Below are 55,703 nucleotides of genomic sequence, written 5' to 3' on the forward strand. Positions count from 1 at the left end.
GAGGTGCTCGCCGCGCTGGAGCAGGAAATCCTCGCCTTTACGCAGCAGGATCGCTGGTTGAAACGCAGTGAGCTGAGCGCGGTGAAAGAGAGCATTACGCGCCAGTTTTCTGCCTTGCCGTTGCCCCTCGCGCGTATTGCCGAGTTTGACAACTGTCGTGAACGCTGGGAATTCTGCCAGCAATGGCTGGAGCAGGGTGAAACGGCCATTCGCCAACGCAATCGTGAATGGACCAGCAAGATCCTCAGCGATTATCACGAATTCTTCTCCACGGTTGAAACCACGCCGCTCAATCCATCGCAATGTGAAGCTGTAGTGAATGGCGAAGATGCGCTGCTGGTGCTGGCGGGTGCTGGCAGCGGCAAAACCTCGGTGCTGGTGGCGCGCGCGGGTTGGCTGCTGAAACGCAAACTGGCGCAACCGGATCAAATTCTGCTGCTGGCGTTTGGTCGTCAGGCGGCAGAAGAGATGAATGACCGCATTCAAACGCGTCTTGGCGAGAGCGCGATTCAGGCGCGTACCTTCCATGCGCTGGCGCTGCATATCATCCGCGAAGGCAGTAACAAACAACCGGTAATTAGCAAACTGGAGAGCGACAGCAAGGCGCGGCGACAGCTGCTAATTGAGACGTGGCGCGAGCAGTGCAACAGCAAAAAAGCGCAGGCCAGCGGCTGGCGTCAGTGGTTGCAGGATGAGCTGGAGTGGGAAATTCCCGAAGGCCCGTTTTGGCAGGATGACAAACTGGCGCAGCGTATCGCATCGCGCATGGAGCGCTGGCTGGGTTTGATGCGCATGCACGGCGGCGCGCAGGCGGCAATGATCGCGGATGTGGCAGAAGCGCAGCGCGATAACTTCAGCAAACGCGTCAAACTGATGGCGCCGCTGCTTAAAGCGTGGAAAAGCGCGCTGAAAGAGGAAGGCGCGGTCGATTTCTCCGGGCTGATTCATCAGGCGATTGCCATTCTGGAGAAAGGGCGCTTTATCAGTCCGTGGAAGCATATTCTGGTCGATGAATTCCAGGATATCTCACCGCAGCGAGCCGCACTGCTGACGGCGCTGCGTCAGCAAAACAAGCGAACCAGCCTTTACGCGGTGGGCGATGACTGGCAGGCAATCTATCGCTTCAGCGGTGCCGAAATGAGTCTGACCACTGCGTTCCATCACTATTTCGGTGATGGCGATCGCTGCGTGCTGGATACCACCTATCGCTTTAACGATCGCATTGGTGAGATTGCCAATCGCTTCGTGCAGCAAAACCCGCATCAGCTGCGCAAGCCGCTAAATAGCTTGAGCAAGGGCAATAAAAAATCGGTGACTTTGCTGCCGCAGGAGCAACTGGAAGCGCTGTTCGATAAACTGAGCGGCTATGCCAAACCCGATGAGCGCGTGCTGCTGCTGGCGCGTTACCACCATTTGCGCCCCGCAATCCTCGATAAAGCCAAAACGCGCTGGCCAAAGTTAAAGCTGGATTTTATGACCATTCATGCCAGCAAAGGCCAACAGGCGGATTTCGTCATTGTGTTGGGGCTGCATCAGGGACGCGACGGTTTTCCGGCACAAGCGCGTGAATCCATCATGGAAGAGGGTTTGCTGCCGCAGCCGGAAGAATTCCCGGATGCGGAGGAGCGGCGGCTGGCGTATGTGGCGATGACGCGCGCGCGCCAGCAGGTATGGCTAATGTTCGATAAAGATCGGCCTTCGGTATTTGTCGAACACCTGCGCGAGTTAGGTGTGCCGCAAAGCCGTAAGGCCTGATGATTAGGGTTTCAGACGTTCGGCGAGATAACGCTGATAGTCTGGAATCTGAATCTCAATCTGCTGGGCAAATTTCGGTGACTGAATAATAAAGTCTGCGGTGGTGCGGTTATTGGCCACCGGGATATTCCATACTGTGGCGAGGCGCAGCAGCGCTTTGACATCCGGATCGTGCGGCACCGCATTCAGCGGGTCCCAGAAGAAAATCAGCACATCAATTTTGCCTTCCGAAATCAACGCGCCCACTTGCTGATCGCCGCCCATCGGGCCGCTCAGCATGGCGTTAACGTCTAATCCAGTATGACGATTAATCAGATTGCCGGTGGTGCCGGTAGCGTAAAGCACATGCTTTTGCAGCGTGCTTTGGTTGATTTGCACCCATTCAAGCAGCGAGGCTTTGCAGTGATCGTGTGCAACGAGGGCGATATGTTTCTGAACCTGAAGGGTACGAACGGTCTGCTCCATAGGGCTTCCTGTTTCTTCTCATGCATTATGTGTTAATGCAGGAGTTTACCCTTGGCGTTTCATCACTATCAACTTGTGCGTAAGGTTTTCATCCAGCTAATAAAACGCAGACGTGTGGCGGCATCAAAACGCTTGAACCAGCCTTGCAAAGAGGGGAGATCGCTGACGTCCTGCCACGCGTAATCCATATTCAGCTGTGCCTCGCTGGCACTCAGCGAATGTAAGGCAAAACGCGGAACCGAAGCGGCGTGGGCATCACGATTATAATTCACCATCGCCTTTTCGAAATCGTTATCACTTTCCTTCGGCAAATGGTCGCGCAGGCTGGTGATCTCCATGCCGCGTTCATCAATCAGCTGGAAGTTGAGCGTTTTGTCGAAGGTAGTGCGTTCGCGACGATTATTGAGCGCGGGCAAGCGAATCGCCACCGAATGGGCGTTGGCGTTAAAAGTGACAATCATCGGCACGGATTGAAAGTGCGCGGCGTCAGCGCCCGGTTTTTCCACACGAAACAGAAACTGATGCTGCCCACGCTCCAGCTCAAGGCTGCCAGCACCTTTCAGCAGCGAGCCAGAGATTTTACGCCCGTCCAGCACCAGCAGTTCGATCTCGGGATCGAGCTTGAGAGTGATGGCCTGGCATGAGGCTGATACGAGCAACAGCAGTAAACCCGTAGCAGTTAAAGACAGCTTCATTTCAACTCCCGGCAGAAGGGGATAAATCGATTATGTGTAGCAAAGTATTACATTATGGCAGTAAATTTACATTTTTACATATTTATTCGTGCTGCTGCGCAAAGTTCTCGTGCCCGGCAGTTGCAGCCTAATGCGCAATGCCATCTACACTTAAGCGAATGAACCAGGAGAAAAAAGATGAATGATCAAACGATTCGCGATGTGCTGACTAAAACCAAACGTATCGCGTTAGTGGGCGCCAGCGATCGTCCCGATCGCCCAAGCTATGGCGTGATGAAATACTTGCTCGATCAGGGATACGACGTGATTCCAGTGAGCCCTAAACTGGCGGGCCAAGAACTTCTTGGCCAAACCGCCTATGCCACGCTGGAGGATGTACCTGGAAAAGTGGATATGGTGGATGTGTTTCGCAATGCCGAAGCGGCGTGGGGCGTAGCGCAGGAAGCGATTGCCATTGGGGCGGATACATTGTGGTTACAGTTGGGCGTGATTAATGAGCAGGCGGCGGTGCTGGCGCAGGACGCAGGTATGACCGTAGTGATGGATCGCTGTCCGAAGATTGAAATTCCGCGTTTAGGTATCACGCGTTAAACAAAAACGGCGACTTAGTCGCCGTTGTTATTAATGTCGCAGGCTGGGTGCCTGCAGCTGTTGCCGAATTGATGCGGCCAGCTCATCCATTGAAGGTTGTTCGGGATGTTCGAAGGAGGTTTCTCCCGCCAGCTGAACTTCCGCCACGTAGGTATGCACCTGATCGCCTTCTTCATCTTCCATCACTACATGATACCAGGGCGCAGCGCGCAGAGTTTCGCTGGCAGCGACATCATCAACTTCTGGCTCATCAAGCGAAAACTCCGGATCGACATCCACGATAACACCGAGCACCCCGGAGAGACGATGTCGGACCTGCTGTCCAATTCCAAATTTAGTCGTAATCATTGTGACCTCCCAAAAGACTGCCCTGTAACCAATATGGAGGCAGGGACAGCGTTTTCAAGTCACAGCACGCGGCAGGCAAAACCTTTCAGATAAAGCCCTTCAGGATAGCTGGCGATCACTGGATGGTCGGCTGCCTGACGGAACTGCTCTATAAATTGTACATCACGACCGGCATCAACGGCGGCATCCGCGATGATTTTCTGGAACAAATCGGTCGGCATCAGGCCAGAACAGGAGAAGGTCAGTAACACGCCGCCGGGATTCAACAGCTGAATGGCCAGCATGTTGATGTCTTTATAGCCGCGACACGCGCCCATCAACTGGTTCTTGTTCTCAACGAATTTCGGCGGATCCATCACGATCAGGTCGAACTTCTCGCCGCTGTCGCGATAACGACGCAGCAGTTTGAACACATCGTCACGCACGAACTGGGCGCGCGACACATCCAGACTATTGAGCTCAACGTTCTGTTTCGCCACGTCGAGTGCGTCCTGCGAAGTATCAACGCTGATCACTTCACGGCAGCCGCCCATCAAGGCCGAAACCGCAAATCCACCGGTGTAAGAGAAGCAGTTCAGCACGCGTGCATTCTCTGAGTAGCCACGCGTGGCAAAACGGCTGTCACGCTGATCAAGGTAATAACCGGTTTTATGGCCGCCCTGAATATCCACCAACAGCTTCATGCCGTGTTCAGTAATCGGCAGCAGCGGTGGCGGCAGTTCACCCGAAACCGGGCCTTGTGCCAGCTCCAGTCCCTCTTTTTTACGCACCGCGACGTCTGAGCGATCGTAAATAGCGCATTCCGGGAAGCACTGCTGCAAAGCTGAAACGATGGCTGGACGTTGATACTCGGCACCCGCAGATAACAGCTGCAGCACCAGGAAGTTGCCGAAGCGATCGATGGTGACGCCCGGCATGCCATCGGACTCACCGGCAATTAGACGATAGCTGTCCAGCCCGTCACGTTTTGCCAGCCAGTCACGCCACAGCTGCGCTTGCTCAAAGCGGCGCACGAAGAAGGTGATGTCGATTGACTCATCCTGTTGCCAGCTCCAGACGCGTGCGCGAATTTGTGATTGCGGAGAATACGCGGCGCGAGCCAGCCATTTGCCATTGCTGTCACAGACATCAATGGTTTCACCAGACTGGGCTTTACCTTCCATACGTGCAACGGCACCAGAGAACACCCACGGATGGCGGCGGAGCAGGGATTTTTCACGTCCCTTTGCGAGAATCAATCGAACGGTCATAGTTTGCTATGCTTACCTGAAAAAATGAGGCGCCATTTTCCGGCGGATGGCGGCAAATTGCAACGCAAGGTGATGGGAGAACGTAATGGCAACCACATGCTGCAAAATTTGGGTGCATGGCATCGTGCAGGGCGTGGGATTTCGCTACCACACGCAAGCGCAGGCCAGAGAGTTGAATCTAAACGGTTATGCGCACAATCTGGCGGACGGCAGCGTTGAAGTGCTGGCGTCCGGTGAAGCGCAGCAGGTCGATGCATTGATCAGTTGGCTAAAAGCGGGCGGGCCGCGTAGCGCGCGGGTGGACAAAGTGCTGGTGGAGCCGCATCAGCCTAGGGAAGTGCCTACGCGATTCACCACCGGCTGATTACAGGCACTTGGCTGGTTTTGGCAATCCGGCAATTTTGGTCGCTTGCTTCGCCGGGCCCTCCGGAAACAGGCGGAACAGATAGCGGCTGTTGCCTTTCTCCTCGCCATACTTCTGCGCCATGGCTTTCACCAGCATGCGCACCGCCGGCGAAGTATTAAATTCCTGATAAAACGCGCGCACAAAGTGCACCACTTCCCAGTGCGCTTCACTCATCACGATCGCCTCTTGCTCCGCAATGGCGGCGGCCAGCGGTTCGCTCCAGTCCGCGCTATTTTTCAAATAGCCTTCCGCATCGGTGGCAATCTCTTTACCGGCAAAATTCACAGTCATTCCTCATTGCGTTAATCGACACATTGTAAATTCGCCCGGCCATAAAAAGCAAAAACCCCGCCGAAGCGGGGTTTAATAACGGTTACGGCATCTTAATCGCGGTTAGCGAAGCCCAGCAGGCTCAACAGGCTAACAAAGATGTTATACAGCGAGACATACAGACTCACGGTGGCGCGAATGTAGTTAGTTTCGCCGCCATGAATGATGTTGCTGGTTTCCCACAGAATGGCACCGGCAGAGAACAGAATGAACAGGGCGCTAATCGCCAGATGCAGCGCAGGCAGTTGCAGGAAGATGTTAGCAACCACCGCCACCAGCAGCACCACAAAGCCGGCCATCATCATGCCGCTCAGGAATGACATATCGCGGCGCGTGGTCAGCACATAGGCCGAGCAACCGAAGAACACCAGCGCCGTGCCGCCCAAGGCCATAGCGATCACATCACCCATGCCCGCAGTCAGGAACGAACTCAGGATTGGGCCAAGGCAGTAACCGAGGAAACCGGTAAAGGCGAAGGCGGCCAGAATACCTGCCGGGCTGTTAGCCAGTTTATGCGTCAGGAACATCAAACCATAAAAGCCCACCAGCATCAGAATCAGACCCGGTGAAGGCAACGCAAACACGGTGCTCAGTGTTGCGGTAACCGCCGAGAAGGCCAGCGTAAAGCCAAGTAACAGATAAGTATTGCGCAGCACCTTGTGGGTGCTGACTAACGATTGCTGCGACGAGCTAAAAACTCTTTCCATCACGCGCTCCTTAAAGAGAGAAACACCAAATATGGCACGAGGATACGCAGCGCCTGAAAGACATAAAAGGCGTTTTACCCATCTTTACGCGATAAATTGCTGTTTCGCTGAGCAGAATGGCGAAATTGACGCCGAAAAAATAGAATTTGGCTGTTTTTCAGCCGAACGATTCATTGCAGGCTTTACATCGTTATGGGGGATGTTTATAGTGCGCCTCATTGCGGAGGGGTGGCCGAGTGGCTTAAGGCAACGGTCTTGAAAACCGTCGATGGGAAACCATCCGAGAGTTCGAATCTCTCCTCCTCCGCCATTCACTCTCGCTGAGTGACGCAACAAAAAAATCCCCGGAGGGATGGCCGAGTGGCTTAAGGCAACGGTCTTGAAAACCGTCGATGGGAAACCATCCCAGAGTTCGAATCTCTGTTCCTCCGCCATATTAAAGAAGCCCGCAGAAATGCGGGCTTTTTGCTTTTCTGCGTTCACAGATTCCGAAAAACATCGCGTTGCTTTTCAATCTGCTGCCATTGCCTAACGCCACGCGCGTTTACTGCTATATTCCATGCACGGTTTTTTGCAAACATCTGGCGATTTTCCGATGCAAGCTGAGTTACACTGTGCGGTAATTCGCTCTTTGGCGGGCTAATCGTTTGAAAGCCAGAGTGTTTCACTGATGAATTATGGAATAGGCACAATGATCAAGAAACTGAGTCTTTGCGCGTTGTCAGTCATCGCTGCGCTCCCGATGGGCATGTCCGCATATGCTGCGGATGGAGATATGCAACTCCAGCAGGTGCTGATGTTAAGCCGTCATAATCTGCGTGCGCCGCTCGCCAATAACGGCAGCGTACTGGAACAATCCACCAAAAAGAGCTGGCCGCAGTGGGATGTCGCGGGCGGTGAGCTCACCACCAAAGGTGGCGTGCTGGAAGTCTACATGGGTAATTACACCCGTCAGTGGCTGGCACAGCAGGGCTTAGTCCAGAATGGTACTTGCCCGGATAGCAGCAACATCTTTGTCTACGCCAACAGCCTGCAGCGCACCGTGGCGACCGCGCAGTACTTTATCACTGGCGCCTTCCCTGGCTGTGATATTGCGGTAACGCATCAGGATGCGATGGGCACCATGGATCCTATCTTCAATCCGGTCGTCACCGACGGCAGCGATGAATTCAACAAGAAAGCGTTGGCTGCCATGACCGCCGCCAATGAAAAGCTGGCACTGAAACCTGCCTTCCAGCATCTGGAAAAAATTGTTGATTACAAATCTGCCCCGGCCTGTAACGGCAAAAAGCAGTGTGATTTGAGCAGCGGCGATAACACCTTCAGCGCGGATAACGGTAAAGAGCCAAACGTAAGCGGCCCGCTGAAAATCGGCAACTCGCTGGTGGACGCGTTCACGCTGCAATATTACGAAGGTTTCCCGGCCGATCAGGTTGCCTGGGGCCAGATCAAAACGCCTGAGCAGTGGAAAGAGCTGGCGTCGATCAAAAACGGTTATCAGGATGCGCTGTTCGCCTCTCCTGAAGTGGCGCGCGAAGTGGCCGCACCGCTGGTGGATTACATCCGCAGCCAGTTAGTCGATCAGGACAAAGCCAACGCGCCAAAAGTGACGTTGATGGTCGGTCATGATTCCAACATCGCATCGTTACTCAGCGCACTGCAGGTTAAGCCTTATGAACTGCCGGGCAACGATGAGAAAACGCCAATTGGCGGTCAGGTGGTATTCGAACGCTGGCACGATGTGAAGAACAACAAAGATCTGCTGAAAATTGAGTATGTCTATCAAACGGCCGATCAGCTGCGCGATGCCGATGTGCTGAGCCTGAAAAACCCACCGAAGCGCGTCACGCTGCAACTGGCAGGCTGTGAAACGGATGCCAACGGCTACTGCAGCTGGGATCAATTCACCGGCGCACTGAATGGCGCTCTGCAAGGTACGCCACTGCAGCCTGCTGTTGCACCTGCTCCGGCAGAACAGCCAGCACCAGCGGCGGCCGCACCAGCCGCAGATGATGCCAAGCAGAAAGCCGATCAGGCCGCTGCCGATAAAGCGGCTGAAGACAAAGCAGCAGCAGATAAAGCCGCAGCAGATAAAGCCGCAGCACAGAAGGCTGCAGACGCGAAAGCGGCTGAAGAGAAAGTGAAGGCGGATAAAGCTGCAGCGCAGAAAGCCGCTGACGAGAAAGCCAAAGCCGAGAAATCCACCGCCCAAAAAGCAGCGGATGACAAAGCTAAGGCCGATGCGGCAGCTGCACAGAAAGCACAAGCCGATGCCACGGCAGCCAAGCCAGAAGAGCCGGCAAAAGCGGCGACCAGCAACTGAGTTTGCTACCAATAAAAAACCCCGCCGAAGCGGGGTTTTTTTATGCCTTTGAACTTAACCGGCAACCACAACCAATTTTTGGTTAGCGAACTCTTTAATACCCAAATCCGACAGCTCACGTCCGTAACCGGAACGTTTCACGCCACCAAACGGCAGCTCTGCTGAGGTATCGCTCTGCGAATTGATGAACACCATGCCGGTTTCAATCTGCGACGCCATCTTACGGCCGCGCGCAATGTCTTTGGTCCAGACCGAACCGCCCAAGCCGTAATTTGAATCATTCGCCAGCGCCACAGCGGCACGATCGTCCGCCACCACATACACCTGCGCCACCGGGCCGAAGAACTCCTGATAGTAAGCTGGATTATCTGGCGTTAGACCGGTAAGCACCGTTGGCTGGTAATAGCAGCCGACGCCATCAATGGCACGTCCACCAAATTCCACGCGCGCGCCATTTTTTACCGCTTCATCAACCTGCTTCACTAAACGATCGCGCGCATCTTTCGAAGAGAGCGGACCGAGCGTGGTTTTCTCGTCGAGCGGATCGCCCGGCGTGGCAGATTGCAGAGCCGCGCTGAATTTGGCCATAAACGTATCGGCAATTTTCTCGTGCAGAATAAAGCGCTTGGCAGCGGTACACACTTGGCCGCAGTTGCTGAGGCGAGCTTGCGCGCCCTGACGTACCGCTTCATCGATATCGGCATCGTCCAGCACCACAAACACATCGTTACCGCCCAATTCCAGCGTCGATTTCTTCAGATGTTTACCGGCCTGTTCCGCCACGGCGCTACCGGCGCGTTCGGAACCGGTCAGCGCCACACCTTGCACACGTGGATCGGCGATCAGATCCGCAACCTGATCGGTAGAGATAAACAAATTGGTCCACGCGCCTTTTGGCGCACCGGCTTCTTCCACCAGCTTTTCAAATACATCGGCGCAGTGCGGCACGATATTGGCGTGTTTAGCCAGTACCGGATTGCCCAGCGCCAGGTTTGGTGCCAGCACGCGCATGAGCTGATAGTAAGGGAAGTTCCACGGTTCAACCGCGACAATCACGCCAATCGGATGGTACTCAAGCCAGGCATCGCCCACATCGCTGGCGTAGGGCTGCGGCTGTAAAAATGTTGCGGCATGTTCAGCGTAGTAGCGGGCGATCTGCGAACAGATTTTCACTTCACCACGGCTTTGCCCAATTAGCTTGCCCATCTCTTTACTGGCGATGGTCGCCAGCTCTTCGACGCGTTGGTCGATCAGGTCGGCTAAACGATGCAGCACCTGCAAACGCGGCTGAATATCGCCTTTACTCCACGCGGAATGATAAAGCGCATCTGCGGTTTTAAGCGCCTGTTGTGCATAGGCATCATCGTGCTCGTTCCACGCTTTTAGCAGTTGGTTATTGGCTGGATTGATACTTTGATAGGCTGACATACAAGGCTCCTTGGTGATGTAAAGGTAACAAAGGCGGGACAATGCCCGCCTGTCACTCAAACGTTTTTGCGTTCGACCGTTTTGTCGTCCCAGGTCAGAACATCCTGGTCGGTCTTTTTGAAGGCGCGAATCAGCACTTCATCGCTGCCTTGCTGGCTCCAGATCTGCTCGGCTAAACGTTCGTCGTAGTTGGCTACCTCAAAAATGGCTTCCGCGATTTCGCGTGAAGTGTGGCGCAGTGATGCCCATTCGCCCACGTGATGCTCTTTTGACTGTTCTGTTGTCATGAAGATCTCCTGTTGTGGATTTTATCCCTGCAGCTTAACCGCCAGTCCGGCGACGTGTTGACCCTGATAACGGGCAATATCCAGTTCTTCCGCCGAAGGTTGACGCGATCCATCTCCGCCCGCCAGCGTAGTCGCGCCGTAAGGCGTTCCGCCGCGTACGTGAGAAATGTCAAAAAGTTGTTTCGTGCCATAACCGATAGGAACGATCACCATGCCGTGGTGGGCGAGGGTGGTCCAGACGGAAGTGATGGTTTGCTCCTGGCCGCCGCCGGTGCCGGTGGAGGCAAAGACGCTGGCGATTTTGCCGTACAGTGCGCCCGAAGCCCACAGACCGCCGGTGCGATCCCAGAAGTTACGCATCTGTCCCGCCATGTTGCCGAAGCGCGTGGGTGTGCCAACGATGATGGCATCGTACTGCGGCAAATCTTCCGGTTTCGCTTCAGGCGCGGCCTGATTCACTTTGCCGCCAACCTGGGCGAAACGCTCGGCATCCATGCTTTCCGGCACGCGTAATATCGTGACTTCCGCGCCACTTACGCTCTTTGCACCGTCGGCCACGGCTTGCGCCATGGTTTCAATATGTCCGTACATCGAATAATAGAGCACCAAAATCTTTGCCATAGTTTTCATCCTGCTGGGGTGATGAGTAATCAGAAGTATAGAAGAGCCTGCGCAGGCTGCTGTACAGAGGTTAAGCAGGTTCCAATAAGTGTCGGCTAACTGCTTGTAACGCGGCGGTAAATTTGGTTTTTCGCAGATAAATTAGTGAATTATCTGTTTCAAATTATGAATATCAGGCCGATCTCACCGTTGTGTTGTCTATTATTTAATCAGGCGAGCGGAATGTCCGCCGCCGTGCTTTTCACGGCAGCATCGTGATCAGCCCCTAATCTGAACGCTCAATCCCTGGAGGAAATGATGGCCGAACATCGTGGAGGATCAGGCAATTTCGCAGAGGACCGTGAAAGGGCCGCAGAAGCGGGTCGCAAAGGCGGCAAAAACAGCGGGGGTAATTTCAGAAACGACCCACAGCGCGCTTCTGTAGCCGGTGAAAAAGGGGGACGCAGCCGCGGCAAGAAATAGCGCGACTGCCCGTTAATCCCCGGCCGCCGGGTTCGCCCGGCGGTAACAAGCATTGCAATTTCCCCGCTCTCTGAGCAAACTGACCACCAACTGATTATTCTGGTGCGTTATGTCCGCTTCCTCTTCTCGTCTCAGCCTGCGTATTTCGCGTCAGGAGCTGGTGCTCATTTTTATTACCATGGTTTGGGGCGGCACCTTTTTGGTGGTACACCGGGCGATGGCGCATTCTGGTCCATTCTTCTTTGTCGGATTACGTTTTGCCACCGCATCGCTGCTGCTGGCCTTTTTCTTCCGTCGTTATCTTAAGCAGGTGACCTGGCTGGAAATTAAAGCCGGCGCATTGATCGGGTTGTCGATTGCCGGCGGCTACGGTCTGCAAACCTGGGGTATGCAAACCATTTCCAGCAGCCAGTCGGCATTTATTACCGCGCTGTATGTGCCGGTGGTGCCGCTGCTGCAGTGGTTATTTCTGCGCCGTCCGCCGGGACTGATGGCGTGGCTGGGCATTCTGCTGGCGTTTACCGGTTTAGTGCTGGTGGCCGGTCCGCAGGATGGCAGTTTGACGCTGAACGCCGGTGAAATCGCCACCTTGTTGAGTACGCTAGCGATTGCGGCAGAGATTATCCTGATTAGCCGCTATGCCGGACAAGTTGATGTGCGGCGCGTAACGCTGATTCAGCTGATGGTGGCATCGGCCTGCGCTTTTGTTCTGATGATCCCGAATGGCGAATCGGTTCCCGCTATGTCAACGCCGCTGCTGTTGAGCGCGTTGGGTTTGGGCGCAGCCAGTGCCTTAATTCAGGTGACGATGAACTGGGCGCAACGCAGTGTTTCACCGACTCGCGCCACGGTGATTTACGCCGGTGAACCGGTATGGGCGGGCGTGGTGGGACGTTTGGCGGGCGAGCGTCTACCTGCTGCTGCGCTGCTGGGCGCGGCATTGATTGTTTGTGGGGTGATCGTCAGCGAGCTGCGTATTCGTCGTAAGAAAGCGGTGCCCGATCAGGCACCGCTCGAACCTTAAGGATGTTGCCGTGCCGCCTGGTTCGCCAGTGCGGCGCCGCGACGTTGTAAAATGGCGTTCAGGATGATGGCACCAAAGGTCGCGGTGCCAATGCCGCCAATGGTGAAGCTGCCAATCTTCAGAGCAAAATCACCCGCGCCCAGCACCAGCGTGGTCGCTACCATGATCAAATTGCCATTCTGATTGAAATCCACGTGGTTTTGCACCCAAATGCGTGCGCCTGCCACCGCAATCAACCCAAACACCACAATTGATGCGCCGCCAATCACCGGACCGGGAATGGTGTGAATCAGTGCGCCAAATTTCGGTGAGAAGCCAAGCACCAAAGCGATCACTGCAGCGGCCACGAAGGCCAGCGTGGAATAGACTTTGGTTACCGCCATCACGCCGATATTTTCCGCGTAGGTGGTGACGCCGCTGCCGCCGATAGATCCCGACAGCATGGTTGCCAAACCATCGCCAACAAAGGCACGCCCCATCCAGGGATCGAGGTTGCGCCCGGTCATACCTGCTACGGCTTTAATGTGCCCGAGGTTTTCCGCCACCAGAATGATCGCCACAGGCGCGATCATCGCGATGGCCTGCATATCAAAGATCGGAGCGGTGGTGTGCGGCAGGCCAAACCACGGCGCGCTGGCAAGGCCGCTGAAATCCACCGGTTTGCCAAAGCCCATCACGTTGGTCAGCAGCGCGTAGATCGCCCATGCGACAATCAGACCGACCAGAATCAGCAGGCGCTGGATCATACCGCGCGTGAAAACCGCGACCAGACCAATGCACAATACCGTCATTACCGCCATCCAGCTGTCGAACATCGAGCCGGAAACGCCGTGCACCGCAATCGGTGCCAGGTTCAGACCAATTGCCATCACCACCGCGCCCGTGACCACCGGCGGCATCAGGCGCTCAATCCAACCGGTGCCGACTTTCATCACGATCAGGCCAATCAAGGTATAGAGCGCGCCGCAGGCGATAACGCCGCCCAAAGCCAGCGCCAGATTAGGGTTGAGTCCCTGGCCGTTAAAGCCGGTTACCGCGATGATCACGCCGACAAACGCCGCGCTGGATCCGAGATAGCTGGGTACGCGCCCGCCAGTGATCAGGAAGAACAGCAGCGTACCGATGCCCGAAACCAGAATCGCCAGATTGGGATCCAGTCCCATCAGCAACGGCATCAGCACCGTTGCGCCAAACATTGCCACAGCATGCTGCAGTCCAAGGACGACCGTCTGCGCAAACGGCAGCGTTTCGTCCGGCGCAATCAGCCCATCATCGGTCAAGGCTGACTTTTTCTGCCAGCGGGGGAACCAGGAACTCGCCATCGTCATCTCCAGGGTGTCAGTGAAAGCGGGCCGCACAAGGCGGCGTTAGCGGGCGTCCTGCCGTAAAAGGTGATGATAGCCACGGTCAAACCATGCCAGACCGTGGGTTTCATCATTGCGTACCAGCGCCTGCACTTCACAAAACAGAATGTCGTGCGTGCCCACGCTGACCACTTGCGCCACTTTGCAATCAAACGACACCAGTGCGCCGTCTAATAGCGGTGAACCGCTGGCCAGCGTGTGCCAGTCAGCGGCGGCAAAGCGTTCTACCATTGGCGTTTTGCCGCCAAACAGCGTCGAGAGTTCTTCATGCCCAGCGGCAAGTGTGTTGACGCACAGATAACCGTTGTCGCGGAAAATCGGCCACACCGACGCTGAGCGATTAAGACAAACCAACAGCGTCGGCGGCGAATCGGTGACGCTGCACACCGCCGAGGCGGTAAAACCGGCACGTCCGGCGGGGCCGTCGGTGGTGATGATATTTACCGCTGCGCCTAAGCACGCCATCGCGTTGCGAAACGCATCGCGTTCTACAGCGGGTAAAACCGGCAGTTCATGCACGCTCATTGGCTGCTCCTGTGATTAGCTGGCCGCACGCTGAGCAGGCGCAGCCGTGTCGGCCAGCCAGCGCAGCAGCAGCGCATTAAAGTTGTCGGCATCGGTAACGCTCATCGCGTGTCCGCCCCAGGCCATCTCAATCAGGCTGCCGTTGGGCAGCGCCTGCGCCAGCTGCGGTGAGCAGCTCCACGGCACCAGCAGATCGTCCTGGCTGCAAATCGCTAATACCGGCTGGATAATGCGCGCCACATGTGGACGGAAATCCGCGCTTTTCAGCGCATGCAAGCGGCGCAGCAGATTTTCCATGCCCTGGAAATGGGCGACATGGTGGGCATCTTCCGCGTTAATGCGCTCCTGATTGCGCGCCAGCCATTCGGCGGGATAGAGGAACAGCGGCTGCGCACGCACAAAGGCTTCGACGCCGACGTTCATCAGCAGATCCTGACGCACCTGGAAGCAGCGCTGCGTGTGTGCATCCAGCGAAAGCCAGCCGTTGATCACCACCACGCGGCCCACGCGCTGCGGGAAGTCCAGCGCCAGCTGCAGGCCGATTAAGCCGCCCAGCGCATGGCCGATAATGTCGTAATGCTCAATGCCGTGCTGTTCCAGCACCTCCGCCAGTTCCGCCGCCATCATCGTCATGCTGTAGCCGTCCGGCAGCGTATCTGCGCTGCGGCCGGTGCCGCGCTGATCGTAGGTCACCACGCGATAATGCGGCGTCAGCGCCGCCAGCTGCGGCTGCCAGAAACCGGCGACGCCGCCTAAACCAGAGGCGAGCACCAGCGTCGGCGCATCTTCAGCGGTTAAACCCTGAATCTCCAGATGCATCACGCCTCCTGTTTGCCGATATGCGCAACGGTAGCAATTTCAATCAGCGCATCCGGTTTCACTAAGCCGCACTGAATGCAGAAGCGTGCCGGTTTATCGCCGGGGAAGTACTCGGCATAGATCTGGTTAATCGCCGTGTAGTTGCTCCAGTCGGTGAGAAAAATCGAGTTGAAGGTCACGTCGTCCATGGTGCCGCCAGCGGTTTCGATCACCTTTTTGATGGTCTCCAGCACGTGACGCGTTTGCGCGGCGGCATCACCGACGTGCACCACGTTGTTGTTGGCATCGAACGGCAAGGTGCCGGAGACATACACAATGCCGTCAGCTAAGGTGCCGGGCACGAATGGTGCGATTGGCGTACCACTGCCGGGCGGAATAATCACACTTTTAGGCATGGTGAAATCCTCTTGTTATTGATGTGCAGGTGAATCGAGGCGTTAGCTTTTCAGCGTTTCGCAGAAAGTGTCGGTATCGCTGACCCAGCCAAAAAACGTTTCAATGTTGAAAATGGCCGCCTGCTGCGCAAACGCCGGACCTGCCTGATAGGTCGCGTCCTCCAGCACCACGCCGAAATACTCCAGGAAGAAGCCGTCTCGCAGCGTCGATTCCACGCAGACGTTGGTGGCGATGCCGGTAAACACCAGATGGCGAATGCCACGGCTGCGCAGCATGCTGTCGAGCGAGGTGTTGAAGAAGCCGCTGTAGCGTGGTTTCGGCAGCACGATATCACCTTCCTGCGGCACCAGTTCATCGACCAGCGCATAATCCCAGCCGCCTTTCGACAGCAGCGTGCCCTGTAATTCCGGGCGCTTGCGCATGGTTTTCAGCGCGTTGGATTTATGGAAGTTGGGGGATCCGGCATCACCGGCTTCCACGTATTGGTCGTCCCAACCGTTCTGGAACCAGATGATCTGCATCCCGGCGGCACGCGCTGCGGTGACCGCCTGATGGATTTTGGCAATCACCGGTTTGGTGGCGGAGACATCAAAGCCCGCCAGATCGAGGTAGCCGCCTTGCGTGGCATAAGCGTTCTGCATATCCACCACAATCAGCGCACTTTGCGCGGGCGGCAGCGCGATGGCTTCCGGGCGCGCCGGTAAGGTGACATTGGGTAAAGTTGAGGTGTGGGCGCAAACAACGGTACTCATCAGGCAACCTCCTGCTGGGATGCGATTAAATCGTGGCGACACTGCATTAATGGCTGAATACGTTCACCGAAATCTTCGATGCCTTGCAGGAAGTCGTCGAAGGTGAGCAACACGCCTTGCGTGCCATCTACTAAAGCAACCTCATCCAACATTCGTGCCACATTGGCGTAAGAACCCACCAGCGTGCCCATGTTGATGTTGACGGCGGAGGTTGGATCGGCCATCTGGCGCACGTTGGTGTCGCTGCCGGATTTGGTATCCTGCTGACTTTGCGTGGTGAGCCATGCGAGCGCCTCTTCATCGGCACCCGCTTTGTAGTGCTCCCATTTGGCGCGAGCGGCTTCGTCGCTCTCGGCGGCAATGATCATAAACAGCACATAAGAACCGACGTCGCGGCCCGCTTTATCGGCAGCTTGTTTCATACGCGCGGCGGTTGGCGCGAAGGCGGTTGGCGTGTTGACGCCTTTGCCAAAGCAGAAGTTGTAATCGGCATGCTGCGCCGAGAACGCCATGCCCGCATCGCTCTGGCCGGCGCAGATCACTTTCATCGGTTTCTGCGGCTGCGGGCTGACGCGGCAATCGTTCATGGTAAAGAACTCGCCTTTGAAGTCGCTCTGGCCGGTGCCCCACAGATCGCGCAGCACGGTGACGTATTCGGTCAGGTATTCATAACGACTGGAGAAGTAGGCATCGCCCGGCCACAAGCCCATCTGCTCGTACTCGGGTTTCTGCCAGCCGGTGACGAGGTTTACGCCGAAGCGGCCATTGGAGATGGAATCAATGGTGGAAGCCATACGCGCCACAATCGCGGGCGGTAAGGTGAGCGTGGCGGCGGTGGCGTAGATCTCAATGCGTGAGGTCACCGCCGCGAGTCCCGCCATCAGCGTGAAGGATTCGAGGTTGTGATCCCAAAACTCGGTTTTACCGCCAAAGCCGCGCAGCTTGATCATCGAAAGGGCAAAGTCGAAATGATAATGCTCCGCTTTCAGCACGATCTCTTTGTTCAGTTCAAAGGTCGGTTTGTATTGCGGCGCATGGGTGGAGATCAGCCAGCCGTTATTACCAATCGGGATAAAGACGCCAATTTTCATGTGAAACCTCTCTGCATTAGACGGGGACTGCTTCACGCGCTGCGCTGCTTCCTGCACGCATCCTGCGGGCGGCGCTCCATCACAAAATTGCAAAGGCTGTGCCACATTTTCAAAAGACTTAAATAACAATATGTTAAAAGTAGCGATGTTTGTAAACTGGAGTAATTGGTCCAATTCAGACCGTTTGGTCAAAACGTTCTGCACGTTTTTCATGCGCGACATGGTCAAAAAAGGTGCAGGCAGGCGATTAGGCAGGAAAGAAGGCCTTTGTTATGATGCGTTCACGCAGGACGGAAGAGGTAACAGTGTGAAAAGCGATGAAAAAAAACCGGGACGCCGTTCGCGTGCGGTCGCCGCAAAGCGGGCAGCCATTCTGGAAGCGGCATTAGCCTTCTTCTCGCAATACGGCATTCACGGCACCAGCCTGGATAAAGTGGCGGAGCGCGCCGATGTCTCGAAAACCAATCTGCTGTATTACTATCCGTCGAAAGAAGTGCTGTATGTGGCGGTTTTAAAAGAGATTCTTGATGTGTGGCTGGCACCATTGCGTGCGCTGCAGCACGATCACGATCCGCTGACGGCCATTCGTCAATACATTCGCCTCAAACTGGAAGTCTCACGCGATCATCCCCAAGCTTCACGGTTGTTCTGCCTTGAGATGTTGCAGGGCGCGCCGCTGCTGAAAGGTGAACTGGCCGGCGATTTAAAAGCGCTGGTGGATGAGAAAGCGGCGATTATCGAGCAGTGGATCGCCGAAGGGCGGCTGGCGGGCGTGCAGCCGCAGCACCTGTTTTTCCTGCTGTGGGCGACCACGCAGCACTATGCGGATTTCGCCTCGCAGGTGGAAGCGATTACCGGCCAGACGTTGAACGATGCGGCGTTCTTTGAACAGACGCTGGAAAATGTGCAACGCATGATTATTGAAGGGATCCGCGTGCGCTGATCCCGCTGGTTCAAGGAGAGTGCATGGATTCGTTATCACAATTGACGTTAGGCGCGGCGGTCACCGTTGCGGTGATGGGCAAACGCGTTCCGCTGTGGCAAGCGGCGCTGGTGGGCGCGGTGGCGGGCACCTTGCCGGATCTCGATGTGTTTATCGATCACGGCGACGCCATCCGCAATATGACGCTGCATCGTACCGAAAGTCATGCGCTGATATTCCTCACCTTATTTGCACCGCTGCTCGGCTGGCTGGTGGCCGGTGCGACACGCAGTCGCGCGCACTGGCGCGGCTGGACGCTGGCGATGTGGCTGGCGCTGATAACGCATCCGCTGCTGGATCTCACCACCGTTTACGGTACGCAGCTGGGCCTGCCGCTCACTGATTTCCCCTATGCCATTGGCAGCATGTACATCATCGATCCGCTGTATACCTTGCCGTTGCTAATTGCGCTTTTGGTCGCTCTATGGCGGCGCGATGCGGTGGGTTTGCGCTGGAATCAGGCGGGATTGCTGGTGAGTACGCTCTATCTCGGCTGGAGCATGGTGGCACAAAGCATCGCGACTCAGCACATTGAGCAAGCGCTGACGCAGCAATCGGTGCAGCCCGAGCAATTGCTGGTGACGCCTACCGCCTTTAATACGCTGGTGTGGCGCACGGTGATCATGATGCCGGATCGTTATGGCGAAGCCTATTGGTCGCTATTTTCGCCGGGGCTTCCGCTGCAGATAAGCTGGCACGACCGTCAACCCGCGCTGTTTGCGCCGTTCAAAGGACAATGGCATGCCGAGCGTGTGGCGTGGTTTAGTCATGGTTTTTACGCGATGAAGCAGCAGGGCGATCGTACGTTAATCAGCGATTTGCGCATGGGGGAAGAGCCGGATTACACCTTCACCTTTAATCTGGGATCGCCGCAGTCGCCGGAGCTCGCGCCACAGCGTGAACCTTCGATGCGGCCCTCGCTGTCGCAGGCATGGCAAAACCTCCGCGAACGACTCTGATTTGTAGGGTCGCCATTTATGGCGACCTGGTTGCATTATTCTTAAGGATTGCTATTAGTGCGGGCTCTGACACATCTGCTGCGTCATGGGCCGTCCTCGCGCCGCTAGCGCGGTGCCTTCGGCTTTCACGTCGTGCCGACGGACCATTCGGGGATCGGCCGTCCTGGCCGGCCCCGAACTGCCTCACGCATCCATGCGCGAGGCTCCTGGCCCAACGTTAAAGCCTCAGCGCTGCGGATAGCCCTTTTGCCGCAGCAGACGCGTCAGCGCCTCTGGCAAATGTGCCCTTTTCAACAACACACTTGTTGCTGGTTTAACTGACAAGCATTACGCCATTAATGGCAGTCCTAACGTCTTATGCTTTACGACGACGTAACAACCAGCCCATTGTCAACATCACAAACCACAGCGGCGTCACCATCAGCGCCTGGCGGGTATCTTCCTGCAGCGTCAGCAGCACCAGCACAAAGGCGAAGAACGCCATGCATGCCCAGCACATAAACTTACCCAGCGGCATTTTGAACGTCGATTCGGCATGACGTTGTGGATGCTGCTTACGGTACGCCAGATAGCTGCACAGGATGATGGTCCAGACGAACATAAACAGAATCGCCGATACCGTGGTTACCATGGTGAACACCGTCATCACATCCGGAATCAGGTAGATCAGCGCCACGCCAGCCAGCAGACACAGGCAGGAGAAGAACAGGCCGGTGGTGGGCACCGCACGCGCTGAAAGGCGGCCAAAGGCTTTGTGCGCCACGCCTTGTTCCGCCAAACCATACAACATGCGGCTGGTGGAGAAGATACCGCTATTAGCGGAAGAGGCGGCGGAGGTCAGCACCACGAAGTTGACGATGCTAGCAGCAGCAGGCAAGCCAATCAGCACAAACATCTCAACGAACGGGCTGCGATTCGGCAGCACCTGATTCCACGGCGTTACCGCCATGATCACCATCAGCGCCAGCACGTAAAACATAATGATACGCAGCGGAATGGCGTTGATCGCGCGTGGCAGAACTTTGTGCGGATCTTTGGTTTCTGCTGCCGCAGTGCCAACCAGCTCAATACCGACAAAGGCGAAAACCGCAATCTGGAAGCCGGCAAAGAAGCCGCTCAGTCCTTTCGGGAACATGCCGCCGTGATCCCAGATATTGCTCAGGGAAGCGGTGCCACCGTTCGGCGACGGATAATGCATGCTCACCAGCACAATGCCGGTAATGATCAGCGCCACAATGGCGACGATTTTGATAATCGCGAACCAGAATTCCATCTCACCAAACAGCTTCACCGTGGCGATGTTCAACGCCAGGAAGACAAAGACACACAGCAGGGCGCTCATCCAGATGGAGAAGTCCGGGAACCACAACTGGAAATAGGCGCTGATGGCGACCACATCGGCAATCCCGGTCACCACCCAACAGAACCAGTAAGTCCAGCCGGTAAAATAACCCGCCCATGGACCAAGTAAGTCAGCGGCGAAATCGCTAAAGGATTTGTATTCGAGGTTGGATAACAGCAGTTCGCCCATGGCGCGCATGACGAAGAACAGCATAAAGCCAATGATCATATAGACGAAAATGATCGACGGACCCGCCAGACTGATGGTTTTACCCGAGCCCATAAACAGCCCGGTGCCGATGGCGCCACCGATGGCAATCAGCTGGATGTGACGATTATGCAGGCTACGCTGGAGCTTATCCGGCTGTTCGGCCTCAACGAGCGCCTCTTTTGATTGATCAACCATAAATTATTCTTTCCTGTCGGGATGTTGTGTCAGCTCTAATGGCTGTTTTGCCCGTCATACTTCAAGCCGCAGATGCGTTGGCTAAGCGTGTTCGCCCCAGTCACTTACTAAAGTAAGCTCCTGAGGATTCACACACTTGCCGCCTTCCTGCGGCTCGAATTATTTAGGGCAATCGTTATGAGCCGTTGTATAGGCAAGTGGCATAAGATAGTGGAAAGCTAAGCAGTTTCGGTAATGGTTTTTCCCCCTTTGTGACCTTTTACGCGCTTTGCTGTGTCAGTAATTATTTACATAGTTTAAAGCGCAGTCATTTTGCGTAAATCTTCAACAATTAAGCGATTTACGTCACTTTCCATCCGCATGACTTCTACACTTGTTAGTTCATTTCGTCAGGAAAAGTGAGGCATTGTGCGCGCTCTGTTCGCCGTCGCGTTGCTGGCTGTTTGCGGCTGGCTCAGTTTGCCGTGGTTGAAAACCCATCTGCCACCTCAGTGGAATCCCTTCACGCCGCTCAACGTTACCGATCCGCCCGGTTGGATGACGCGCTACAAGCTGAAAAAGCTGAGTGGCGATCCGGCCGCCTGCATGGCGGTGATGCGGCAAGCCAGTGAACAGCGGCTGGTGCAGTTTCGTGCCGTGCCGCCGATGCAGGGTGATTGTCCGATCGAACAGCCGCTACGCATCAGCGGCTATGGCGATGTTTCTCTTAGCAGCAGTTTTCTCGCCAGCTGTCCAATGGCGGTGGCCAGCACCATGTTCGTGATTAACAGCGACAGCGCGTTACGCCAGGCCGGTTTTGACAGCCCGCTGAAACGCATTGCCCATGTTGGCAGCTACGCTTGTCGCAATATCTATCATCGTCAGGAAGGGCGTTTGAGTGAGCACGCCAGCGCTGATGCCTGGGATATCACCGGATTTCAGCTGGCGAACGGGCGTTGGTTACAGGTAGGGAAAAACTGGCAACAGCCGGAGGATGCGGCGGCAGGACTGCATGCGCTGTGGCGTAACGGCTGCACCACGTTCGGTAATGCGCTGGGGCCTGATTACAACGCTGCGCATGCCAGCCATTTTCATCTCGGCATGCGCGGTTCAGGTTACTGTCGTTAGCTAGACCGCAGGATTAAGTCCACGTTTTATCAGGAAATGATTAGCCGGCCAGGAGAAAATAAAGCCAATCATTATTGCCAGCTGCAGCATAAACCAGAATGCCACCACCAGCGGATTGACTTGCTCGTGCAGCACAAACTTTAGGGCCAATGCCATAAAGATAAAAATACCTAATTGATAAATCAGCAGTGGGAAAATCTCGGTTTTCAACGCCAATAATAATGCGCCGCCAAATGAATGTTTTTCACGTTGACGAATCGCCAGGAATTGAAATAGTAATCCGATGAACAATGAAACGATAATGCAAATAAGCGCCTGCATCCTAATCGTTGGATTAAAGGCAAATTGTTTTAGTAATGTGACTATCGGGATTGTCATTATATCGCCGAATATACAGGCCGCTGCGGATAATGAAGTGGAAATAAATATGGTTTGCCAGCTGGCATTACTGCGTATTTTTTGTGGTACCAGCAGCGCAAGTTTTTGCTGTTGTGATGGTTTACGACCTAAGTACCACCAGGCTATCCAGCCAATAAAAGGCATATACAAGCCAGTAATGGGCCAAATGATATTCATCACCGCGACAGGATGCGGATGGCGGAACAGGTCTTTTAGAATCATCAGGGCAGTACAGCCGCCCAGAACAAGGAAAGGTAATGCCAACTGGTTCAACATAGTCGGTTCCGCTAAGTTTCCCACCTACCTGTGACAATACGTGTGAGCCGTTCTGTCGCATTGTCCCCCATTGCCTCTTTACCTTCATTTCTCATGCCGCGAGTATTAAGCGTAGCCGTGATTCAGCATGAGAGAAATCACATCATTACTAAAAGCATTATCTTAACCGCAGAAATAGGTGGGATTAAGATTAAGTAAAAACTAATGCACTGTAGAAATGGCGTTGATGGCAAAAGAATATGCTTTGCCATGCGTTAATTTTAGTTAATGACGATGCTAAAAATTTATCAATCTAACGTTCATTTTCAATCAAACGGGTGATTGAAACTACTTCAGAAAAATCCTATTCTAATCTGCTGAGGAATTAAAGTTGTGAACCTGTTAACAAATAGCGTGAACTTACACATTTCCATTACGTTAAAGCATTGACATTAGAAGAGTTATGCCCGCTGCTGGAAAATATGCTCTCTTTTCAATCAATATTTTTTGTCTGGCTAATTTATTTTTTGCGTTAACACGAATCAATTTCAGAATGTAAAAGCGTGAAACAGCGCTAAGGCAATAATGACGACCGATAATTATTTCGTCTGGCGAGACGAAATGGAAAATGAATTTCTGGCGCTAACGCAAGTGGCGCATTTGAAATCGCTATTGCAACAGCAGATTGAAAAGCTGGGTTTTGATTACTTCGCTTTTTTGGTTCAGCATCCGGTACCTTTTACCCGGCCGCGCCTGTTTTTGTTCAGTACGTACCCGGAAAGCTGGGTAAAACGCTATGAAAGTGAGAACTATTATGCGGTCGATCCGGTGCTATTACTCTGTCAGCGGCCGGGACGCGGTGTGGAATGGACGCGCGATTTATTTACCGGTGCGGGTAATTTATGGGCGGAAGCTAACGCCGCAGGATTAATGAGTGGCTTTTCCTGCTCAGCAATGGCACCAAATCGTACCATTGGTATATTATCAATTGCATCGACGCTTCACAGTAAGACCCAACACTTACGTGTACAGTTAGAAGTGAAACTGCATCTTCTGGCGGAACTGAGTTTGCGCGTGTTGGAGCGTCTGAATGACGATTCTATGGTCGTTTTATCTAACGATTTTAGTCAGCGTGAATTAGAAATTCTGAAATGGACGGCAGAAGGAAAAACGTCTGCGGAAATTTCACTTATTTTAGCCATATCTGAACATACGGTGAATTTTCACCAAAAGAATATGCAAAAGCGTTTTAATGTTTCCAATAAAACGCAGATTGCCTGTTATGCCGCAGCGGTTGGCCTGATATAGCGAAAACGCAACTACTAATTTTAGTAGTTCCTTCTCCAGTGTCAGTTGTCTACCCTGCGCGCAATGTTGCCAGGCTGGCTCAAAGAAATCATTGCATACATGGGGATGTCAGAGGCGCATGATGAAAGTAATTCAAACACAGCTTAAGGATATGCCGTCCTCACTGTTGGCAGAACTGGGAACGTATCGCTATAGCGTGTTTGCGCGCGGCGAAGGGTGGTCGATTCCACCGCGATTGAGTACGCCAGGACAAGAGTATGATCGGTTTGATCGCTCGGATGTTACCTGGTTGATTGCCTGGAACGCTCGTCAGGGTATTTGTGGCTGCGCACGCTTGTTACCGTGGCATGAACCAGAGGTGCCTGAAGGTTTTGTTCTGCCTTTCGATCAGGAAAAGGTTTGGGAAATGTCGCGCTTCTCGGCGCGCCTTGAAGTCGATGTAGAGCTACCACTGAGTATTTTGTGGCACTCGGTGCAATTAGCAGAACTGAGCGGCATGGAGTATTTGATCAGTTCGGCGACGCCGATGCTTGAGAAGATGTTTGAACAGCATCAGGTGGTCTACGAGCCGCTCTCACCGGGCTTGATCCAATCTGAAGACAATCTGTTTGCCATTCGCATTCCGGTTGATCAACCGGCGCTGGCGGAGAAGTATCGTGGTACGCGACGCTTTAGCCCGGAAGAGGTGCTGCCATCGCTGGGTGTTTCAGTGAACTGGCAATCACACAGCTAAATACCCCGCGCATCGCGCGCGGGGAATATCGCTTATTGACGGTAAGCAGTTTTGATCTGACGAATCGTATTATTAAACACTTCCGCCTGCGGCTTATCGCCTAACGAAGCTTGCACATAACGCTCCATGTTGATGATCACCTTACCGGCATCGGCTTGACCCATTCCTTTCAGAATCAGCGTCACCATCATTTTCAGACAGGCGACTTCGTCTGCCAGCGCCTGCGTGTCTCGTGAAGTTGCGAAATCTTCATCACTCATAATTGACTCCTTGGTGGTGTTACTCAATGTAGACACATTCTTCCTGTGCGTAAAAAAGAGAGTATATCATATGGTTGTCAGACGAATTTTAATGCAGGCGAAGCGGTAAAAGCCAGACCGCGATTTAATTGCCTATTGCGCTATTTGTCAGCAATCAGAATTAGCGTTTAGCTGTTATTTACCCGGCAAACAGAGTGCGATAACAAAATCGAGCTATAAATTATAACTTAATGATATTAGTCACAATTTTACTTCTCTAATTTTGCATGTTATTGCCCGGTGCTGTAAAAGCAAGATCAAAAGAATGTTATTGATTTGCATCATTTCATTTGAGATTTATCTGTGGCGATAGATGTTTTTTCCACCTGAAAACCGGTAAGATAGCCGCTCTGAAATATATTTCCCTTTCTTAACCTGCGGAGTACGTCCCGTTGATCAGCCTGCTTCTTGTTGATGACCATGAACTGGTCCGCGCCGGTATTCGCCGCATTCTGGAAGATATGAAAGGACTCGTCATAGCCGGTGAAGCGGCCTGCGGTGAAGACGCCGTGAAATGGTGCCGCAGCAATCCGGTTGACGTGGTGCTGATGGACATGAACATGCCCGGTATTGGCGGCCTGGAAGCAACACGCAAAATTGTGCGTTTTAACCCCGACATTCGCATCATCATGCTCACCATTCATACCGAAAATCCACTGCCGGCGAAAGTGATGCAGGCGGGCGCAGCGGGTTATCTCAGCAAAGGTGCCGCGCCACAGGAAGTGGTAAGTGCGATTCGCTCGGTACATTCGGGGCAACGCTATATCGCCTCGGATATTGCTCAGCAAATGGCACTCAGCCAGATCGAACCGCAAAAAGCCGAATCACCGTTCAGCTGTTTGTCGGAAAGGGAATTGCAGATTATGCTGATGATCACGCGCGGGCAGAAAGTGACGGAAATCTCCGAACAACTCAGTCTCAGCCCGAAAACCGTTAACAGTTACCGCTATCGCATGTTCAGTAAGCTGAATATCAGTGGCGACGTCGAGTTAACGCATTTGGCCATTCGACATGGCCTGTTCAATGCGGAGCCATTAATCAGTAGTGAGTGACGTCTTCAATTCCAAAGCCTTTCTCAGCACCGTGACCAGCCAACCCGGCGTCTACCGTATGTACGATGCGACCGGCACGGTGATCTATGTTGGTAAAGCCAAAGACCTCAAAAAGCGCCTGACCAGCTACTTCCGTACGCAGGTGGGCAGTCGCAAAACTGAAGTGTTGGTCAGCAACATCCAGAACATCGACGTCACCGTGACGCACACCGAAACGGAAGCGCTGCTGCTGGAGCATAACTACATCAAGCTCTACCAGCCGCGCTATAACGTGCTGCTGCGCGATGACAAATCCTATCCTTACATTTTCCTCAGCAGCGATATCCATCCGCGCCTGGCGATGCACCGTGGTGCGAAGCATGCTAAAGGCGAATATTTTGGGCCGTTTCCAAATGGTTATGCGGTGCGTGAAACCCTCGCCTTGCTGCAGAAGGTGTTCCCGATTCGCCAGTGTGAAAACAGCGTGTATCGCAACCGTTCGCGCCCGTGTTTGCAGTATCAGATTGGCCGCTGCCTTGGGCCCTGCGTTTCGGGTCTGGTCAGCGAAGAGGAGTATGCGCAGCAAACCGATTACGTGCGTCTGTTCCTTGCGGGCAAAGATGATCAGGTAATCAATCAGCTGGTCAAACGCATGGAAACGGCCAGTGAGGAGCTGCGCTTCGAAGAGGCGGGGATCTTACGCGACCAGATTCAGGCGGTAAGGCGTGTTACCGAGCGACAGTTCGTCTCCAATCAGGGTGAAGACCTGGATGTGATGGGCGTGGCCTTTGATGCCGGCATGGCTTGCTTGCACGTGCTGTTTATTCGTCAGGGCAAAGTGCTCGGCAGCCGCAGCTACTTCCCGAAAGTACCTGCCGATACCGAACTGACCGAAGTGGTGCAAACCTTTGTTGGGCAGTTCTATTTGCAAGGCAGTGAAGCGCGTACTTTACCGGCGGAAATCCTGCTGGACTTCAATCTGCCGGAGCGTGAGCTGCTGGCGGAATCGCTTAGTGTGCTGGCGGGGCGCAAGGTGAATATTCAAAGTAAGCCGCGTGGCGACCGCGCGCGTTACCTGAAACTGGCGCGCACCAATGCGGCAACGGCACTGATTACCAAGCTGTCGCAGCACTCGACCATTCAACAGCGTCTGGCAGCGCTGGCGACGTTCCTCGAGCTCGACACCATCCATCGCATGGAGTGCTTCGACATCAGCCACACCATGGGTGAGCAGACCATTGCATCGTGCGTGGTGTTCAACCGTGATGGCCCGCTGCGTTCCGATTACCGTCGCTACAACATTGAAGGCATCACGCCGGGCGATGATTACGCGGCGATGAATCAGGTGCTGCGTCGTCGTTACGGCAAAGCGCTGGAAGAGGACAAAATCCCCGACGTGATTATTATCGACGGCGGTAAAGGCCAGTTAGCGCAGGCGAAGCAGGTGTTCGCCGAGCTGAATGTGCCGTGGGATAAAGATCGTCCGATTTTACTCGGCGTGGCGAAGGGCAGCGATCGTAAAGCCGGGCTGGAAACGCTGTTCTTTGAAGCGGAAGGTGAGGGTATTTCCTTGCCGCCGGACTCGCCTGCACTGCATGTGATTCAACATATTCGTGATGACTCTCACAATCATGCGATTTCAGGTCACCGGAAAAAACGCGCCAAAGTGAAGAACACCAGCGCACTGGAAAGCATTGAAGGCGTGGGGCCAAAACGGCGCCAACAGCTGCTCAAGTATATGGGCGGCCTGCAACCGTTGATGAATGCCAGCGTCGATGAGATCGCCAAAGTGCCGGGAATTTCTACCGCGCTGGCGGAAAAAATCTACTACTCACTGAAACACTAACGTTGAAAGAGGGGGGGCAATGTAGGAACATACATGAAACCCTACTCACACCAGACAGTTACTGGCATATGCAATTTAACATTCCGACGTGTCTTACCCTGTTTCGAGTCGTACTTATTCCCTTCTTTGTCCTGGCGTTTTATCTGCCATTTCAATGGGCTCCTTTTGCTACTGCACTGATCTTTGTGATTGCTGCGGTCACTGACTGGTTTGATGGTTTTTTAGCGCGTCGCTGGAAGCAGACCACGCGTTTTGGCGCGTTCCTCGATCCGGTGGCGGATAAAGTGCTGGTGGCGATTGCGCTGGTGCTGGTGGCAGAGCATTTCCACGCGTGGTGGATTACGCTGCCTGCGGCAACCATGATTGCACGCGAGATTATCATCTCTGCACTGCGTGAGTGGATGGCGGAAATTGGCAAACGCAGCAGCGTAGCGGTGTCGTGGATCGGCAAAGTGAAAACCACCGCGCAAATGTTCTCGCTGTTCGCCTTGCTGTGGCGTCCTGAAGCCACGGTGGTAGGCGTGGGTGTGGTTGCGCTGTACATCGCAGCGGTGCTGACTTTCTGGTCAATGTTCCAGTATTTGAGCGCCGCGCGCGGCGATTTGCTCGATAGCTGATCGATGCGATTTAAAAAGCAGCAAACGGACGCAGTGTGTGGATAATTATATTGACTCACTGCGTCAGATAAGTAGAATGCATCGCATCGAACAGCAGCGAGTCTGCAAGAAGCTGAGTTAAATCAGTAAGTTCGATGATGAAATACAGAATCTCCTTTGTAAATTTGCAGGTAATACGGCAGCAAATAAGCAGGCGAAGATTATGCGGGAATAGCTCAGTTGGTAGAGCACGACCTTGCCAAGGTCGGGGTCGCGAGTTCGAGTCTCGTTTCCCGCTCCAAATTTAGTAATTCGTATTCAACGAATTACATATCAGATTAAAGGCGCGTTGGCAGAGTGGCCATGCAACGGATTGCAAATCCGTCTACCTCGGTTCGACTCCGGGACGCGCCTCCAATTTACACCCTGCCCGGGTGGTGAAATCGGTAGACACAAGGGATTTAAAATCCCTCGGCTTATGGCTGTGCGGGTTCAAGTCCCGCCCCGGGCACCATATTCGCAGTTGATAAAACGAATAAAATAAAGCAATAAGCAGTAATGTCGTAACCGCCTAAGGGCGGTTTTTTTGTTTTTGCAGCTTCTTTCCTAATATCACTTCCTAATATCAGATGCTCCTAAGCTGTCCGCCGATAACTGGAACTACAACAATCCTGCAGCAGTAAGCAATCATCTGTTCCAAATAAAGTCTTTAATATTCTTCACTAAGTATAATGATTTGCTCCTTTCCTTGCCCGCAATCAATGTATGCACAAATAAAAGTACGTTAGCCTGCTGGTCTCTTAAATTTAAGAATCGACAGGGAGTCTTCAGAATGATAATAAGCCCGCCTTTTATACGTAACAAGAACCCCGAGGACAGTGACCGTGTCTGGATAAATAGCATGCTTCCTATCGATGCAAGACGTGGTTTTCCGCTAAATGTTCATGGTTCATGGCATGGTGGTGTACATGTTACCCACACCGACGCAACCAGCCGGCCTGAGATGGTGCGGGCTATTGCCGATGGGGTTGTGGTCTCTTTCCGCCAACCATCCGGTTTGGAAAGACGTGACGCGTTTCCACTGAACTATAACGGGAAAACCGATGACGGGTATGTGTTGCTAAAACATGAAACCGATATTGGTGAAAACTGTAATGTCGTGTATTACTCACTTTACATGCATCTCCGTGACAGACTGGATCCTGCCATCAGTGACGGTGCCAAAATATGGCGTAAGGATCCCATAGGACAGAGTGGCATGGTAGACGGAACCAATGCTTTCCACTTTCAGGTGTTTTGTGACAACTCGAATATGCTGAAACTGGTTGGGCGCACCACACCCGAACTTGATATCACTCGTAACGGCAGAACCGATACCGTTTACGGTGATATTCATTTTTATTTGCCGGTAGGAACGCTTTTGTATGAGCGCGTGACTGACGCAAGCTCACCAGTCACAGAACACCTTAGTGCTGTCCATACCACTACAGAGCCGTTGTACGTAAGTATGACCTTCGAACAAGGTGATTGTACGATGGTCACTCGAAGGCAGAATATCTCCGCGGCAGCATTCTTCGACTTAGTGGGGGATCCACTGGTCAATACTGATGCTAATCCTCTTGATAACAGCCGGAACACACCGGAAAAGTATGAATACAATCTGTCCCGAACTGCTCGTCGACTTTACCCGCAGAATCCGTCTGCGGGGTTCGAGCTGCTCCGTTTCGGACGGGTCATCAGTACAGGACATGAAATCCTGACACCGGCCGGCGCTCCACTCTGGCGTACCATCAACTTTCCCGGAGGGACAGGCATTGCCAATCTGGCCTCTTCTGACATCAAAAAATATAGCGATGCTGACTTCCCGCACTGGACGGGGTGGAGAATGGTGGACGATGACACAGACAATAACAGTCAGTGTAATTCCCCCTTTATTGCTGGATTGCATGAAAGCGGACACCTCAGTGACCTGAGCAGCCGTCTGGTCTGTCATTTCCCGCTAGAATGGTCTGTCGCCATCTTTGAACAGCGCTATTCCTGGCTAAAAATCGGATCCGACGATGTCCCAGCAAAGTCTGAAGAGGATTACGACAGGCTGAAAAGCCATGCTTCAGCGCTATTTTTTGACACTGGCGAATTCGGCACCGAAAGGCAGTGGCATTTTCATCCGGTAGCGTTTATCAATCACTTCCGTAAGTGCTGCTGGCTTAGTAAACAGGAGCTGAAGCAGCTTGTACCCCGTAACGTGTTAAGAATGGCCGGCCGGAATGATTACCGCTGGGAGGCCATCACCTATCGGGACGGCGCTGGCAGCATCGCGGACAATATTCACACGCACATGAACAGGATGATGCAGAAATACCTGATAACCAATCCGCTGCGGATTGCCTGTTTTATGGGGAACGGGATTCAGGAAACTGGCTGGCTAGGCTCTATGGAGGAAGGGTACCGCTACACGGAAAGGGATCCACGCACGCATCAGGTTATCCGCCGCTATAACATTTGGTATTACCCTTGGTACGGTCGCGGCCTATTACAACTTACCAGTCCAGTAAATTACTTTGATTACTTCAGCTTCAGGGGACGAACCTGCCCTGAAAATATCAAGAACACCTTGATAAATGAATACAATCGCTTGTATTCAAATCGGGGAATTCGTTACACCGACAATCACCTATCTGATACTGAAAATAATGTCGCTGAAGATATTATCCAGTGGCGAAATAACGTTAGCAGTGACAGCTATGAGGCGACCAGCAGCGCCGGATTTTACTGGATTGAAAGAGGTATGGCACCTTACGCTGACAATGAACATGTACTGGAGCGGTGCAGTGTTAACACTCGGGTTAGCGGAATAAAAATTTACTATCGCAGTCAAGCTTTCTGGCAGGCCAGCGCCGCTGTTAACCTGCCTGGTCAGATCAATAACGAACAATATCAAGGGCTTAATGGCTTTGATGCCCGCTGCTGTGTTTATGGCAGTGTTATAGCCGTCCTCACCGAGCAGAAATTCCCGGACAGCCATAACACACCCGTTAACGAGAAACCCGAATCAAACCAGCTAAGGAGAGCGTGATGAAAAAATTATTACTGCTGGCGGCAATCCCGTTTTTTTCCTTTGGAAAAATAATCCCGGAAATTGCCACTCCAGACAGTTTCAATGAGCAGTCTTTTGAGCATCAAACTTTACATCGAGGTAATTACCTGGCAGATACGGCTAGCTGCGGAATTGTTCAATTGAAATTGTTCTATCCACCTGAGCATAAAGGCTATCCACCATCAGGGCCGTGGCTTTGCTTGTTCCCTGTTGATGTCATCAGAGATGGATATGGTCCAGGAAGATCGCTTTCTGAAAAAATCTATTTTGATAAAAGAACAGGTCTGTGGAAAAAGAGAAAATATAACCGTAACAGAGAAGAAACCCAGCAAACTATGAAAGTCTATGGCATCAAAAGCCTGAGAGAATTACAGCCTTTGGAGCTGTATAATATTCATTCTGTGAATGGACATGGCTTTGCGGTTGTCGATAGTAATATTCCTCTCATGGAAAAACAGAAAGGGGTGAAAAAAAATCTCGCATTTTGCCTGATACAAAACCAAAGCTATTCAGCCTTATGTGGCTCAGGATCAATTATTGATGAAGAAAACGGAAAAGAAGTCGATTTCACTCCCTTCATGCTCAAGTCCCTTGAGACCGTCGAGATAGGGCTGGAGGAAAAAATCAAATAACTTAAAGTTATTTTATTTGGAATGAACTCATGTCAGAGTAATGTACATAACTAACTTTTTTAGAATAAAAGGGGGCAATAAAAGCTTTTTATATTGAGTTATCATGATTTATTACTGTAAAAAACATTATGGCCCCGAAGGGCCATTTTTTTAATTGGCTAAAAAATTAGCGGTCTGAGCAAGTAGTTTTGCTCGCGCATGAATGAAATCTTCAAACTTCATATTTAATCCATCGTTAGGGATGAATGTTGATTCGAATATTTCATTAATATGTGTAGGTGAGATTCTCTTAACGTAATCATGAGGTGCTGCATCTTTAATGCTACGATTATCCGTCTTTGATAAAAATGTGAAATTAGCCAAATTAAACTGAATTGATTTATCAATAATTCCTAGTTTAGTTTTTAAATGATTTTTGGGGAAGATGTGATGGAATTCATTTCGATTGCAGTTACTCAAAACTTTTTCAAGATCAACTTTAGCACCTGATATTAAGGAAAGAGGATTCTGATGGGCTAAAAGAAGTATGAAAATTTTAGTGTTTACCGAACCAATATTGAATGAGTTGTCAATAAAAAAGTTGTCTGGTATTTCGATAGTTCTCGAAGTAATTGGTGTGCAATCACCAGCTATTAACTTTACCATTGCTTTAATATCTTGAGAAATAGCATTGTCAACGCTATTAGAATAGCGCCTTGAAAAGCAACTATGCCAAAACCATTTTACTAAAGCTGATCTTTGATTTGCATCTGGATGAAAGCTCTTATTTCCAGCTGTATAAAAACATCTGGAAAGTGGAATTAACATCGATTTATAAGGTATGTTTTTAAAGCTATTAACACCGCAGTCACGCCTCAAGAAGTCAATTGCGCCCAATAAAGCATTAGTAAAACCTTCAAAACCATTTCTAACTTCAGTGCCGTCAAGTTCTACCACTGCTTTGGATGAAGCATCATCTCTTAACACAGCAGCACAGCATTTCAATAATAAATCTGGGTCGTCTACAAGATCGTTATAATCATGCTCGTCTAATTCAACACCTAATTCCTCAAATTTTGACCTTAAGTCGAATTCACCACTCCAGGTCCAAGCCGAAAGAAGTTGGTACGTATCAAGTGGCACACCCCCTCGATTTACACGTTCAAAAATTATAGCAATTTTTGAGTGTTCCTCAGTTTCAACTATATCAATATTGATTTGCTTATCGATGAAATTTGCTTGAAGAGCGTATATTTCATCTACTCTTGATGGGTCCGGATAGCTGTGAACGAATCTTCCAAATTCTTTATAGTCAAATAATAGTTTTAATGGGATATGCCTTGTCTCAACATCTTCAGGTTTTAATGCAATAAATTGAGAGTTTTGCACATCCTCTTTTGCATCTAAATCAAAGTAAATATCTAACCACTTTATTTCTTCATCTTCTTCTGGTTTGAGCACTGTTTGGAATGCTGAAAATATAGAAGTTATTCGTTGCTGGCCATCTAAAATATAGTCAATAGGATAATCTTTTTGAGGTTCAGGAAGAGTGAATGCTCCAAGCTTTCTATCATGTTCTAATTTTTCTCTTGTTCTCCATACTAAAATAGTACCAATAGGATAGCCTTTATATAAACTATCCATGAGGAATTGGACTCTGTCTGGATTCCAGACAAAATTTCTTTGGAAAGCAGGCACTCTAAGCTCACCGTCAATAACACGGCGCAAAATATTTTTGATGCTTATAGTCGTGGTCATAGGCAATCCTTGCAGTTAATGTACGATATTTATAGGATGTTTTTAAGAAGAACTCCATCGGCATTAGATCTACTAGAGAGCACTATAAATTGTCAAATAATATTTATGAAATCAAGATATGATTTTACAGTTTATTTAGTGTCATATTTACATTTGATCTTCTCAACTTAGATTCTTGTGCCGCGATACTAATGACGAACTTATTAGCAATGTAAGGGCACCATCATGGAAGCGTTTTCTTTAAGACATTTCACCACTGTCCTCCGTTAGGACGAAGCCGGTTTTTAAGCCAGGGAGCCCTGCCGCAAGCATGCTATTTACGGCGCTACCATCTGCACCTTGAGCAAGAAGTTTGGATGCATAGAAGTACCTAAGGTGATATGGCTTAAGTCACTTCAAGAAGGAGAACTGCCACCTCAAGATAATCCTCGTCAAAGCCATGCTGGATAACGAGGCGCTTGAGATGGCTTTAGTTCGAATATTCTCAAGATAGACTATAAGTGCGGATGCCTTGTCTATCATTTGTAAGGTTAAGGGGCTGTCGCAGCTTTAACGCCTGTCTGCACTCTGGTAGATTTTTTTCACTGCCAACCTGCTGTTATAAAGAAAGATGTAGGATCGGCGACGCTCAGTTATTGGTGCGAATTACTAAGTTGGCGTTTGAACAACGGGGCTTGGATTATCGGTTGCAACGGGCCGCTACTGCGTTTGGAGAGCTTTCACGTTAATTAAAAACGAGGAACCCTTAACGGCTTTGGTGTAAAAGGTTGACGGCGTCATTAAGGGATTGGCAAATTATTGACTTCCGGTTCGGCACCCGGATATGGATGATTTCACAAAGGAGTGCCCGACGATCATAACCGCCGTTGGGATTTCTTTCGAACACGCATTACGCATTACGTAAAGCATTGCACTGTTTCGTGGCTATTTGGCGATGATAACAACCAGCATAGCCCTTGATTTACCTATCGTATGCTTGAAAAATGGGTTTGAGGCATTGTATGGAGCTACGTTTAATCCTGCTGTACAAGCCCACTCAAAACTGATTTATTTAGGGATTTAATAGCCGATTTTGTGATGAAATTCTGAATCCAAACAATTTCCTTTTAGGAGTGGATATGGTGATTATTGGTAACTATAAGCAGACGTTTAAACCTAAATAAAATTATTTATAGCGGCTGCAGATCATGTGTTTATCTTAAATACATGATTTATAACTCTTTGGGAAACTTTTAAATCCCTCGGCTTATGGCTGCGCGGGTTTAAGTCCCGCCCCGGGCACCATATTCGCAGTTGATAAAACGAATAAAATAAAGCAATAGGCAGTAATGTCGTAACCGCCTAAGGGCGGTTTTTTTGTTTTTATCTTTTACTAAAATCAATAAAAAACCCGGCAAAGCCGGGCAAATCATTACGATTGTGGTTGTCCCACCGGACCGGCACCTTCGCTGGCGCCTGGCACTGGTTGGTTACTTGGCGCATGTGGACGCCCATCGCCGCCGACCGCATCACTTTTGTGCATACAGCCCGCCAGCGAGACCAACGTTAACGTCACCAATGCTGCTTTTGCTAAAACTTTCATCTATTGCTCCTCATAAATGAGCGATTGAGTAACCAATCTCAAAGAGATCAAAGGATTGACCTTGAGGTAAGCAAAGTCAGTAACAGCACATTACGCAAGCGAAGCGCGGTGATAAGCATAAAAAACGCCGGGTTTCCGGCGTTTTTCGTCTCAATCCTAATAATTGCTATCCCAGGTTCCCACTCAGCCGCTCGCGGAAATCGCTGCTGCGGTTATCCAGCCCGATAAAGGTAACTTTCGCGCCATGGCGCTGATAGCGATATTCGATGGCATCAAGGGCCGCCACGCTGGATGCGTCCCAAATCTGCGCATGGGTTAAATCGATAGTGACAGATTTAGGATCGTGGCCGTAATTGAAGTGCTCAAACAAATCATTGCTGCTACCGAAGAACAGCGGGCCGCGCACGATGTAATTGACCTGTTGCCCATCGTCGCTCAAGTGGCGTTCAGCGTGAATCACATGGGCGATGCGGCGTGCAAACAGCATCATTGCCAGAATTACACCAACCAGTACGCCAATCGCCAGGTTGCCGGTCCACACGGTGACCGCCACCGTCAGCACCATTACAAAGGTTTCAGACCACGGCATGCGTTTCAACGTTGCCGGTTGCAGGCTGTGCCAGTTCACGGTTTTCACCGCCACCACCATCATAATGCCCGCCAGCACCACCATTGGGATCTGCGCCATAATCTGGCTCAGTCCTGTCACTAATAACAGCAGCACGATACCCGCCGCGATAGTCGAAACACGCGTACGTGCTTTGCCCAGCTCGACGTTAACGATGGTTTGACCAATCATCGCGCAACCGGCGATGCCGCCATAAAAGCCCGCCAGAATGTTGCCAACGCCCAAAGCCCAGGATTCGCGGCGTTTACCGGAAGGCGTATCAGTGAGGTCATCCACCAGTTTGGCGGTCAGCAGCGATTCCATCAGGCCAACAAAGGCGATGCTCAAGGCGGTTGGCCAGATGATTTGCAGGGTGTGCAGATTGATTGGCACCAATAAGGTGGTGAAGCCAGGCAGACCAGCAGTCATTGGCCCTTCATCGCCGACGTTTGGTACACGATAACCCAGCAGCAACGCGACAGCCGTCACCACCACAATGGCGACCAGCGGTGATGGGACGCTGTTCAGCACTTTCGGCAGCAGCAGCACAATCGCCAACGTCACGGCAAACAGAGCCCACACCAAAGTGGATTGCCCCCAAACGTGCGGGACTTGCGCAAAGAAGATCAGGATGCCGAGGGCGTTGACGAAGCCGATCATCACCGAGCGCGGGATATAGCGCATCATGCGCGACAGTCCAGCAAGGCCAAAGATAATCTGGATAACGCCGCCCATAATCACTGCCGGAAGAATGTATTCGACGCCGTGCGCATGCACCATCGGGCCGATCACCAGCGCCACCGAGCCGGCTGCAGCGGTGACCATCGCCGGACGGCCGCCCAGAATCGACAGCGTCAGGCACAGCACCACCGAGGCCACAAGGCTGACTTTGGGATCGACACCGGCAATCACGGAGAAGGAGATCACTTCAGGGATCAGCGCCAGCGCGGTAATAATGCCGGCCAGACACTCGCGGGTTAGCAGGGCAGGCGAACGTAATACGCGCCCCACGGTGATATCGCTCTCCACCGTAGTGGTGCGCTCAGTTGGTTGGCTCATAGATTGTGCAGGCTCTTTTATTATTGTGCGCATACCGTCGCGGTACGGCAGTAACCAGTTAGAATTTTCGAGAGAGGATGTTACCGGGCAAAGAGATTAGACGCTAGCGCGTTGGGGCAGGTGAGGGTGATTCCATCCCTGGAATCCGGCTTTAGACCGCGAGATCGTCAGGTGTTTTATTCACAACCAATTCAAGCAGGTGGCGATAAATATCCAGCTGAATCACATCGCTTTCCATCTCAAGACGGTTAATCAGCGATGCAATAATCGCTTTATTGGAAACCGGCATACCGGCTTGCAGGATTTCGGCGATGATCTGCCCGAAAACTTCCATCTCACTGCTGTCGCTGTTACCGGCCAGTTTGAAGTAGTCAGCGATGGCAGCGCTACTGTTTGCGGCGTTTTGCATATGTGAAGCCCTTAAGATCGGCCTGATGGCAATGTGCCTTCAGCTCCATGATGAAAAAACGTGCACGCGGACAGGCGCGCACCACCCAACTCATCAACCAACGCAAAAAGACACCTCTGAAGGTGGAAATCCACAACACCTTCAGAGGCGACGCAAAGTGCATCATTCGTTACGGAGCCATCAGCTGGCTCGCGGGATGTAAACTTATACAATCCGGAGTAACTTGTACAACAAGGATCTTAAGCAATTTGTGCTAATGTATATTTAACAATAAGTTATAATTTGTAATGTTTTCTAAAATCTATACAAACCTATGCAGGAACAGCAAAAATTTCCGCGAGTTGTACAACTGAGACAGAAAGCTGGAGATTTTTTTGCCGCGCCAACTACGTTTGCTGATGTAAGCAAGGTTTTCATTGGGGAGCGGCTTCGCCTATAATAACGCTCCCGTTTAGTTAGATACCTAACCATTAGGCCACTACGTTTTGAGCGACTATCCGCAACCCTTTTCTCGTTTGCTGCATCTCACCGCGCACGCGTGGCGTTTGGCCGTTGATCGTCGCCTCAAAGAGAGCGGATTAAGTATGAGCAGCTGGATGGCGATTGCCAGCGTTGCTACCGCCGCCGAGCCGCCAACGCAAAAAGCCCTGGCGCAATTGCTCGGTCTGGAAGAGGCCAGCGTCGTGCCCTTGGTCGATCGTTTGGTGAAGCAGCAGCTGTTGGCGCGCGTGCAGCCGCCGGAAGATCGCCGCAAGCGCCTGCTGATTTTGACGGAGCAAGGCAGCGTGGCCTTTGCCGAAGTGAAAACCCAGGCCGATGCGCTACGTGCGCAGTTGCTGGCGGATATCGATCCCGAATCGCTGGCGATAACGGAACAGGTGCTGAAACAACTGCTGGCGCGTCTGGGAAGTGTTTAACCGTGGCGAAACGTAATCCTTATGCTCCACGCGAATGGCTGCCACATGAAAAGCCGATGCTGCCGGGCTCGCCCTCAACGCCGCTGCATTCGCCCTCGAAGCGCATCGCGTTTGGCATCATCGGCTTACTGATCTCAATTACCGGCGCGTTGAGTAACGCGCTGGTCTCAGCCAACCTCACCAATCTGCAAGGCACCTTTGGCGCCTATAGCAATGAGATCGCCTGGCTGCCTGCGGTGTATGTGATGGGCAACATTTCCATCAACCTGCTGTTGGTGAAGTTCCGCCAGCAGTTTGGTCTGCGGCTGTTCACTGAAGCGTTTCTGGTGCTGTATGTGATCGTGGCGTTTTTCCACCTGCTGGCCAACGATCTCAGCTCGGCCATCATTGTGCGCACCGCGCACGGCATGGTTGGTGCGGCGCTCAGTTCGCTCGGCATCTATTACCAGATTCAGGCGTGGCCCGCGAAGCATCGGCTTAAAGCCCTGGTGATTGGTATTACCGCGTCGCAGCTGGCGATTCCGCTGGCTAGATTGTTCTCCACCGAACTGCTGCAGCTGCAAGAGTGGCGCGGTTTGTACCTGTTTGAACTCGGTCTGGCGCTGATCTCGCTGGGCTGCGTGCTGGTGGTGAAACTGCCGCCCGGCGACCGCATTAAAGCGTTTGAAAAGATGGATTTCCTCACCTTTATGCTGATGGCGCCGGGCATGGCGCTGTTGTGTGCGGTGCTGTCGCTGGGACGCATCGAATGGTGGTTCAGCACGCCGTGGCTCGGTGTGGCATTGGCGCTGGCGCTGGTATTGATCGTGGCGGCGATCGTCGTCGAGCACAATCGCAAGAATCCGTTGATCAACACGCGCTGGCTGAGTAACGGCATGATTGTGCGGCTCGGCATAGTGATGATCATGATGCGTATTCTGCTGGCTGAACAAAACACCGGTGCGGTCGGCTTCCTGCAGCAACTCGGTTTACTCAACGATCAGATGCGCGGTCTGGCGTTAGCGATCATCGCCGGGGTAATTTGCGGCATGATCGCCAGCGCGTTAACCATCAAACCTACGCATCTGAGCTGGCCGATTGTCGCGTCATTGGTGGTGATGATCGTCGCCTCACTCATGGATGCGCAATCCAGCCCGCTGACGCGTGCCAACAATCTCTACTTTAGCCAGTTTTTACTCGGCTTCGGCAGCGCCTTCTTCCTCGGGCCCGCCATGCTGCTGGGGATTGGCGGCGTGGTGACGCAGCCGAAAAACCTGGTGAGCTTCTCGGTGCTGTTTGGCATGAGCCAGAACTTAGGCGGCTTGATCGGCGCAGCCATTCTCGGCACGTTCCAGACGTGGCGCGAAAAGTATCACTCCAGCCTATTGGGCGATCAGCTGTCGCAGCTTGATCCCAACGTTACCGAACGCCTCAGCCAGTACAGTTCGCTGTTCAGCAGCCAGTTGCCGGATAGCGTGCTGCTCAGCGCGCAAAGCAGCAGCCAGCTGCAAATTGTGGCGACACTGCAAGCCAACGTGCTGGCCTATAACGACACCTATCTTCTTACCGCCGCGCTGGCCTTCATCACCTTAATCTGGGTGCTGTATCGCCTGACGCGTTTACGCTATATCAACTGGCGTCAGACCAAAATGAATGCGGCACAACCAGTAACCCCGACGGAGAATTCATGAGCCAACAGGACGACATTCAGGCGGCAGAGCGCGAGCGCACCAACCGCCGACGCATTCTTTCCATCGCCGCTGGCAGCGGCATTGTTATCGTCGGCGTGCTGGTGATTCTGTATGCCTGGCAGCTGTGGCCGTTCACCAGCACCGTTCAGTCGACGGAAAACGCTTACGTGCGCGGCCAGGTGACCTTTATTAGCCCGCAGGTGAATGGCTATCTGACTGAAGTTAACGTGGTGGATTTGCAGCCGGTGACCAAAGGCCAGCTGCTGATGACCATCGACGATCGTATTTACCGTCAGCGCGTGCATCAGGCGCAGGCGCAGCTGGATATGAAAATCGCCGCGCAGAACAATAACCAGCAGCAGCGTAAAAGTGCTGAAGCCAACATTCTCAGCAACAAAGCCGCGCTGGAGAATGCCAAAGCGCAGGCGCTGAAAAGCAGCCTCGATCTCAAACGTGTAGAAAATCTGGCGGCTGACGGTTCGCTGTCGGTACGTGAACGCGATGCCGCGCGCGCGGCCAATGCCCAGGCACAGGCGCAGTTGCGTCAGGCGGATGCGCAGGTCGCCGTTTCACAACAGAATCTGCAAACCGTGGTGGTAAACAAGGCTTCACTGCAAGGCGATGTCGCCAGTGCGCAGGCGGCGTTAGAGCTGGCAAACATCGACCTGGCGAATACACGCATTATCGCACCGGACAGCGGCCAGCTCGGTCAGCTGTCGGTGCGTAAAGGCACCTATGTTACCGCTGGCACGCGTTTGACTTCGGTGGTGCCGGAAAACAAATGGATCATCGCCAATTTCAAAGAAACCCAGCTGGCGCGCGTGCGTCCCGGTTTGCCAGTGAACATCCGCGTTGATGCGCTGGACGGTAAGCATTATGACGGTCGCGTCGAGTTTATCTCGCCTGCCGCCGGTTCAGAATTCAGCGCTATCTCGCCGGATAACGCCACCGGCAACTTTGTGAAAATTGCCCAGCGTATTCCGGTGCGCATCAAAATTCTTAACGACGATCTGCACGCACTGCGCCCCGGCATGTCGGTGGAAGTGAGCATTGATACCGCCGCTGAACCGCACAAGGATGCGCCATGAAGCGCTTACTGTTAGCCACGTGCGTGGCATTAATGGTGGGCGGCTGTGCGACGGAAGTGGAAAAAGCGCCGTCATCGTTGCCGATTCCCGATAGCTGGCGTCAGCAGGTCGGCCCACATGCGCTGCCTGAAGCGCAGTGGTGGCAGAACTTTGGCGATGCCGATCTCAATCGCCTTGTCACGCAGGCGTTGCAGCACAACAGCGATATTCTCTCGGCGCGTTCACGCGTCGATCAATACCGTGCCGAATTACGTGCCGCGCAGGGCGATAATTTCCCGACGCTGTCGGCGGGCGTTGCGGCCACGCATCAGCGTGCGCTGTCGGCGGCGACCGGTCAGCCGTATGAAAATGCGGTATTTCAGGGATTGCTGCAGGCCAACTATGAGGTGGATTTATGGGGCAGCCGCAGCAACAGCATTCGCGCCGCGCAAGCTTCGCTGGATGCGCAGCGTGCCGCGGCGTCTGCCGCTGAGCTCACCGTTGCCAGTTCGGTGGCATCGGGCTATCTCAGCTTGTGCGCACTTGATGAGCAGTTACGCGTCACTGAAGCGACGTTAGCAACGCGCGAAAACTCGCTCAATCTGGCGCAGCGTCAGTTTGAAACCGGCTACACCTCGCGTCTGGAATGGATGCAGGCCGCCTCGGAATATCAAACCGCCAAAGCGCAGATCCCGCAGCTGCAGCATCAGATCGAGCAGCAGGAGAACGCGCTCAGCGTGCTGGTGGGCATGAACCCGCGTGAAATTGCGCGCAGTAGCCAGTTCGACCACATCAAACCGCAAACCTTGCCATCGCTGCTGCCGTCGCAGTTGCTGAATCGCCGGCCGGATATCGTGCAGGCGCAGCGCCAGCTGCTGGCCGCCGACGCGTCACTGGCATCATCCCAGGCCAAATTATTGCCGTCGCTCAATCTCACCGCCAGCGGCACCTTGCAAAGCGGCGAACTGCATCAGCTGTTGGACTATCCATTCCGTTTGTGGAGCATCGGCGGCAGCATTCTGGCACCGCTGCTGAATCGCGAAGCGCTGACTGCTCAGGTTGATGTGGCGATGGCGACGCGCAATCAGGCGCTTTATGGCTATGAGAAAGTGGTACGCAATGCCTTCTCCGATGTGGATAACGCGCTGGATGCCATTCGCCGCAGTCAGGAGCAGCTTGAAGAGTTGCAGAAGCAGGAAGGTTATGTGGCGGAAGCGTATCGCATTGCGCATAACCGCTATCAAAACGGTTACGCCTCTTATCTGGATGAGCTGGACGCCCAGCGCACGCTGTTCAGCACTCAGCTCAATATCGTATCAGTGAAAAATACGCTGCTGCTGGCACAAATCGATCTTTATCGTTCGCTCGGTGGCGGCTGGCAGGGTTAAACATCATGCAACAAGGCCATTTTTCGGTAGAAATTCCGCCGTAAGAGGGCCTGTGGATAGTTTTAAATCGGCATTAAACGATTCTTAAGTGATTCATGCTTATTTTTACTTGTCTTTACAAATAATGTTATTATCCGCCCGCTTTACACAGTCTGAACGGAACAGTGTTGGTAAGTTTTACCAGCGCGGTCGCTCACTGAGGCGGCTTGCAAAGACAGGGGAAGAAAAGGAAATGATGAATAAGAAAATCGGTTTTGCTTTGTTAGTATCTGCGGTCCTGTTAACCGGCTGCGCGCCACGTACCGCGCCGATCGAGAATGTTAGCCAGACCGTGGGTCAAAGCTACTCAGATGATCAAATGAAGCAGGCGATCATCCAGTCAGGTGCCGCTAACCATTGGGTGATGACGCCAGCCGGTCCTGGCGTGATGAATGGTCACCTGGCCGAGCGCGGACATACCGCAGATATTCGCGTGAATTACACCGCGAACAGCTATCAAATCCAGTATGTCAGCAGCCAGAATCTGAAAGCCGGTAGCGGTCAGATTCACCGTAATTACAACCGCTGGATTCAGAACCTGAGTCAGGGCATCCAAACGCGTCTGGCGGTCGAAGCCGCTAAATAAGCGCGAAGCGTGATTGCTGACATAATGTTGTAAAGTTAGCCGACACGCTGCCGAAATAGAAACAGGCGGGCCATGTGCCCGCCTTGTTAATCGGCGACATCCGCATGGGATGACGGGTATTGAGAGCAAGGAAGGGATGCCGCGCAGCGAAAATCTGACCATCCCTGAGGCTGAAGAAAGAATACAGGTATGAAACTCGCTTACTCCCTTGTTGACTGGCACGCCATCGCGCCGGGCAACAGCACCGCAGAAGAGTGGCAACGTTGGGCGCAACAGGCACCGGCGTTAGATGCCACGCAACCTATCGCGAAACCCCAATTTTTGCCGATGATGACCGCGCGTCGTCTCAGCCCAGGCAGCCGTGCAGCGGTTGAGTGCGGGCTGGCGCTAGTGGCGCGGCAAAGCGTGGACGCCATCGTCTTCACCAGTCGCCACGGCGAACTGGAACGCAATCTGCGCATTCTTACCGCGCTGGCGGAACAGCAAGCGCTGTCGCCGACCGATTTCGCCATGTCGGTCCACAACTCTGCGGTAGGCAGTTTGACCATCGCCGCGCGTCAGCCGCTGGTTTCATCCTCGATTTCGGCCGGTATCGATAGCTTCCAGCAAGGATTGATTGAAGTAGCGACGCTACATCAGGCGGGTTACGCGCAGGTGCTGCTGGTGGATTTTGACGGCGTGGTGCCGGATTACTATCGGCCGTGGCTGCCGGAAATCGATCGCTTTAATGCGCCTTACGCGGTGGCGCTGCTGCTGCGCGCGGGCGAGGCGTGGCGCTGCGAAGCGCAGGCGGGCAAACCCACTGAGCCGCATGACGTTCTGCCGCAAAGTCTGCAATTCCTGGCGGCGATGCTGCGCAACACGGCAGGTTTTAGCGTGGCTGGCGAACGCCATCAATGGCATTGGGAGCGTCAGCATGGTGGATAATTCGCTGGCGCAGGCGCGTCCTGGTTTCAACTATTACTGGCGGCTGGTGATGACCGCCGTCAGCTTCACGCTGTTCAGCGTGGGCGGCCTGCTGCTATCGCTGATCTGGTTCAATCTGCTGTTACTGGTACAGCGCGATGGCCTGCGCCGTCGCCACATCGCCCGCAGCAGCATTGCGTGGAGCTTCCGCTGCTTCTTGCGTTTCTGCCGTTTTGTCGGCGTGTACGATTACCAGATCATTGGCGCAGAACAGCTGCGGCAGGATCGCGGCTGCCTGATCGTCGCCAACCATCCGTCATTGATCGATTACGTGATGATCGCGTCGGTGCTGCCGGAGATGGATTGCCTGGTAAAAGCCGAGCTGCAGCACAACATTTTCTTCCGTGGCGTGATTCGCGCCGCCGATTACCTGATTAACAGCGAAGCCGATACGCTGCTGCCGGACAGCCAACAGCGTCTGGCGCGCGGCGATACCATCCTGATTTTCCCGGAAGGTACGCGCACGCGTTATGGCGAGCCGCTGAAGTTACAGCGCGGAGCTGCCAACATTGCGGTGCGCGCTGGCTGCGATCTGCGCGTGGTACACATTAGCTGCACCGAGCGCATGCTCGATAAGCAAAGCCGCTGGTATCAGATTCCGCTGGTTAAACCGATTTTTACTGTACGCGTACAATCGCGTATTGCTAGCCACGCCTTTAGTGAAGCCGAAGAGGATGCGCAGCCGCTGGCCGCACGTCGTCTGACGCGTCATCTGCAACAGGCGCTGGTGCCTGACGAGACCAACTAAGTTATGCAAGTACTGATTAACGACATCAAACAGATGATTATCGACACGCTGAATCTGGAAGATATCAGCCCTGACGACATCGAAACCGACGCGCCACTGTTTGGCGAGGGGCTGGGCCTCGATTCAATCGATGCGCTGGAGCTGGGACTGGCGGTGAAAAATCGCTTCGGCGTACAGCTCTCAGCCGAGAGCGAAACGCTGCGCGCGCACTTTTTTTCCGTGGCTACACTGGCCGCGTTTGTTGAACAACAGCAAGCCTGAGAACAGCCAACATGATGAACAAAAACGAGATTTACCAGGAAGTGGCTTCGTTGCTCACCTCGCTGTTTGAAATTGAGCCGGAGGATATTCGTCCGGACGCTCGCCTGTATGAAGACCTCGAGCTGGATAGCATCGATGCGGTGGATATGGTGGTGCATCTGCAAAAGCGTACCGGCCGTAAGATCAAACCGGAAACCTTCCGCGCGGTGCGTACCGTGCAGGACGTGGTGGATGCCGTCGACCAACTGATGCGCGACGAAGCCTGATCGTATGCTGCTGCGGCTGCTAAACGGCGTGGCGCTGCTGGCGTGGCCGTTTCTGGTGTGGTTAACCATCACCCAGCCACAGTGGCGCGGCGTGACGGCTCTGCTGGCGCTGCTGTTTGTGCTGCGCGTCTGGACGCTGCGCCGTGCCGCCGGGCCGATGGCGCGCGTGATGCTGCTGCTGGCGCTGGTCGGCAGCGCGTTATGCCTCGCCAGCCTGCTGCTGCGATCGCAACATCTGCTGTTGTGGTATCCGCTGGTGGTCAATGCGCTGATGCTGCTGCTGTTTGGCGCGTCATTGTGGAGCCCAATGCCGCTGGTGGAGCGGCTGGCGCGGCTGCGCGAACCGGATCTGCCGCCGCGCGCGGTGCATTATACCCGCCGCGTGACGCAAGTGTGGTGCGGCTTTTTCATCTTCAACGGCAGCGTGGCGTTGCTCACCTGCCTGCTCAATGATGTCACGCTTTGGACACTCTGGAATGGGTGCATCAGCTATTTGCTGATGGGCACGCTGATGGGCGGCGAATGGCTGCTGCGTCAGCGCATAAGGAAACAGGCATGAACCTACATAGCCTTCGCGACTGGCTCAGCGCGCCGGATCGCATTGTGGCCTGGCACGGCCAACAACAATATACGCTGCACACTTTGCGTCAGCAGGTGCAGGCGCTGGTTGATCGGCTGCAAAATCAGCCCGGCCAATATTGGGCGCTGTGTTTTGACAACAGTTATGCCTTCACCGCCGCGCTGCTGGCGCTGTGGCACGCCGGTAAAACGCCGGTGATCCCCGGGCACTGTCGCGCGGCCCAGCTGGAAGAGATGGCCGACAGCCTCGATGGTGTGATCAGCGATATGCCGTTGGCGGTCTCGCTGCCGCAGCTGCGCTGGGATGGCGCGTTGGCGAGCGACGCATTACCGCCGATCGCCGCCGACGCCACGATGGTGCTGTTCACGTCCGGTTCGACCGGCACGCCGCGTCGCGTGGTGAAATCGCTGCGCGCGCTGGATCTCGAAGCCCGCTGGCTCAACACCTTGTGGGGCACACGCTTACGTGATTGCCATGTGATTGCCTCCGTCAGCCATCAACATCTGTATGGCCTGAGTTTTCGTATCGTGCTGCCGATGGCGCTGGGTTTACCCTTCGCCGCGCAGCAAATTTTCTACAGCGAACAGCTGGCCGACCAATCAGCCGATCGTCGCTACGCGTTTATTAGCAGCCCGGCGTTTTTACGTCGTCTCGATCCTGCGCTGGCCGGGCCGCGCTGTGAGCTGATCGTCTCCGCCGGTGGCGCGTTGCCGTGGACGGCGGCGCAGCATGCGCAACAGGCGCTGAGCTGCACGGTTGATGAAATTTATGGCAGCACTGAAACCGGTGTGATTGGCTGGCGCTGCGCCAGCAAGGAGAACGCACTGTGGCACTGTTTCCCGCAAATTACCTTGCGTGAGCAGGAAGCCGGACGCTGGCGGGTGTTTTCCGCTTTGCTGGAAACTGATGCCGGTTGCGCGCTCGACGATCGTATCGTGCAGCAGCCGTCCGGCCAGTTTCAGTTGGCGGGACGGCAGGATCGCGTGGTGAAGATTGAAGATAAGCGCGTCTCGCTAAGTGAAATTGAACGCCGCCTGCTGGCGTTGCCCGGCGTAGACGATGCCGCCGCGCTGGCGATTCAGCGTCACGGTCGTCACGCGATTGGCGTGGTGCTGGCGCTGCCTGAGATGCTGGATGCGGCGGCGCTGCATCAGCTAAAAATGGAGTGGAAACGCGCGCTGCAACCCTGGCTGGAGCCGGTGGCGATGCCGCGCTACTGGCGCGTGGTGACAACCATTCCTGTCACCGCACAGAGTAAACGCGCCTGGCCACAAATTGAGGAGTTGTTTGATGTTGCCGGTTGAACTGCATGCCGAACAGCAGGGCGATGCACTGACATTGCGCCTGCACGTTGCCGCCGATCTGTTTTGGTTTCGCGGCCATTTCCCTACGCTGCCGATTTTGCCGGGCGTGGCGCAGCTCGACTGGGCGCTGCATTACGGCCTGACGCGTTTAGCTGTCGGGAAATCCTTTGCCGCCATCGACAATATTAAGTTCCAGCAGCCGGTGCCGCCGGATGCCGAACTGCAATTACAGCTGCAGTGGCAGGCAGATAAATCGCTGCTCAGTTTCAGCTACAGCCTGATCAATGGCGACGTAGCGACGATCGCCAGCAGCGGGAAGATCAGCCTGTGTTAAGCCCTGACTTCATGCCTTGCGTATTAATTCCCTGCTATAACCACGGCGCGATGCTGGCGTCGGTGCTGGCGCGGCTGGCACCGTTTAATTTGCCGGTGATTCTGGTGGATGACGGCAGCGATGCCATCACCAAACAGCAGATTGCGGCGCTGGATGCGCCGCAGTTGCAGGTGCTGACGCTACCGCATAATCAGGGCAAAGGCGCGGCGGTGATTGCCGGCCTGCGCGCGGCGGCGGCGGCGGGTTATAGCCACGCGCTGCAGCTCGATGCCGATGGTCAGCATCAGGTGGAAGACACGCCACGCATGCTAGCCGAAGCACAGCGTTATCCGCACTGCCTGATCTCCGGTCAGCCGCTTTACGACGCTTCGATTCCCAAATCGCGCCTGTATGGCCGCTACATCACCCATTTCTGGGTGTGGGTGGAAACGCTGTCGTTTTCGCTGAAAGACAGCATGTGCGGCTTCCGCGTCTATCCGCTCGCACCGTCGCTGGCGTTGTGCGATCGGCGCCCGATTGGGCAGCGCATGGATTTCGATACCGAAATCATGGTGCGCCTCTATTGGCAGGGCACGCCGAGCCGTTTTATCACCACCCGCGTGACCTATCCGGCCAGCGGCGTGTCGCACTTTGATGCGCTGCGTGACAACCTGCGCATCTCATGGATGCATACGCGCCTGTTCTTCGGCATGTTGCCGCGCATCCCGCAATTGCTGCGTCAGCGTGGCGATGCGCAGCACTGGTCGGCGACGCCGGAACGGCGCGGTCAGAGCGGTTTGCGCTTTATGCTGTGGCTCTATCGCCGTGCCGGGCGCTTACCTTTTATCTTGCTGCTGTGGCCGGTGGTGGCGGTTTACTGGCTAACCGGACGCACCGCGCGCGCCGCCTCGCAGCAGTGGCTGACGCGGGTGCAGGCGGTGGCGCAACAGCAGAACATCGCGTTGCCTGCGCCGCTCAACAGCTATCGTCACTTTCTGCGTTTCGGCTACAGCATGCTGGATAAAGTCGCCAGCTGGCGCGGCGATCTGCAATGGGGACGCGACATTGATTTCGCGCCCGGTGCTGAAGCCACCATTCGCGCCGCCGAAGGCAAAGGTCATTTGATTCTCGCCTCGCATCTCGGTGATATCGAAGCCTGCCGCGCGATGGCCAAACAGGTCAGCGGATTGGTGATTAACGCGCTGGTGTTTACCGACAATGCGCAGCGCTTCCGCGAGGTGCTGGAGAGCATTGCGCCACAGGCGGGCGTGAATCTGATGCCGGTCACCGATATCGGCCCGGACACCGCCATTCTGCTGCAGCAAAAACTCGATGCCGGCGAATGGGTGGCGATTGTTGGCGATCGTACCGCCGTGCATCGCCAGCGCGGCGGCGAGCGTCGCGTGGTGTGGAGCGAATTTATGGGCCAGCGCGCACCGTTTCCGCAGGGGCCTTTTGTGCTGGCGGCAGCGTTGCGCTGTCCGGTGCTGCTGATGTTCGCCCTGCGCGAACAGGGCCGGTTGCGGGTGCACTGCGAAGCCTTCGCCGATCCGCTCTCGCTGCCGCGTGCGCAGCGCCAGCAGGCGTTACAAGCCACGGTCGATCGCTACGCCGAACGGTTACAACAGCACGCGCTGATGGCGCCGCTGGACTGGTTTAACTTTTACGATTTCTGGACGTTGCCCGAGGAGAAAAGCCGCGATGAGTGAAAGCAACTACCGCGCTGAAGTGGAAATTACCGTGTCGTTTCACGACTGCGATCCGATGGGCGTGGTGTGGCACGGCAACTATTTCCGCTTTTTTGAAGTGGCGCGCGAAGCCTTGCTGCGCAGCGTCAATTACAGCTACAGCGAAATGGCCGCCAGCGGCTACGTCTGGCCGGTGGTGGATACCCACGTGAAATACCGCCAACCGCTGCGCTGCGAAGAGGTGGTGCGCGTCGCCGCCAGTATCAGCGAATACGAAAACCGTTTGCGCATCGATTACGTGATTCGCAATGCGGCGGGGCAGGTGACCACCAAAGCACACACGCTGCAAGTGGCGGTGCATGCGGCCACGCAGGAGATGTGTTTTGTCTCGCCCGATATTCTGTTTGAACGCCTGGGAGTGAAACCGTGATCAGAACCCTTTGTCTGCTGCTGCTGGTGATCTGTGCCAACGCCAGCGCGGTCACGCTTGAGCAGCTGCAACAGCGCTTCGCCAGTCAACCGGTGATCCGCGCCAATTTTGTTCAGGTGCGCACCATTGCTGGCATGGCGCAGCCGCTGGTATCACGCGGTCAGTTGCTGATCGCTCAGCAGCAGGGTTTGTGGTGGCAGCAAGCCACGCCGTTCCCGCTGATGCTGATCCTCGATGACAAGCGCATGGTGCAGAGCATGAGCGGCCAGCCGCCGCAGGTGATCACCGCCGACAGCAATCCGCAGATGTTCCAGTTCAACCATCTGTTGCGCGCGCTGTTCCAGGCGGATGAAAAGGTACTGCGTGAGAACTTTGAACTCGATTTCCACGATTTGGGCAACAACCGCTGGCAGCTGGGCCTGACGCCGAAAGCCGCGCCGTTGAATAAGATCTTTAACCGTATCGATCTGCAGGGCGAAGCGTTCCTCAACCGCATCACGCTGGATGACAAGCAGGGCGATAAAACCGAAATCACCCTAAGCGCTACTCGCACCGAACCTAAACAATTGACTGATGAAGAGCGAGCCCGTTTTGCCCCAGCGCAGTGAGAAAACCGTTGCGCTGCTGTGGCTGGCGGTGTGCCTGACGTTAGCGCTGGCGCTGGCGGTTTTGCTGCCGCGCAGCCAGCTGAACAGCAGCGTGCTGGCGTTATTGCCGCAGCAGAATCTCGGCCAGGCACCAGCGGAGATCCAGCACGGCTTTATGCAGCGCCTCGATCGTCAACTGGTGTGGCTGGTGAGCGCCAACAATCAAGACGGCGATGCGGTCGCGGCCTGGTGGCAAGCGCAGCTGCAAGCCTTGCCGATGCTGAAACAGGTCAGCGGCGCGCTGGATGACGATCAAATGCAGCGTTGGGGCGCCTATGCGTTTCAGCATCGCAATGGTTTGATCGATCCGGCCACGCGCGCACGCTTGCAGAACGGCGGCGGCACGCAGGCTGACTGGATTCTGGCGCAGCTTTTCTCGGCCTTCGCGGGCGTCGGCAGCAAAGAGATCGGCAACGATCCGCTGCTGCTGGTGCGCGGCGCACAGCTGGCGATGCAGCAGAGTGCCAACAAAATGCTGCTGCATAACGGCTGGCTGACGGTCAACGATGCGCAGCAGCGCCGCTGGTATTTCCTTCACGGCGAACTGGCGAGCAATGCTTTCAGTATCAAAGAGAGCCATCAGCTGGTGACCGCGCTCAATCAGCTAGAGCAACAGCTGAAAACTCGCTGGCCGGATGCGCAACTGCTGACGCGTGGCACGGTGCTGTTTAGCGACGATGCCAGCCAGCGCGCGCAGCGTGATGTTGAAACCCTTGGCAGCGCGACGTTAGCGGGATTGCTGCTGCTGGTGTGGCTGGTTTTCCGTTCGTTGCGGCCGCTGGCGCTCTGTGCACTGTCGGTGGCGATTGGCGCGATGGCGGGCACGGTGCTAACGCTGCTGTGTTTTGGTGAGCTGCACCTCACCACCTTAGTGATGAGCCTCAGCATTGTCGGTATCTCGGCCGATTATACGCTCTACTACCTGACGGAACGCATGGTGCACGGCGAGCAGGCCACGCCGTGGCAAAGTTTGCATAAGGTACGCGGCACGCTGCTGCTGGCGCTGGGCACCACAGCGATTGCCTGGCTGCTGATGCTACTGGCACCGTTCCCCGGCTTGCGCCAGCTGGCGGTGTTTGCTGCCAGCGGATTGAGCGCTTCCTGCCTGACGGTGATCTGTTTTTATCCGTGGCTGGTGCGCGGTTTACCGGTGCGACCGATTCCGGCAATGGTGTGGCTGGCGCGCTGGCTGGCCGCGTGGCGGCGCAATAACTGGCTGAAGCGCGGCTTACCGGCGCTGGTGGCGATCTATGCGCTGAGCGGCATGCTGCAACTTAAGGTCGATGATGATATTGCGCATCTGCAAAGCGCACCGGCGCAACTGTTAGCGCAGGATCGTCAGCTGGCGCAACTGACCGGTCAGCAGGCCGATCAAACCTGGTTTGTGGTGTGGGGCGATGATGAACAGCAAGCATTGCAGCGGCTGAGCGCGCTGGCACCGCAGCTGCAGCAGGCGCAGCAGCAAGGCTGGTTTGCGAGTTATCGCGTGCTGCCACTCAGTTCGCTGGCGCAGCAGCAGCAGGATGTGGCGCTGCTACAGCAGGCCGTACCCACCATTCTGCAACGGTTGAAGCAGGCGGGCATCACGGTGGCGAATGCCAATCTCAGCTCCATGCCGGTGACCGCCGCCGACTGGTTGGCGAGCCCGCTGAGTGAAGGCTGGCGGCTGCTGTGGCTGTCGCTGCCGGACGGACGCAGCAGCGTGCTGGTGCCGATCGGCGGCGTTAAAAACAGCACCGCGCTGCAGCAGCTGGCGTCACAACAGGCGGGCGTCAGCTGGGTCGATCGCAAGGCCAGCTATGATGAACTGTTCCGCTTCTGGCGCACGCTGCTGAGCGGATTGCTGGCGCTGGCGTTATTGCTGATTACCGCCAGCTACATGCTGCGACTGGGCGTGAAAGCCGGCATGCGCAGCGCGCTGCCGTCGTGGCTGTCGCTGGCGGCGGCGCTGGCGACCTTGGGCTGGATCGGCGCGAGCCTCAATCTGTTTGCCTTGCTGGCGCTGATTCTGGTGCTGGGCATCGGCATTAATTACACGCTGTTCTTCAGCAATCCGCGCGGCACGCCGTTAACCTCGATGCTGGCGGTGACGCTGGCGATGATGACCACGCTGTTAACGCTCGGCATGCTGGTGTTCAGCAGCACCGCCGCCATCAGCGGTTTTGGTACCGTGCTGTGCAGCGGGATTTTTTGTGCATTCTTGCTGGCGCCGCTGGCGCTGGCTCCGGGGAAAAGGAAGCAACGATGAAAATGGGCATTTTGCTGCTGTTGAGCCTGCTGGTAAGCGGCTGCGCGCAGCATCAGAGCGATCTCAATCGACCGAGCGCGTGGCTGAAACCGGGCGTGCGCGTCACGCTGCCAGCGCCGGGCATTTCGCCAGCGTTTCAGCAGCAGCAGTTGCTGACCGGCCACGCCAAAGGCAAAACCCAGTCGCTGCTGGTGCTGCTAAGCGCTGATTCGCAACAGCTGAGCCTCGCCGGTTTGTCATCGCTTGGCATTCGCCTGTTCCGCGTCACCTATGATAAAAACGGCATTCACACGCAGCAGATGATAGCGCTGCCGGAAATGCCGCCCGCCAGTCAGGTGCTGGCGGATGTAATGCTCAGCCACTGGCCGATCAGCGCGTGGCAGCCGCAGTTGCCGCGTGGCTGGACGTTAACCGACATCGACGATCGTCGCGAGCTGCGCGATCCGTCCGGTAAGGTGGTGATGCTGATTCGCTATCTGCAGCGCGGCGAGTTGCGCGAGCCGATCAGCATCGATCAACGCGCCTTTGGCTATCAGATTCAAATCCAACATCTGGATGCCTCATCATGATCTACATCTCCGCCTCTGGCATGGTGAATGCGCTGGGCAATAACCTGGCGCAGATTGCCGCGCAGCTGCAAGCCGGTGAAGCGCCAGGCATGCAACCGCGCGACGGCTGGCTGCAGGACGGCAAACGCTGCTGGCTGGGCGAAGTGCAGGGCGCGTTGCCGCTGATTCCTGCTGCGCTGGCGGCGCATAACACCCGCAACAATCAACTGCTGCTGGCCGCGCTGGCGCAGATACGCCCGGCACTGGATGCGGCTATCGCGCAATATGGGCGCGAGCGCGTGGCGATTGTGCTCGGCACCAGCACCTCCGGCGTCGATGAAGGCGATCGTCAGGTGGATGACGCATTACCGGGCTACGATTACCGCATGCAGGAGCTTGGCGATCCGTCGCGCTTCCTGGCGCACTATTTAGAACTGGATGGTCCGGCTTACACCATTTCTACTGCCTGCTCCTCCAGCGCGCGCGCGATCATCAGCGGCCAACGTTTGATCGATGCCGGATTAGCGGATGTGGCGCTGGTGGGCGGCGCGGATTCGCTGAGCCGCATGCCGATTAACGGCTTCGCCAGCCTGGATTCGCTCTCTGAAGGTCACTGCGCGCCTTTTAGCGCCGATCGCGACGGCATTTCGATTGGCGAAGCTGCCGCGCTGCTGCTGCTGACGCGCGAACAGCAGCCATTGGCGCTGCTCGGCTGCGGTGAATCGTCGGACGCGTGGCACATGTCAGCGCCGCATCCGGAAGGCGTCGGTGCCGAGCGCGCCATGCGGATGGCGCTGCAACAGGCGGGGTTACAGCCGCAGGATGTCGGTTACATCAACCTGCACGGCACCGCCACGCCGCTGAACGATCAGGTGGAATCTGCGGTGATTCATCGCCTGTTTGGCGATAGCGTGCCGTGCAGTTCAACCAAACACCTTACCGGCCACACGCTGGGCGCGGCGGGCGCGACCGAAGCGGCTTTGGCTGCACTGATTCTGCAGCACCATCTGCCGCTGCCGCCACAGGATTTCTCGCAGGCAGCACGCGATACCTCGCTGCCGGAATGCGGTTTGATCACCGCGCCGCAGACGCTGGCGCGTCCGGTGATTGCCTCAAATTCGTTTGCTTTTGGCGGGAACAATACCTGCCTGATTGTAGGAAAGCCTCATGAGTGATTTTCTGCCGGTTGATGCCTATCTGCCGCATCGCGCGCCGATGCTGCTGCTGGATCGCGTCATCCAGGTCACCGACGACAGCGTGATCTGCGAAGTCAGCATCAACGCAACGGGCGTGCTGGCACCGTTTCTCACGCCGCAGGGCGATTTACCGGCGTGGTACGGCGTGGAGATCATGGCGCAGACCGTTGGCGTCTGGTCGGGATTTCATGCGCGTCAGCGCGGCGACAGTGAGATTCGTCCCGGCATGCTGCTTGGCGGACGCGGCTATCGTGCCAGCAGCGCCTTTTTCGCCGCCAACAGCACGCTGCGCGTTGAAATGCGCCTGCTGATGCGTGACGACCGCTTGGGCAGCTTTGAAGGGGAAATCCGCTGCGATGACGCGATCATCGCCAGCGGGCGGCTGAATACTTATCAGCCCAATGAACACGAGTTAATTCAATTGCAACAAGGAATTCAGCCATGACACGCAGCGTTTTAGTGACCGGCGCAAGTAAAGGAATTGGCCGCGCCATCGCACAGCGTCTGGCGCAGGATGGATTTGAGATTGTGGTGCATTATCACCGCGACAGCGCCGGTGCAGCGTACACGCTGTCAGAAATTGTGGCGGCGGGCGGATGTGGGCGCACCTTGCAGTTTGACGTGGCGCAGCGCGAAGCCACACGCAACGCGCTGGAACAGGACATTGCCGCGCACGGCGCCTATTACGGCGTAGTGAGCAATGCGGGCATCACGCGCGATGCGGCGTTCCCGGCGCTGACCGATGATGAGTGGGACAGCGTGATCCACACCAATCTCGACAGCTTCTACAACGTGATTCATCCGTGCGTGATGCCGA

The 55,703-nt window shown here is 54.5% G+C and carries 58 protein-coding genes and 5 tRNA genes (2 of these 63 only partly in view); 41 read left to right on the forward strand and 22 right to left on the reverse strand.

What is annotated here, in order from left to right; translation table 11 throughout:
* Nucleotides 1-1,755: the 3' portion of a DNA helicase IV gene (helD, locus tag ACXIZX_RS06370; protein WP_479403804.1), read on the forward strand. 300 nt of this gene lie to the left of the window's left edge; only the last 1,755 of its 2,055 coding nucleotides appear in the window; its start codon lies off the left edge, out of view; it ends in the stop codon at nt 1,753-1,755.
* A gap of 3 nt (nt 1,756-1,758) precedes the next feature.
* On the opposite strand, the gene ACXIZX_RS06375 is transcribed toward helD, so the two are convergent.
* Together ACXIZX_RS06375 and ACXIZX_RS06380 are read right to left on the reverse strand one after the other, a co-directional pair.
* Nucleotides 1,759-2,220 carry a methylglyoxal synthase gene (locus ACXIZX_RS06375; RefSeq protein WP_008101429.1) on the reverse strand — a complete coding sequence of 154 codons (462 nt, stop codon included), beginning with the start codon at nt 2,218-2,220 and terminating at the stop codon, nt 1,759-1,761.
* A 68-nt stretch (nt 2,221-2,288) separates the two neighbouring features.
* Nucleotides 2,289-2,915, reverse strand: a complete 627-nt coding sequence (locus ACXIZX_RS06380; RefSeq protein WP_312666574.1) for a YccT family protein — start codon at nt 2,913-2,915, stop codon at nt 2,289-2,291.
* A 177-nt stretch (nt 2,916-3,092) separates the two neighbouring features.
* On the opposite strand from ACXIZX_RS06380, the gene ACXIZX_RS06385 reads away from it, so the two are divergent.
* On the forward strand, nt 3,093-3,506 hold the full coding sequence (locus tag ACXIZX_RS06385) for a CoA-binding protein (protein WP_479403805.1): 414 nt from the start codon (nt 3,093-3,095) through the stop codon (nt 3,504-3,506).
* 30 nt (nt 3,507-3,536) lie between these two features.
* Here ACXIZX_RS06385 and hspQ read toward each other — a convergent pair whose 3' ends face one another.
* Together hspQ and rlmI are read right to left on the reverse strand one after the other, a co-directional pair.
* Entirely contained in the window at nt 3,537-3,854 is a 318-nt protein-coding gene (gene hspQ, locus ACXIZX_RS06390) for a heat shock protein HspQ (protein ID WP_008101422.1), read from the reverse strand.
* A gap of 59 nt (nt 3,855-3,913) precedes the next feature.
* A complete protein-coding gene (rlmI, locus tag ACXIZX_RS06395; protein ID WP_179451337.1) occupies nt 3,914-5,104 on the reverse strand; it encodes a 23S rRNA (cytosine(1962)-C(5))-methyltransferase RlmI in 1,191 nt (396 codons plus the stop codon).
* An 85-nt stretch (nt 5,105-5,189) separates the two neighbouring features.
* Between rlmI and yccX the strand changes: the two genes are divergently transcribed.
* The gene (gene yccX, locus ACXIZX_RS06400; RefSeq protein WP_008101418.1) at nt 5,190-5,468 is read left to right on the forward strand and encodes an acylphosphatase; all 279 of its coding nucleotides are present in this window, start codon (nt 5,190-5,192) and stop codon (nt 5,466-5,468) included.
* Here the strand turns inward: yccX and tusE are convergent, their stop codons facing one another.
* Both tusE and yccA read right to left on the reverse strand, forming a co-directional pair.
* Nucleotides 5,469-5,795 carry a sulfurtransferase TusE gene (gene tusE, locus ACXIZX_RS06405; protein WP_061717573.1) on the reverse strand — a complete coding sequence of 109 codons (327 nt, stop codon included), beginning with the start codon at nt 5,793-5,795 and terminating at the stop codon, nt 5,469-5,471. It abuts the gene before it with no gap.
* 98 nt (nt 5,796-5,893) lie between these two features.
* Entirely contained in the window at nt 5,894-6,547 is a 654-nt protein-coding gene (yccA, locus tag ACXIZX_RS06410) for an FtsH protease modulator YccA (RefSeq protein WP_008101414.1), read from the reverse strand.
* Nucleotides 6,548-6,769: 222 nt separating this feature from the next.
* On the opposite strand from yccA, the gene ACXIZX_RS06415 reads away from it, so the two are divergent.
* The 3 genes from ACXIZX_RS06415 (at nt 6,770) to agp (ending at nt 8,870) form a co-directional block, all read left to right on the forward strand.
* Nucleotides 6,770-6,857 (forward strand) — tRNA-Ser (locus ACXIZX_RS06415).
* 36 nt (nt 6,858-6,893) lie between these two features.
* Nucleotides 6,894-6,981 (forward strand) — tRNA-Ser (locus ACXIZX_RS06420).
* 257 nt (nt 6,982-7,238) lie between these two features.
* On the forward strand, nt 7,239-8,870 hold the full coding sequence (gene agp / locus ACXIZX_RS06425; protein WP_479403806.1) for a bifunctional glucose-1-phosphatase/inositol phosphatase: 1,632 nt from the start codon (nt 7,239-7,241) through the stop codon (nt 8,868-8,870).
* A 54-nt stretch (nt 8,871-8,924) separates the two neighbouring features.
* Here agp and ACXIZX_RS06430 read toward each other — a convergent pair whose 3' ends face one another.
* The 3 genes from ACXIZX_RS06430 to wrbA are packed head-to-tail and all read right to left on the reverse strand — an operon-like array spanning nt 8,925 to nt 11,206.
* Entirely contained in the window at nt 8,925-10,298 is a 1,374-nt protein-coding gene (locus ACXIZX_RS06430) for an NAD-dependent succinate-semialdehyde dehydrogenase (RefSeq protein WP_008109425.1), read from the reverse strand.
* A gap of 56 nt (nt 10,299-10,354) precedes the next feature.
* Nucleotides 10,355-10,585, reverse strand: a complete 231-nt coding sequence (locus ACXIZX_RS06435; protein ID WP_007887329.1) for a YccJ family protein — start codon at nt 10,583-10,585, stop codon at nt 10,355-10,357.
* Between the two features lie 21 nt (nt 10,586-10,606).
* A complete protein-coding gene (gene wrbA, locus ACXIZX_RS06440) occupies nt 10,607-11,206 on the reverse strand; it encodes an NAD(P)H:quinone oxidoreductase (RefSeq protein WP_258144886.1) in 600 nt (199 codons plus the stop codon).
* Between the two features lie 297 nt (nt 11,207-11,503).
* Here wrbA and ACXIZX_RS06445 point away from each other — a divergent pair, with 297 nt between their 5' ends.
* Both ACXIZX_RS06445 and ACXIZX_RS06450 read left to right on the forward strand, forming a co-directional pair.
* Complete coding sequence (locus ACXIZX_RS06445; RefSeq protein WP_061717065.1) at nt 11,504-11,668, forward strand: con-10 family general stress protein; 165 nt, start codon at nt 11,504-11,506, stop codon at nt 11,666-11,668.
* A gap of 109 nt (nt 11,669-11,777) precedes the next feature.
* Entirely contained in the window at nt 11,778-12,692 is a 915-nt protein-coding gene (locus ACXIZX_RS06450; RefSeq protein WP_008109428.1) for a DMT family transporter, read from the forward strand.
* Here ACXIZX_RS06450 and rutG read toward each other — a convergent pair.
* Genes rutG through rutA form a run of 6 tightly spaced genes read right to left on the reverse strand, consistent with a single transcriptional unit; the run spans nt 12,689 to nt 17,639 of the window.
* Entirely contained in the window at nt 12,689-14,014 is a 1,326-nt protein-coding gene (gene rutG / locus ACXIZX_RS06455) for a pyrimidine utilization transport protein G (RefSeq protein WP_479403807.1), read from the reverse strand. The two genes, ACXIZX_RS06450 and rutG, sit on opposite strands and share 4 nt — an antisense overlap.
* Nucleotides 14,015-14,059: 45 nt before the next feature.
* On the reverse strand, nt 14,060-14,581 hold the full coding sequence (gene rutF / locus ACXIZX_RS06460; RefSeq protein ID WP_479403808.1) for an NADH-dependent FMN reductase RutF: 522 nt from the start codon (nt 14,579-14,581) through the stop codon (nt 14,060-14,062).
* Between the two features lie 15 nt (nt 14,582-14,596).
* Nucleotides 14,597-15,400 carry a pyrimidine utilization protein D gene (rutD, locus tag ACXIZX_RS06465; protein WP_179451328.1) on the reverse strand — a complete coding sequence of 268 codons (804 nt, stop codon included), beginning with the start codon at nt 15,398-15,400 and terminating at the stop codon, nt 14,597-14,599.
* Nucleotides 15,400-15,795 (reverse strand): pyrimidine utilization protein C, encoded by a 396-nt coding sequence (gene rutC, locus ACXIZX_RS06470; RefSeq protein WP_479403809.1) that lies wholly within the window; start codon nt 15,793-15,795, stop codon nt 15,400-15,402. The genes rutD and rutC overlap by 1 nt, the downstream gene beginning before the upstream one ends.
* 42 nt (nt 15,796-15,837) lie before the next feature.
* On the reverse strand, nt 15,838-16,548 hold the full coding sequence (gene rutB, locus ACXIZX_RS06475; protein WP_179451326.1) for a pyrimidine utilization protein B: 711 nt from the start codon (nt 16,546-16,548) through the stop codon (nt 15,838-15,840).
* Nucleotides 16,548-17,639, reverse strand: coding sequence for a pyrimidine utilization protein A (gene rutA / locus ACXIZX_RS06480; RefSeq protein ID WP_008109441.1), 1,092 nt, complete (start codon nt 17,637-17,639; stop codon nt 16,548-16,550). Before rutA ends, rutB begins: the two co-directional genes overlap by 1 nt.
* Nucleotides 17,640-17,946: 307 nt before the next feature.
* Between rutA and rutR the strand changes: the two genes are divergently transcribed.
* A complete protein-coding gene (rutR, locus tag ACXIZX_RS06485) occupies nt 17,947-18,582 on the forward strand; it encodes an HTH-type transcriptional regulator RutR (RefSeq protein ID WP_036649823.1) in 636 nt (211 codons plus the stop codon).
* 23 nt (nt 18,583-18,605) lie between these two features.
* Nucleotides 18,606-19,580 carry a metal-dependent hydrolase gene (locus ACXIZX_RS06490; RefSeq protein WP_479403810.1) on the forward strand — a complete coding sequence of 325 codons (975 nt, stop codon included), beginning with the start codon at nt 18,606-18,608 and terminating at the stop codon, nt 19,578-19,580.
* Between the two features lie 355 nt (nt 19,581-19,935).
* On the opposite strand, the gene cycA is transcribed toward ACXIZX_RS06490, so the two are convergent.
* Entirely contained in the window at nt 19,936-21,327 is a 1,392-nt protein-coding gene (gene cycA / locus ACXIZX_RS06495; protein ID WP_008102329.1) for a D-serine/D-alanine/glycine transporter, read from the reverse strand.
* 408 nt (nt 21,328-21,735) lie between these two features.
* Here cycA and ACXIZX_RS06500 point away from each other — a divergent pair, with 408 nt between their 5' ends.
* The gene (locus tag ACXIZX_RS06500) at nt 21,736-22,434 is read left to right on the forward strand and encodes an extensin-like domain-containing protein (protein WP_479403811.1); all 699 of its coding nucleotides are present in this window, start codon (nt 21,736-21,738) and stop codon (nt 22,432-22,434) included.
* On the opposite strand, the gene ACXIZX_RS06505 is transcribed toward ACXIZX_RS06500, so the two are convergent.
* Nucleotides 22,435-23,109, reverse strand: coding sequence for a DUF4396 domain-containing protein (locus ACXIZX_RS06505; RefSeq protein ID WP_479403812.1), 675 nt, complete (start codon nt 23,107-23,109; stop codon nt 22,435-22,437).
* Nucleotides 23,110-23,673: 564 nt separating this feature from the next.
* On the opposite strand from ACXIZX_RS06505, the gene sdiA reads away from it, so the two are divergent.
* Entirely contained in the window at nt 23,674-24,396 is a 723-nt protein-coding gene (sdiA, locus tag ACXIZX_RS06510; protein ID WP_154192191.1) for an autoinducer binding domain-containing protein, read from the forward strand.
* A 121-nt stretch (nt 24,397-24,517) separates the two neighbouring features.
* On the forward strand, nt 24,518-25,129 hold the full coding sequence (locus ACXIZX_RS06515) for an acyl-homoserine-lactone synthase (RefSeq protein WP_179451789.1): 612 nt from the start codon (nt 24,518-24,520) through the stop codon (nt 25,127-25,129).
* Between the two features lie 32 nt (nt 25,130-25,161).
* On the opposite strand, the gene ACXIZX_RS06520 is transcribed toward ACXIZX_RS06515, so the two are convergent.
* Nucleotides 25,162-25,389: a DUF2594 family protein gene (locus ACXIZX_RS06520; RefSeq protein WP_007887303.1), complete on the reverse strand. Its 228-nt coding sequence runs from the start codon at nt 25,387-25,389 to the stop codon at nt 25,162-25,164.
* Between the two features lie 431 nt (nt 25,390-25,820).
* Between ACXIZX_RS06520 and uvrY the strand changes: the two genes are divergently transcribed.
* The 8 genes from uvrY (at nt 25,821) to ACXIZX_RS06560 (ending at nt 32,630) form a co-directional block, all read left to right on the forward strand.
* Nucleotides 25,821-26,480, forward strand: a complete 660-nt coding sequence (gene uvrY / locus ACXIZX_RS06525) for a UvrY/SirA/GacA family response regulator transcription factor (protein WP_008102320.1) — start codon at nt 25,821-25,823, stop codon at nt 26,478-26,480.
* Nucleotides 26,473-28,305, forward strand: a complete 1,833-nt coding sequence (gene uvrC / locus ACXIZX_RS06530; RefSeq protein ID WP_479403813.1) for an excinuclease ABC subunit UvrC — start codon at nt 26,473-26,475, stop codon at nt 28,303-28,305. Before uvrY ends, uvrC begins: the two co-directional genes overlap by 8 nt.
* 68 nt (nt 28,306-28,373) lie before the next feature.
* Nucleotides 28,374-28,922, forward strand: coding sequence for a CDP-diacylglycerol--glycerol-3-phosphate 3-phosphatidyltransferase (gene pgsA, locus ACXIZX_RS06535; protein ID WP_008102316.1), 549 nt, complete (start codon nt 28,374-28,376; stop codon nt 28,920-28,922).
* A 204-nt stretch (nt 28,923-29,126) separates the two neighbouring features.
* A tRNA-Gly gene (locus ACXIZX_RS06540) sits at nt 29,127-29,202 on the forward strand.
* 42 nt (nt 29,203-29,244) lie between these two features.
* A tRNA-Cys gene (locus tag ACXIZX_RS06545) sits at nt 29,245-29,318 on the forward strand.
* 11 nt (nt 29,319-29,329) lie between these two features.
* A tRNA-Leu gene (locus tag ACXIZX_RS06550) sits at nt 29,330-29,415 on the forward strand.
* Between the two features lie 318 nt (nt 29,416-29,733).
* Complete coding sequence (locus ACXIZX_RS06555; protein ID WP_479403814.1) at nt 29,734-31,977, forward strand: M23 family metallopeptidase; 2,244 nt, start codon at nt 29,734-29,736, stop codon at nt 31,975-31,977.
* A complete protein-coding gene (locus ACXIZX_RS06560; protein ID WP_179451315.1) occupies nt 31,977-32,630 on the forward strand; it encodes a hypothetical protein in 654 nt (217 codons plus the stop codon). Before ACXIZX_RS06555 ends, ACXIZX_RS06560 begins: the two co-directional genes overlap by 1 nt.
* 150 nt (nt 32,631-32,780) lie before the next feature.
* On the opposite strand, the gene ACXIZX_RS06565 is transcribed toward ACXIZX_RS06560, so the two are convergent.
* The 4 genes from ACXIZX_RS06565 to ACXIZX_RS06580 form a co-directional block, all read right to left on the reverse strand.
* A complete protein-coding gene (locus tag ACXIZX_RS06565; protein ID WP_179451313.1) occupies nt 32,781-34,367 on the reverse strand; it encodes a GmrSD restriction endonuclease domain-containing protein in 1,587 nt (528 codons plus the stop codon).
* 1,411 nt (nt 34,368-35,778) lie between these two features.
* On the reverse strand, nt 35,779-35,949 hold the full coding sequence (locus ACXIZX_RS06570; protein ID WP_008102314.1) for a hypothetical protein: 171 nt from the start codon (nt 35,947-35,949) through the stop codon (nt 35,779-35,781).
* Between the two features lie 166 nt (nt 35,950-36,115).
* Nucleotides 36,116-37,615, reverse strand: coding sequence for a SulP family inorganic anion transporter (locus ACXIZX_RS06575; RefSeq protein ID WP_479403815.1), 1,500 nt, complete (start codon nt 37,613-37,615; stop codon nt 36,116-36,118).
* 151 nt (nt 37,616-37,766) lie between these two features.
* Nucleotides 37,767-38,024, reverse strand: a complete 258-nt coding sequence (locus ACXIZX_RS06580) for a biofilm/acid-resistance regulator YmgB/AriR (RefSeq protein ID WP_008102310.1) — start codon at nt 38,022-38,024, stop codon at nt 37,767-37,769.
* Between the two features lie 485 nt (nt 38,025-38,509).
* On the opposite strand from ACXIZX_RS06580, the gene ACXIZX_RS06585 reads away from it, so the two are divergent.
* The 20 genes from ACXIZX_RS06585 to ACXIZX_RS06680 all read left to right on the forward strand — a co-directional run.
* Complete coding sequence (locus tag ACXIZX_RS06585) at nt 38,510-38,941, forward strand: MarR family winged helix-turn-helix transcriptional regulator (RefSeq protein ID WP_008102308.1); 432 nt, start codon at nt 38,510-38,512, stop codon at nt 38,939-38,941.
* A gap of 2 nt (nt 38,942-38,943) precedes the next feature.
* A complete protein-coding gene (locus ACXIZX_RS06590; protein WP_008102306.1) occupies nt 38,944-40,611 on the forward strand; it encodes an MFS transporter in 1,668 nt (555 codons plus the stop codon).
* Nucleotides 40,608-41,699 (forward strand): HlyD family secretion protein, encoded by a 1,092-nt coding sequence (locus ACXIZX_RS06595; RefSeq protein ID WP_479403816.1) that lies wholly within the window; start codon nt 40,608-40,610, stop codon nt 41,697-41,699. Before ACXIZX_RS06590 ends, ACXIZX_RS06595 begins: the two co-directional genes overlap by 4 nt.
* On the forward strand, nt 41,696-43,066 hold the full coding sequence (locus tag ACXIZX_RS06600) for an efflux transporter outer membrane subunit (protein ID WP_479403817.1): 1,371 nt from the start codon (nt 41,696-41,698) through the stop codon (nt 43,064-43,066). Before ACXIZX_RS06595 ends, ACXIZX_RS06600 begins: the two co-directional genes overlap by 4 nt.
* Before the next feature lie 235 nt (nt 43,067-43,301).
* Entirely contained in the window at nt 43,302-43,691 is a 390-nt protein-coding gene (locus ACXIZX_RS06605) for a hypothetical protein (RefSeq protein WP_479404852.1), read from the forward strand.
* A 189-nt stretch (nt 43,692-43,880) separates the two neighbouring features.
* A complete protein-coding gene (locus ACXIZX_RS06610; protein ID WP_479403818.1) occupies nt 43,881-44,618 on the forward strand; it encodes a beta-ketoacyl synthase chain length factor in 738 nt (245 codons plus the stop codon).
* A complete protein-coding gene (locus tag ACXIZX_RS06615) occupies nt 44,608-45,405 on the forward strand; it encodes a lysophospholipid acyltransferase family protein (protein ID WP_008102296.1) in 798 nt (265 codons plus the stop codon). The genes ACXIZX_RS06610 and ACXIZX_RS06615 overlap by 11 nt, the downstream gene beginning before the upstream one ends.
* 3 nt (nt 45,406-45,408) lie before the next feature.
* Nucleotides 45,409-45,666, forward strand: a complete 258-nt coding sequence (locus ACXIZX_RS06620) for a phosphopantetheine-binding protein (RefSeq protein ID WP_007887282.1) — start codon at nt 45,409-45,411, stop codon at nt 45,664-45,666.
* A gap of 11 nt (nt 45,667-45,677) precedes the next feature.
* The gene (locus ACXIZX_RS06625; RefSeq protein WP_008102294.1) at nt 45,678-45,932 is read left to right on the forward strand and encodes an acyl carrier protein; all 255 of its coding nucleotides are present in this window, start codon (nt 45,678-45,680) and stop codon (nt 45,930-45,932) included.
* A 4-nt stretch (nt 45,933-45,936) separates the two neighbouring features.
* Complete coding sequence (locus ACXIZX_RS06630; protein WP_479403819.1) at nt 45,937-46,491, forward strand: COG4648 family protein; 555 nt, start codon at nt 45,937-45,939, stop codon at nt 46,489-46,491.
* Nucleotides 46,488-47,816 (forward strand): AMP-binding protein, encoded by a 1,329-nt coding sequence (locus tag ACXIZX_RS06635; RefSeq protein WP_479403820.1) that lies wholly within the window; start codon nt 46,488-46,490, stop codon nt 47,814-47,816. Before ACXIZX_RS06630 ends, ACXIZX_RS06635 begins: the two co-directional genes overlap by 4 nt.
* Nucleotides 47,803-48,150: an ApeI family dehydratase gene (locus ACXIZX_RS06640; RefSeq protein WP_479403821.1), complete on the forward strand. Its 348-nt coding sequence runs from the start codon at nt 47,803-47,805 to the stop codon at nt 48,148-48,150. Before ACXIZX_RS06635 ends, ACXIZX_RS06640 begins: the two co-directional genes overlap by 14 nt.
* Nucleotides 48,151-48,161: 11 nt before the next feature.
* A complete protein-coding gene (locus tag ACXIZX_RS06645; RefSeq protein ID WP_479403822.1) occupies nt 48,162-49,838 on the forward strand; it encodes a glycosyltransferase family 2 protein in 1,677 nt (558 codons plus the stop codon).
* Nucleotides 49,831-50,247 carry an acyl-CoA thioesterase gene (locus ACXIZX_RS06650; RefSeq protein WP_179451295.1) on the forward strand — a complete coding sequence of 139 codons (417 nt, stop codon included), beginning with the start codon at nt 49,831-49,833 and terminating at the stop codon, nt 50,245-50,247. Before ACXIZX_RS06645 ends, ACXIZX_RS06650 begins: the two co-directional genes overlap by 8 nt.
* Complete coding sequence (locus ACXIZX_RS06655) at nt 50,247-50,855, forward strand: outer membrane lipoprotein carrier protein LolA (protein ID WP_370463588.1); 609 nt, start codon at nt 50,247-50,249, stop codon at nt 50,853-50,855. The genes ACXIZX_RS06650 and ACXIZX_RS06655 overlap by 1 nt, the downstream gene beginning before the upstream one ends.
* Nucleotides 50,821-53,142 carry an MMPL family transporter gene (locus tag ACXIZX_RS06660; RefSeq protein WP_179451293.1) on the forward strand — a complete coding sequence of 774 codons (2,322 nt, stop codon included), beginning with the start codon at nt 50,821-50,823 and terminating at the stop codon, nt 53,140-53,142. Before ACXIZX_RS06655 ends, ACXIZX_RS06660 begins: the two co-directional genes overlap by 35 nt.
* Entirely contained in the window at nt 53,139-53,711 is a 573-nt protein-coding gene (locus ACXIZX_RS06665; protein ID WP_479403823.1) for a DUF3261 domain-containing protein, read from the forward strand. Before ACXIZX_RS06660 ends, ACXIZX_RS06665 begins: the two co-directional genes overlap by 4 nt.
* A complete protein-coding gene (locus ACXIZX_RS06670) occupies nt 53,708-54,865 on the forward strand; it encodes a beta-ketoacyl-[acyl-carrier-protein] synthase family protein (protein ID WP_179451291.1) in 1,158 nt (385 codons plus the stop codon). Before ACXIZX_RS06665 ends, ACXIZX_RS06670 begins: the two co-directional genes overlap by 4 nt.
* A complete protein-coding gene (locus ACXIZX_RS06675; protein WP_179451290.1) occupies nt 54,858-55,331 on the forward strand; it encodes a hotdog family protein in 474 nt (157 codons plus the stop codon). The genes ACXIZX_RS06670 and ACXIZX_RS06675 overlap by 8 nt, the downstream gene beginning before the upstream one ends.
* Nucleotides 55,328-55,703 carry the 5' portion of a 3-ketoacyl-ACP reductase FabG2 gene (locus ACXIZX_RS06680; protein ID WP_179451289.1) on the forward strand. Its footprint extends 356 nt past the window's final position, so the window shows 376 of its 732 coding nt (coding positions 1-376); the start codon lies at nt 55,328-55,330; its stop codon lies beyond the right edge, outside the window. Before ACXIZX_RS06675 ends, ACXIZX_RS06680 begins: the two co-directional genes overlap by 4 nt.

The sequence above is a fragment of the Candidatus Pantoea symbiotica genome, from assembly GCF_056491525.1.

Excerpts from the sequence above, each read along its gene's own strand:
- ACXIZX_RS06620 (WP_007887282.1), top strand. The coding sequence starts at position 45,409 with ATGCAAGTACTGATTAACGACATCAAACAGATGATTATCGACACGCTG.
- ACXIZX_RS06385 (WP_479403805.1), top strand. The coding sequence starts at position 3,093 with ATGAATGATCAAACGATTCGCGATGTGCTGACTAAAACCAAACGTATC.
- ACXIZX_RS06375 (WP_008101429.1), bottom strand. The coding sequence starts at position 2,220 with ATGGAGCAGACCGTTCGTACCCTTCAGGTTCAGAAACATATCGCCCTC.
- ACXIZX_RS06490 (WP_479403810.1), top strand. The coding sequence starts at position 18,606 with ATGGATTCGTTATCACAATTGACGTTAGGCGCGGCGGTCACCGTTGCG.
- ACXIZX_RS06450 (WP_008109428.1), top strand. The coding sequence starts at position 11,778 with ATGTCCGCTTCCTCTTCTCGTCTCAGCCTGCGTATTTCGCGTCAGGAG.
- ACXIZX_RS06505 (WP_479403812.1), bottom strand. The coding sequence starts at position 23,109 with ATGTTGAACCAGTTGGCATTACCTTTCCTTGTTCTGGGCGGCTGTACT.
- rutF (WP_479403808.1), bottom strand. The coding sequence starts at position 14,581 with ATGAGCGTGCATGAACTGCCGGTTTTACCCGCTGTAGAACGCGATGCG.
- rutC (WP_479403809.1), bottom strand. The coding sequence starts at position 15,795 with ATGCCTAAAAGTGTGATTATTCCGCCCGGCAGTGGTACGCCAATCGCA.
- ACXIZX_RS06650 (WP_179451295.1), top strand. The coding sequence starts at position 49,831 with ATGAGTGAAAGCAACTACCGCGCTGAAGTGGAAATTACCGTGTCGTTT.
- agp (WP_479403806.1), top strand. The coding sequence starts at position 7,239 with ATGATCAAGAAACTGAGTCTTTGCGCGTTGTCAGTCATCGCTGCGCTC.
- rlmI (WP_179451337.1), bottom strand. The coding sequence starts at position 5,104 with ATGACCGTTCGATTGATTCTCGCAAAGGGACGTGAAAAATCCCTGCTC.
- ACXIZX_RS06600 (WP_479403817.1), top strand. The coding sequence starts at position 41,696 with ATGAAGCGCTTACTGTTAGCCACGTGCGTGGCATTAATGGTGGGCGGC.
- hspQ (WP_008101422.1), bottom strand. The coding sequence starts at position 3,854 with ATGATTACGACTAAATTTGGAATTGGACAGCAGGTCCGACATCGTCTC.
- yccX (WP_008101418.1), top strand. The coding sequence starts at position 5,190 with ATGGCAACCACATGCTGCAAAATTTGGGTGCATGGCATCGTGCAGGGC.
- yccA (WP_008101414.1), bottom strand. The coding sequence starts at position 6,547 with ATGGAAAGAGTTTTTAGCTCGTCGCAGCAATCGTTAGTCAGCACCCAC.
- ACXIZX_RS06665 (WP_479403823.1), top strand. The coding sequence starts at position 53,139 with ATGAAAATGGGCATTTTGCTGCTGTTGAGCCTGCTGGTAAGCGGCTGC.
- rutG (WP_479403807.1), bottom strand. The coding sequence starts at position 14,014 with ATGGCGAGTTCCTGGTTCCCCCGCTGGCAGAAAAAGTCAGCCTTGACC.
- wrbA (WP_258144886.1), bottom strand. The coding sequence starts at position 11,206 with ATGGCAAAGATTTTGGTGCTCTATTATTCGATGTACGGACATATTGAA.
- ACXIZX_RS06675 (WP_179451290.1), top strand. The coding sequence starts at position 54,858 with ATGAGTGATTTTCTGCCGGTTGATGCCTATCTGCCGCATCGCGCGCCG.
- ACXIZX_RS06580 (WP_008102310.1), bottom strand. The coding sequence starts at position 38,024 with ATGCAAAACGCCGCAAACAGTAGCGCTGCCATCGCTGACTACTTCAAA.
- ACXIZX_RS06570 (WP_008102314.1), bottom strand. The coding sequence starts at position 35,949 with ATGAAAGTTTTAGCAAAAGCAGCATTGGTGACGTTAACGTTGGTCTCG.
- ACXIZX_RS06645 (WP_479403822.1), top strand. The coding sequence starts at position 48,162 with ATGCCTTGCGTATTAATTCCCTGCTATAACCACGGCGCGATGCTGGCG.
- sdiA (WP_154192191.1), top strand. The coding sequence starts at position 23,674 with ATGACGACCGATAATTATTTCGTCTGGCGAGACGAAATGGAAAATGAA.
- ACXIZX_RS06575 (WP_479403815.1), bottom strand. The coding sequence starts at position 37,615 with ATGAGCCAACCAACTGAGCGCACCACTACGGTGGAGAGCGATATCACC.
- ACXIZX_RS06430 (WP_008109425.1), bottom strand. The coding sequence starts at position 10,298 with ATGTCAGCCTATCAAAGTATCAATCCAGCCAATAACCAACTGCTAAAA.
- ACXIZX_RS06625 (WP_008102294.1), top strand. The coding sequence starts at position 45,678 with ATGATGAACAAAAACGAGATTTACCAGGAAGTGGCTTCGTTGCTCACC.
- ACXIZX_RS06640 (WP_479403821.1), top strand. The coding sequence starts at position 47,803 with ATGTTGCCGGTTGAACTGCATGCCGAACAGCAGGGCGATGCACTGACA.
- ACXIZX_RS06635 (WP_479403820.1), top strand. The coding sequence starts at position 46,488 with ATGAACCTACATAGCCTTCGCGACTGGCTCAGCGCGCCGGATCGCATT.
- ACXIZX_RS06515 (WP_179451789.1), top strand. The coding sequence starts at position 24,518 with ATGAAAGTAATTCAAACACAGCTTAAGGATATGCCGTCCTCACTGTTG.
- ACXIZX_RS06605 (WP_479404852.1), top strand. The coding sequence starts at position 43,302 with ATGAATAAGAAAATCGGTTTTGCTTTGTTAGTATCTGCGGTCCTGTTA.
- ACXIZX_RS06595 (WP_479403816.1), top strand. The coding sequence starts at position 40,608 with ATGAGCCAACAGGACGACATTCAGGCGGCAGAGCGCGAGCGCACCAAC.
- ACXIZX_RS06660 (WP_179451293.1), top strand. The coding sequence starts at position 50,821 with ATGAAGAGCGAGCCCGTTTTGCCCCAGCGCAGTGAGAAAACCGTTGCG.
- rutB (WP_179451326.1), bottom strand. The coding sequence starts at position 16,548 with ATGAGTACCGTTGTTTGCGCCCACACCTCAACTTTACCCAATGTCACC.
- ACXIZX_RS06565 (WP_179451313.1), bottom strand. The coding sequence starts at position 34,367 with ATGACCACGACTATAAGCATCAAAAATATTTTGCGCCGTGTTATTGAC.
- rutA (WP_008109441.1), bottom strand. The coding sequence starts at position 17,639 with ATGAAAATTGGCGTCTTTATCCCGATTGGTAATAACGGCTGGCTGATC.
- ACXIZX_RS06615 (WP_008102296.1), top strand. The coding sequence starts at position 44,608 with ATGGTGGATAATTCGCTGGCGCAGGCGCGTCCTGGTTTCAACTATTAC.
- cycA (WP_008102329.1), bottom strand. The coding sequence starts at position 21,327 with ATGGTTGATCAATCAAAAGAGGCGCTCGTTGAGGCCGAACAGCCGGAT.
- ACXIZX_RS06670 (WP_179451291.1), top strand. The coding sequence starts at position 53,708 with ATGATCTACATCTCCGCCTCTGGCATGGTGAATGCGCTGGGCAATAAC.
- ACXIZX_RS06520 (WP_007887303.1), bottom strand. The coding sequence starts at position 25,389 with ATGAGTGATGAAGATTTCGCAACTTCACGAGACACGCAGGCGCTGGCA.
- pgsA (WP_008102316.1), top strand. The coding sequence starts at position 28,374 with ATGCAATTTAACATTCCGACGTGTCTTACCCTGTTTCGAGTCGTACTT.
- ACXIZX_RS06380 (WP_312666574.1), bottom strand. The coding sequence starts at position 2,915 with ATGAAGCTGTCTTTAACTGCTACGGGTTTACTGCTGTTGCTCGTATCA.
- rutD (WP_179451328.1), bottom strand. The coding sequence starts at position 15,400 with ATGCATCTGGAGATTCAGGGTTTAACCGCTGAAGATGCGCCGACGCTG.
- ACXIZX_RS06435 (WP_007887329.1), bottom strand. The coding sequence starts at position 10,585 with ATGACAACAGAACAGTCAAAAGAGCATCACGTGGGCGAATGGGCATCA.
- ACXIZX_RS06445 (WP_061717065.1), top strand. The coding sequence starts at position 11,504 with ATGGCCGAACATCGTGGAGGATCAGGCAATTTCGCAGAGGACCGTGAA.
- ACXIZX_RS06560 (WP_179451315.1), top strand. The coding sequence starts at position 31,977 with ATGAAAAAATTATTACTGCTGGCGGCAATCCCGTTTTTTTCCTTTGGA.
- ACXIZX_RS06555 (WP_479403814.1), top strand. The coding sequence starts at position 29,734 with ATGATAATAAGCCCGCCTTTTATACGTAACAAGAACCCCGAGGACAGT.
- ACXIZX_RS06610 (WP_479403818.1), top strand. The coding sequence starts at position 43,881 with ATGAAACTCGCTTACTCCCTTGTTGACTGGCACGCCATCGCGCCGGGC.
- ACXIZX_RS06630 (WP_479403819.1), top strand. The coding sequence starts at position 45,937 with ATGCTGCTGCGGCTGCTAAACGGCGTGGCGCTGCTGGCGTGGCCGTTT.